Origin of the sequence: Streptomyces sp. NPDC004542 (genome assembly GCF_040610035.1) — a bacterium.
GTDB lineage: Bacteria > Actinomycetota > Actinomycetes > Streptomycetales > Streptomycetaceae > Streptomyces.
In genome coordinates this window covers 56390-114060 of sequence record NZ_JBEXLP010000005.1, presented here as the reverse complement: position 1 = coordinate 114060, position 57671 = coordinate 56390, and the positions used below count along the sequence as shown (strand labels likewise).

General features: G+C 73.3%; 49 protein-coding genes and 1 riboswitch (2 of these 50 running past the window's edge). Of the genes, 21 read left to right on the top strand and 28 right to left on the bottom strand.

Annotated elements, in window-relative coordinates; translation table 11 throughout:
- Window positions 1-249: the 5' end (the start) of an IclR family transcriptional regulator gene (locus ABZX30_RS05025; protein ID WP_355928959.1), read on the bottom strand. It extends 615 nt beyond the left edge of the window; the window shows 249 of its 864 coding nt (coding positions 1-249); the start codon lies at window positions 247-249; its stop codon lies off the left edge, out of view.
- 117 nt (window positions 250-366) lie between these two features.
- Here ABZX30_RS05025 and ABZX30_RS05020 point away from each other — a divergent pair, with 117 nt between their 5' ends.
- The 8 genes from ABZX30_RS05020 to ABZX30_RS04985 all read left to right on the top strand — a co-directional run bounded on the left by ABZX30_RS05020 (window position 367) and on the right by ABZX30_RS04985 (window position 9371).
- Window positions 367-1017: an ABC transporter permease gene (locus ABZX30_RS05020; protein ID WP_355928957.1), complete on the top strand. Its 651-nt coding sequence runs from the start codon at window positions 367-369 to the stop codon at window positions 1015-1017.
- Window positions 1018-1117: 100 nt separating this feature from the next.
- Entirely contained in the window at window positions 1118-2047 is a 930-nt protein-coding gene (locus ABZX30_RS05015; protein ID WP_355929114.1) for an ABC transporter ATP-binding protein, read from the top strand.
- The gene (locus tag ABZX30_RS05010; protein WP_355928954.1) at window positions 2044-2820 is read left to right on the top strand and encodes an ABC transporter permease; all 777 of its coding nucleotides are present in this window, start codon (window positions 2044-2046) and stop codon (window positions 2818-2820) included. The genes ABZX30_RS05015 and ABZX30_RS05010 overlap by 4 nt, the downstream gene beginning before the upstream one ends.
- Window positions 2821-3094: 274 nt before the next feature.
- On the top strand, window positions 3095-4057 hold the full coding sequence (locus ABZX30_RS05005) for a glycine betaine ABC transporter substrate-binding protein (RefSeq protein WP_355928951.1): 963 nt from the start codon (window positions 3095-3097) through the stop codon (window positions 4055-4057).
- A 152-nt stretch (window positions 4058-4209) separates the two neighbouring features.
- Window positions 4210-5316, top strand: a complete 1107-nt coding sequence (rlmN, locus tag ABZX30_RS05000; protein ID WP_355928948.1) for a 23S rRNA (adenine(2503)-C(2))-methyltransferase RlmN — start codon at window positions 4210-4212, stop codon at window positions 5314-5316.
- A gap of 24 nt (window positions 5317-5340) precedes the next feature.
- Window positions 5341-5448, top strand: a riboswitch (TPP riboswitch).
- Window positions 5449-5536: 88 nt separating this feature from the next.
- On the top strand, window positions 5537-6619 hold the full coding sequence (locus tag ABZX30_RS04995) for a thiamine ABC transporter substrate-binding protein (protein ID WP_355928945.1): 1083 nt from the start codon (window positions 5537-5539) through the stop codon (window positions 6617-6619).
- Window positions 6620-6675: 56 nt separating this feature from the next.
- Window positions 6676-8277, top strand: a complete 1602-nt coding sequence (locus tag ABZX30_RS04990) for an iron ABC transporter permease (RefSeq protein WP_355928942.1) — start codon at window positions 6676-6678, stop codon at window positions 8275-8277.
- Window positions 8277-9371 (top strand): ABC transporter ATP-binding protein, encoded by a 1095-nt coding sequence (locus ABZX30_RS04985; protein WP_355928939.1) that lies wholly within the window; start codon window positions 8277-8279, stop codon window positions 9369-9371. Before ABZX30_RS04990 ends, ABZX30_RS04985 begins: the two co-directional genes overlap by 1 nt.
- A 4-nt stretch (window positions 9372-9375) precedes the next feature.
- On the opposite strand, the gene ABZX30_RS04980 is transcribed toward ABZX30_RS04985, so the two are convergent.
- The 7 genes from ABZX30_RS04980 to ABZX30_RS04950 all read right to left on the bottom strand — a co-directional run bounded on the left by ABZX30_RS04980 (window position 9376) and on the right by ABZX30_RS04950 (window position 16114).
- The gene (locus ABZX30_RS04980) at window positions 9376-10104 is read right to left on the bottom strand and encodes an LAETG motif-containing sortase-dependent surface protein (protein WP_355928937.1); all 729 of its coding nucleotides are present in this window, start codon (window positions 10102-10104) and stop codon (window positions 9376-9378) included.
- A gap of 160 nt (window positions 10105-10264) precedes the next feature.
- Window positions 10265-11389 (bottom strand): Rossmann fold nucleotide-binding protein, encoded by a 1125-nt coding sequence (locus ABZX30_RS04975; RefSeq protein ID WP_355928936.1) that lies wholly within the window; start codon window positions 11387-11389, stop codon window positions 10265-10267.
- Between the two features lie 57 nt (window positions 11390-11446).
- Complete coding sequence (locus tag ABZX30_RS04970; protein ID WP_355928934.1) at window positions 11447-11854, bottom strand: VOC family protein; 408 nt, start codon at window positions 11852-11854, stop codon at window positions 11447-11449.
- A 135-nt stretch (window positions 11855-11989) separates the two neighbouring features.
- A complete protein-coding gene (locus tag ABZX30_RS04965; RefSeq protein WP_355928931.1) occupies window positions 11990-13315 on the bottom strand; it encodes a hypothetical protein in 1326 nt (441 codons plus the stop codon).
- Window positions 13297-14037, bottom strand: a complete 741-nt coding sequence (locus tag ABZX30_RS04960) for an ATP-binding cassette domain-containing protein (RefSeq protein ID WP_355928928.1) — start codon at window positions 14035-14037, stop codon at window positions 13297-13299. Before ABZX30_RS04960 ends, ABZX30_RS04965 begins: the two co-directional genes overlap by 19 nt.
- Before the next feature lie 194 nt (window positions 14038-14231).
- The gene (locus tag ABZX30_RS04955; RefSeq protein WP_355928926.1) at window positions 14232-15614 is read right to left on the bottom strand and encodes an aspartate aminotransferase family protein; all 1383 of its coding nucleotides are present in this window, start codon (window positions 15612-15614) and stop codon (window positions 14232-14234) included.
- A complete protein-coding gene (locus ABZX30_RS04950; protein WP_355928923.1) occupies window positions 15599-16114 on the bottom strand; it encodes an Lrp/AsnC family transcriptional regulator in 516 nt (171 codons plus the stop codon). Before ABZX30_RS04950 ends, ABZX30_RS04955 begins: the two co-directional genes overlap by 16 nt.
- 164 nt (window positions 16115-16278) lie before the next feature.
- On the opposite strand from ABZX30_RS04950, the gene ABZX30_RS04945 reads away from it, so the two are divergent.
- Entirely contained in the window at window positions 16279-17727 is a 1449-nt protein-coding gene (locus ABZX30_RS04945) for a gamma-aminobutyraldehyde dehydrogenase (protein ID WP_355928921.1), read from the top strand.
- 270 nt (window positions 17728-17997) lie between these two features.
- Here the strand turns inward: ABZX30_RS04945 and ABZX30_RS04940 are convergent, their stop codons facing one another.
- The 8 genes from ABZX30_RS04940 to ABZX30_RS04905 all read right to left on the bottom strand — a co-directional run bounded on the left by ABZX30_RS04940 (window position 17998) and on the right by ABZX30_RS04905 (window position 27635).
- Entirely contained in the window at window positions 17998-19551 is a 1554-nt protein-coding gene (locus tag ABZX30_RS04940) for a zinc ribbon domain-containing protein (RefSeq protein ID WP_355928918.1), read from the bottom strand.
- Entirely contained in the window at window positions 19548-20123 is a 576-nt protein-coding gene (locus ABZX30_RS04935; protein ID WP_355928915.1) for a phage tail protein, read from the bottom strand. Before ABZX30_RS04935 ends, ABZX30_RS04940 begins: the two co-directional genes overlap by 4 nt.
- On the bottom strand, window positions 20123-22084 hold the full coding sequence (locus tag ABZX30_RS04930; protein WP_355928913.1) for a putative baseplate assembly protein: 1962 nt from the start codon (window positions 22082-22084) through the stop codon (window positions 20123-20125). Before ABZX30_RS04930 ends, ABZX30_RS04935 begins: the two co-directional genes overlap by 1 nt.
- Entirely contained in the window at window positions 22084-22518 is a 435-nt protein-coding gene (locus tag ABZX30_RS04925; protein ID WP_355928910.1) for a GPW/gp25 family protein, read from the bottom strand. The genes ABZX30_RS04930 and ABZX30_RS04925 overlap by 1 nt, the downstream gene beginning before the upstream one ends.
- A gap of 67 nt (window positions 22519-22585) precedes the next feature.
- The gene (locus ABZX30_RS04920; protein ID WP_355928907.1) at window positions 22586-24493 is read right to left on the bottom strand and encodes a VgrG-related protein; all 1908 of its coding nucleotides are present in this window, start codon (window positions 24491-24493) and stop codon (window positions 22586-22588) included.
- A complete protein-coding gene (locus ABZX30_RS04915) occupies window positions 24493-25218 on the bottom strand; it encodes a tail protein X (protein ID WP_355928905.1) in 726 nt (241 codons plus the stop codon). Before ABZX30_RS04915 ends, ABZX30_RS04920 begins: the two co-directional genes overlap by 1 nt.
- A gap of 32 nt (window positions 25219-25250) precedes the next feature.
- On the bottom strand, window positions 25251-25673 hold the full coding sequence (locus ABZX30_RS04910) for a phage tail protein (RefSeq protein ID WP_355928903.1): 423 nt from the start codon (window positions 25671-25673) through the stop codon (window positions 25251-25253).
- 51 nt (window positions 25674-25724) lie between these two features.
- Window positions 25725-27635, bottom strand: a complete 1911-nt coding sequence (locus ABZX30_RS04905; protein WP_355928901.1) for a hypothetical protein — start codon at window positions 27633-27635, stop codon at window positions 25725-25727.
- 838 nt (window positions 27636-28473) lie between these two features.
- Here ABZX30_RS04905 and ABZX30_RS04900 point away from each other — a divergent pair.
- A complete protein-coding gene (locus ABZX30_RS04900; protein ID WP_355928898.1) occupies window positions 28474-28995 on the top strand; it encodes a hypothetical protein in 522 nt (173 codons plus the stop codon).
- 275 nt (window positions 28996-29270) lie between these two features.
- On the opposite strand, the gene ABZX30_RS04895 is transcribed toward ABZX30_RS04900, so the two are convergent.
- The 4 genes from ABZX30_RS04895 to ABZX30_RS04880 are packed head-to-tail and all read right to left on the bottom strand — an operon-like array spanning window position 29271 to window position 32067.
- Window positions 29271-29429, bottom strand: coding sequence for a DUF6760 family protein (locus tag ABZX30_RS04895; protein WP_355928895.1), 159 nt, complete (start codon window positions 29427-29429; stop codon window positions 29271-29273).
- A complete protein-coding gene (locus tag ABZX30_RS04890) occupies window positions 29426-29947 on the bottom strand; it encodes a hypothetical protein (RefSeq protein WP_355928892.1) in 522 nt (173 codons plus the stop codon). Before ABZX30_RS04890 ends, ABZX30_RS04895 begins: the two co-directional genes overlap by 4 nt.
- Window positions 29947-30390: a phage tail protein gene (locus tag ABZX30_RS04885; protein WP_061925927.1), complete on the bottom strand. Its 444-nt coding sequence runs from the start codon at window positions 30388-30390 to the stop codon at window positions 29947-29949. Before ABZX30_RS04885 ends, ABZX30_RS04890 begins: the two co-directional genes overlap by 1 nt.
- Window positions 30391-30447: 57 nt before the next feature.
- Window positions 30448-32067 (bottom strand): phage tail sheath subtilisin-like domain-containing protein, encoded by a 1620-nt coding sequence (locus ABZX30_RS04880; RefSeq protein WP_355928888.1) that lies wholly within the window; start codon window positions 32065-32067, stop codon window positions 30448-30450.
- Between the two features lie 273 nt (window positions 32068-32340).
- Between ABZX30_RS04880 and ABZX30_RS04875 the strand changes: the two genes are divergently transcribed.
- Window positions 32341-33777, top strand: a complete 1437-nt coding sequence (locus ABZX30_RS04875; protein WP_355928886.1) for an RICIN domain-containing protein — start codon at window positions 32341-32343, stop codon at window positions 33775-33777.
- A 77-nt stretch (window positions 33778-33854) separates the two neighbouring features.
- Here ABZX30_RS04875 and ABZX30_RS04870 read toward each other — a convergent pair whose 3' ends face one another.
- The 3 genes from ABZX30_RS04870 to ABZX30_RS04860 form a co-directional block, all read right to left on the bottom strand.
- Window positions 33855-35900 carry an AAA family ATPase gene (locus ABZX30_RS04870; RefSeq protein WP_355928885.1) on the bottom strand — a complete coding sequence of 682 codons (2046 nt, stop codon included), beginning with the start codon at window positions 35898-35900 and terminating at the stop codon, window positions 33855-33857.
- Window positions 35897-36580 carry a DUF4255 domain-containing protein gene (locus ABZX30_RS04865; RefSeq protein ID WP_355928882.1) on the bottom strand — a complete coding sequence of 228 codons (684 nt, stop codon included), beginning with the start codon at window positions 36578-36580 and terminating at the stop codon, window positions 35897-35899. The genes ABZX30_RS04870 and ABZX30_RS04865 overlap by 4 nt, the downstream gene beginning before the upstream one ends.
- 154 nt (window positions 36581-36734) lie before the next feature.
- Window positions 36735-37397 (bottom strand): response regulator transcription factor, encoded by a 663-nt coding sequence (locus ABZX30_RS04860; protein WP_355928879.1) that lies wholly within the window; start codon window positions 37395-37397, stop codon window positions 36735-36737.
- 228 nt (window positions 37398-37625) lie between these two features.
- On the opposite strand from ABZX30_RS04860, the gene ABZX30_RS04855 reads away from it, so the two are divergent.
- Window positions 37626-40412 (top strand): LuxR C-terminal-related transcriptional regulator, encoded by a 2787-nt coding sequence (locus ABZX30_RS04855; protein WP_355928876.1) that lies wholly within the window; start codon window positions 37626-37628, stop codon window positions 40410-40412.
- A 171-nt stretch (window positions 40413-40583) separates the two neighbouring features.
- Here ABZX30_RS04855 and ABZX30_RS04850 read toward each other — a convergent pair whose 3' ends face one another.
- Entirely contained in the window at window positions 40584-45629 is a 5046-nt protein-coding gene (locus ABZX30_RS04850) for a hypothetical protein (RefSeq protein ID WP_355928873.1), read from the bottom strand.
- A 236-nt stretch (window positions 45630-45865) separates the two neighbouring features.
- Here ABZX30_RS04850 and ABZX30_RS04845 point away from each other — a divergent pair, with 236 nt between their 5' ends.
- From ABZX30_RS04845 to ABZX30_RS04830, 4 genes are all read left to right on the top strand, one after another.
- A complete protein-coding gene (locus ABZX30_RS04845; protein ID WP_355928870.1) occupies window positions 45866-46246 on the top strand; it encodes a sortase-dependent protein in 381 nt (126 codons plus the stop codon).
- A complete protein-coding gene (locus ABZX30_RS04840; RefSeq protein ID WP_355928868.1) occupies window positions 46243-46851 on the top strand; it encodes a class F sortase in 609 nt (202 codons plus the stop codon). The genes ABZX30_RS04845 and ABZX30_RS04840 overlap by 4 nt, the downstream gene beginning before the upstream one ends.
- Window positions 46852-46952: 101 nt before the next feature.
- A complete protein-coding gene (locus tag ABZX30_RS04835) occupies window positions 46953-47444 on the top strand; it encodes an RNA polymerase sigma factor (RefSeq protein ID WP_355928866.1) in 492 nt (163 codons plus the stop codon).
- Window positions 47428-47943: a hypothetical protein gene (locus tag ABZX30_RS04830; protein WP_355928864.1), complete on the top strand. Its 516-nt coding sequence runs from the start codon at window positions 47428-47430 to the stop codon at window positions 47941-47943. Before ABZX30_RS04835 ends, ABZX30_RS04830 begins: the two co-directional genes overlap by 17 nt.
- Window positions 47944-47981: 38 nt before the next feature.
- Here the strand turns inward: ABZX30_RS04830 and ABZX30_RS04825 are convergent, their stop codons facing one another.
- The 3 genes from ABZX30_RS04825 to ABZX30_RS04815 form a co-directional block, all read right to left on the bottom strand.
- On the bottom strand, window positions 47982-49142 hold the full coding sequence (locus ABZX30_RS04825) for a serine hydrolase domain-containing protein (protein WP_355928861.1): 1161 nt from the start codon (window positions 49140-49142) through the stop codon (window positions 47982-47984).
- Between the two features lie 189 nt (window positions 49143-49331).
- Window positions 49332-50054, bottom strand: coding sequence for a glycerophosphodiester phosphodiesterase (locus ABZX30_RS04820; protein WP_355928859.1), 723 nt, complete (start codon window positions 50052-50054; stop codon window positions 49332-49334).
- Window positions 50055-50074: 20 nt separating this feature from the next.
- Entirely contained in the window at window positions 50075-51145 is a 1071-nt protein-coding gene (locus ABZX30_RS04815) for an adenosine deaminase (protein WP_355928856.1), read from the bottom strand.
- Between the two features lie 276 nt (window positions 51146-51421).
- Here ABZX30_RS04815 and ABZX30_RS04810 point away from each other — a divergent pair, with 276 nt between their 5' ends.
- Window positions 51422-52024, top strand: coding sequence for a DUF4190 domain-containing protein (locus ABZX30_RS04810; RefSeq protein WP_355928854.1), 603 nt, complete (start codon window positions 51422-51424; stop codon window positions 52022-52024).
- Between the two features lie 74 nt (window positions 52025-52098).
- Here ABZX30_RS04810 and ABZX30_RS04805 read toward each other — a convergent pair whose 3' ends face one another.
- Complete coding sequence (locus ABZX30_RS04805) at window positions 52099-52659, bottom strand: NADAR family protein (RefSeq protein ID WP_355928853.1); 561 nt, start codon at window positions 52657-52659, stop codon at window positions 52099-52101.
- A gap of 208 nt (window positions 52660-52867) precedes the next feature.
- Between ABZX30_RS04805 and ABZX30_RS04800 the strand changes: the two genes are divergently transcribed.
- The 4 genes from ABZX30_RS04800 to ABZX30_RS04785 all read left to right on the top strand — a co-directional run.
- On the top strand, window positions 52868-54403 hold the full coding sequence (locus tag ABZX30_RS04800; protein WP_355928850.1) for a gamma-aminobutyraldehyde dehydrogenase: 1536 nt from the start codon (window positions 52868-52870) through the stop codon (window positions 54401-54403).
- Window positions 54404-54470: 67 nt separating this feature from the next.
- Complete coding sequence (locus ABZX30_RS04795) at window positions 54471-55718, top strand: spermidine/putrescine ABC transporter substrate-binding protein (RefSeq protein ID WP_355928848.1); 1248 nt, start codon at window positions 54471-54473, stop codon at window positions 55716-55718.
- Between the two features lie 5 nt (window positions 55719-55723).
- Window positions 55724-56887 carry an ABC transporter ATP-binding protein gene (locus ABZX30_RS04790; protein ID WP_355928845.1) on the top strand — a complete coding sequence of 388 codons (1164 nt, stop codon included), beginning with the start codon at window positions 55724-55726 and terminating at the stop codon, window positions 56885-56887.
- Window positions 56887-57671 carry the 5' portion of an ABC transporter permease gene (locus ABZX30_RS04785; protein WP_355928842.1) on the top strand. The gene runs 145 nt beyond the window's last position, so the window shows 785 of its 930 coding nt (coding positions 1-785); it begins with the start codon at window positions 56887-56889; the stop codon falls past the right edge of the window. The genes ABZX30_RS04790 and ABZX30_RS04785 overlap by 1 nt, the downstream gene beginning before the upstream one ends.

Sequence of the window (57671 nt, the reverse complement as noted above, 5' to 3'; positions counted from 1 at the left end):
GGCCTCGCCGGTACGGGCGGCCAGTGCGTAGAGTCGCCAGCCGAGCCGGTAGGCCTGGGTGTCGGGATCCCGGTCCACGAGACCCTCCTCCGAGAGGCTCGCCAGGGCCCGGGAGACCTGGCTCTTCTCGCGCCCGGCCAGCTCCGCGATCCGGGTCACCCCGAGGCCGCCGCGGGTGCGGGCCTCCCGACCTGCGAGGACTTCAAGAAGATCGGTGTCTCGGCGTAGCCCTGACGTCGGTCGTGCCACGGCAAACCTCCTCGTGTTGCATTCTCGGCAACAGCAGTTGTCCTCCATGTTACGCACGCCTACCGTTCAGCACACCGATCGGCGCCCGCCACCGAGGCGCCCGGGTCCGGAGGGAAGATGGACCGGTTTGTCGAGTACGTCGGAAGGCACACCGACGACCTGTGGCAGCAGGCACTGGAGCATGCCGCCGTGGTAGGTACGGCGATCGCCATCGCCACCGTGATCGGTGTCGCCCTCGGCGTCGCCACCTGGGACCGGCCCGCGGCTCGTACCGCCGCCGTCGCGACGACGGGGACCTTCCTCACCATCCCCAGCTTCGCGCTGCTCGGCCTGCTCATCCCGCTGCTGGGGCTCGGCTGGACGCCGACCGTGGTCGCCCTCGTCGTCTACGCGCTGCTGCCGATCACCCGTAACACCATCGTCGGCCTGAACGAGGTCAGCCCGGCGATCCTGGAAGCGGCGCGGGGCACCGGGATGGGTCCCCTGCGCACGCTGTTCGGCATCCAGTTGCCGCTGGCCTGGCCGGTGATCCTCACCGGTGTGCGGGTGTCCACCCAGCTCACCGTCGGTATCGCGGCCATCGCGGCCTATGTCGCGGGGCCCGGCCTGGGCAACGAGATCTTCGACGGTCTCTCGCGCCTGGGTTCGAAGAATGCTATCAACCAGGCACTCGCCGGCACGCTCGGCGTCGCGATCCTAGCACTCTTGTTCGACCTGTTCTTCTTCGCCGTCCGGCGACTCACCACCCCGAGGGGGCTCCGTGTCTGACCACGTCTCGCCGACCGCAACACTTGCGGTGACGGCCGGCTCCGGCGAGGACACCGCCGCACGGCACGGCGCGCGGATCGAACTCACCGACGTCACCAAGATGTACCCGGGCCAGGAGGAACCCGCCGTGGAGTCCTTCTCCATGGTGATCCCGGCCGGGGAGCTCGTCTGCTTCGTCGGACCCTCCGGGTGCGGCAAGACGACCACCATGAAGATGGTCAACCGGCTGATCGAGCCGACCGGCGGCCGTATCACCATGGACGGCGAGGACCTGCTCTCCCTGGACCCGCACGACCTGCGCCGCCGCATCGGCTACGTGATCCAGCAGATCGGCCTCTTCCCGCACATGACCATCGCGGACAACGTGGGCCTGGTCCCCCGGATGCTCGGGTGGAACAAGCGGCGGATCGCCGAACGCGTCGACGAACTGCTGAACGTCGTCGGACTCGAACCCGGCCGCTTCGCCTCCCGCTATCCGCGCCAGCTCTCCGGCGGGCAGCAGCAGCGCGTCGGCGTCGCCCGCGCACTCGCCGCGGATCCTCCCGTCATGCTGATGGACGAGCCGTTCGGCGCCACCGACCCGATCACCCGGGAGCGGCTGCAGAACGAGTTCCTGGCGCTGCAGCGGCGGATGCGCAAGACGATCATCTTCGTCACCCACGACTTCGAGGAGGCACTGCGCCTGGGCGACCGGATCGCCGTGCTCGGCGAGCGGTCCCGGATCGTGCAGTACGACACCCCCGAACGCATCCTCGCCGCGCCCGCCGACGACTACGTCCGCTCCTTCGTCGGCGGACACGCCGCCATCAAGCGGCTGGGCCTGATCACGGCCGGCAGCCTCGAACTGCTGCCGGCCGGCTCCTCGCCGCTGCCTTCCGTCGCCGCCGACGCCACCCTGCGCGACGCGCTCGACGCGATCGTGGCGCACCGCGCACACCGGATCGCCGTGCTCGGCGCCGACGGCACCGTCCGCGGCGAGCTGGACCTCGACACCATCGCGCGGGCGGCGGAGACCGGGGGTGCACGGTGACCGCGGTCCCGGCCGAGGCCCCAGCCTCCTCCCGGTCGGGAGCGAGAACCCTGCGCCGCCTGCGCGGCAGCATCGGCACCCCGGTCGTCGTCGCGGTCGCCCTGCTGGCCGACTACTTCTGGGTGCACTCGCTCCAGCTCGACAGCATCGAACAGCGCACGCTCAACAGTGACTACCTGATCACCAAGACCACCGAGCACCTCAAGCTCACCGTGGTCGCCACCGTCCTGATCATGGTGATCGCCGTACCGCTGGGCATCCTCATCAGCCGCGTCCGCGCCCGCTGGATCCCGCCCCTGGTCCTGGGCCTGGCCAACATCGGGCAGGCCACTCCGGCCATCGGCGTGCTGGTGCTGCTGACCATCCTGTTCGGACCCGGTTTCGGCATCGCCATCACCAGCCTGGTCGCCTACTCGGCGCTGCCCGTCCTGCGCAACACCCTGATCGGCATCCAGCAGGTGGACCGCTCGCTGATCGAGGCGGCCCGCGGCATGGGCATGAAACCCACACAGATCCTGCTGCGCGTCGAACTCCCGCTCGCCGTCCCGGTGGTCCTGGCCGGGCTGCGCACCGCGCTGGTGTTCTGCGTGGGCGTCGCCACCCTCGCCACCTTCGTCAACGCCGGCGGACTCGGGGACATCATCGTCAACGGGATCAAGCTGGACCGCGACCCCGTGCTGATCACGGGAAGCGTCGTCACCGCCTCCATCGCGCTGCTCGTCGACTGGACCGGCGGCCTGGCCGAGAGGGTACTCAAGCCGAAGGGCGCCTGACCGGCGCCCACCGGCCCGCCTCCGGCCCTACCGCGCGGCCCTCACCCCTGCGGTGTCCACCGCCCCCCTCCCGTCCCGCCGCCCCCTCCCGTCCCCTCGCCGACCCGGCGTCACCGCACCGCCGGTCCCCGGCCCACGAGCGTCCCGTGTCCGCCGGCCTCGCCCTGCGCCGCGCCTGCCACCCGCACCGCAGGTCCCGGCCCGCGAGCCTCCCGCGCCCGCCCGCCTCCACCCCCCGCCTCTCCCCGCACCCGCACCACTCAGGAGTACCGCCATGTCTTCCCGCCGCACCCCGCTGGCCCTCGCCACATCCCTCGCCGCCGCCTCGCTCATGCTGACCGCCTGTGGCGGGGGCGATGACGTCAAGCCGACCTCGGGGTCGGGTACGGACCTCAAGGGCGCTTCGTTCACCGTCGGGTCCAAGGACTTCTCCGAGCAGATCATCCTCGGCCGGATGACCGTGGAGCTGCTGGAGGCGCACGGCGCCAAGGTCACCGACAAGACCAACATCAAGGGTTCGGCCAGCACCAGAAAGGCGCTGGAGTCCGGTGACATCTCGATGTACTGGGAGTACACGGGGACCGGCTGGATCACCTACCTGAAGCACACCAAGCCGATCGCCGACCAGCGCCAGCAGTTCGAGAAGGTCGCCGCCGAGGACCTGGCGAAGAACGGCGTCGCCTGGATCGACCCGCCGGCCCCGCTCAACAACACCTACGCGTTCGCCGTCCGCAAGGACAAGGCCGCGGAGCTCGGGGTGAAGACCCTGTCCGACCTCGCCAAGGTGAGCAAGAGCAAGCCGAAGGAGGCCACGTTCTGCATCGAGAGCGAGTTCTCCACCCGTGACGACGGCTTCCCCGGGCTGGTGAAGGCCTACGGCATCAAGGCGCCCAAGGACAACGTCAAGATGCTCGACACCGGGCTGATCTACACCGAGACCGCCAAGGGCGACACCTGCAACTTCGGCGAGGTCTTCGCCACCGACGGCCGTATCCCGGCCAACAAGCTGGTGGTCCTGGAGGACGACAAGAAGTTCTTCCCCGTCTACCAGCCCGCGCTCACGCTCAAGCAGGAGACGCTGAAGAAGTACCCGGTCCTGAAGAAGATCTTCGAGCCGCTGGCCAAAAAGCTCACCACGACCGAGATGCAGAAGCTCAACGCGCTCGCGGACGTCGAGGGCGACGACCCGGAGGACATCGCCCACGACTGGCTGGTGGACAACGGCTTCGTGAAGTAGCCGCGACCGCTCCGAGCGTTCTCCCGGCACGGCCGTCCCGGGAGAACGCTCCCGGCACCCCGGCGCCAAAACCGCCCACCGGACGCTCACCGACAGCCGCCGGGACCGACCCCCGCGGATCACCCAAGTCGATCTGCGACACTGGTACGACCATGCCCAAGCCCGGAGAACTCACTTTCGTCGCCCCGCGCGGAGCCAAGAAGCCGCCGCGGCATCTCGCCGATCTCACGCCCGCCGAACGCAAGGAGGCGGTGGCGGAGATCGGGGAGAAGCCGTTCCGTGCCAAGCAGCTCTCGCAGCACTACTTCGCGCGGTACGCGCACGACCCCGAGCAGTGGACCGACATCCCCGCGGCGTCGCGCGCCAAGCTGCGGGAGGCGCTGCTGCCGGAGCTGATGACCGTGGTGCGGCACCTGTCGACCGACCAGGGCACCACCCGCAAGACCCTGTGGCGGCTGTTCGACGGGACGCTCGTGGAGTCGGTGCTGATGCGCTACCCGGACCGGGTGACGATGTGCATCAGCTCGCAGGCGGGCTGCGGGATGAACTGCCCGTTCTGCGCCACCGGGCAGGCGGGGCTGGACCGGAACCTGTCGACCGCCGAGATCGTGCACCAGATCGTGGACGGGATGCGGGCGCTCAGGGACGGAGAGGTGCCCGGGGGACCTGCCCGGCTGTCCAACATCGTCTTCATGGGGATGGGCGAGCCGCTGGCCAACTACAAGCGGGTCGTCGGTGCGGTCCGGGCGCTCACCGATCCCGAGCCGGACGGGCTCGGGCTGTCGCAGCGCGGCATCACCGTCTCCACCGTCGGGCTCGTCCCGGCGATCCACCGGTTCGCCGACGAGGGCTTCAAGTGCCGGCTCGCGATCTCGCTGCACGCGCCCGACGACGAGCTGCGCGACACCCTCGTACCCGTGAACACGCGCTGGAAGGTGCGTGAGGTGCTGGACGCCGGCTTCGAGTACAGCGCCAAGTCCGGCCGGCGGCTGTCCATCGAGTACGCGCTGATCCGGGACATCAACGACCAGGCCTGGCGCGGTGACCGGCTGGGCCGGCTGCTCAAGGGCAAGCCCGTGCACGTCAATCTGATTCCGCTGAACCCGACGCCGGGCTCCAAGTGGACCGCCTCGCGGCCGGCGGACGAGAAGGCGTTCGTGGAGGCCATCGCCGCCCACGGGGTGCCCGTCACCATCCGGGACACCCGGGGGCAGGAGATCGACGGAGCCTGTGGTCAGCTGGCGGCCACCGAGCGGTAGTCTGTGGGCGTCACGTACATCTTCATATTCCGACAGGGGAGCGCCACAGCGCTGAGAGTGCGGCAACCGGGCCGCAGACCCTCTGAACCTCGCCCAGGTCATTCTGGGTAGGAAGTTCGGTCATCACTCGAGCTGTTGCGCCCTGCCCGGGCCCCGCGGAATCCTCCGCGGGGCCCGGGCAGGGCCGCGTCTCTTCCTGGTCAACCCCAGGAGGAATCCAGTGCACAACAAGACCGTCGTGGCCGTGGCCGTCGGGCTCGGCTTCGTGGCGCTGCCCGCCCTGACGGGGTGCGGGGCGTCGGACAAAGGGAGTTCGGCGGACTCCACAACCGTCACGCTCGTCAGCCACGACTCGTGGGCCGTCTCCAAGAACGTGCTCAAGGACTTCGAGAAGCGGTCCGGGTACAAGGTGAGGGTCCTCACCGACGGCGACGCGGGCCAGGCCGTCAACAAGGCGATCCTGACCAAGGACAACCCGCAGGGCGACGTCTTCTTCGGCGTGGACAACACCCTGTTGTCGCGTGCGCTCGACAACGGGCTGTTCCAGCCGTACGAGCCCAAGGGCTCCGACCTGGTCCTGCCGCAGTACCGCGTCGACCAGGACAAGCACCGGGTCACGCCCATCGACACCGGCGACATCTGCGTCAACTACGACAAGGCCTACTTCAGCGAGCACAAGCTCTCCCCGCCGCAGTCCTTCGCCGACCTCGTCAAGCCCGAGTACAAGAACCTCCTCGTCACCGAGAACGCGGCCACCTCCTCGCCCGGTCTCGGCTTCCTGCTCGGCAGCGCCGCCCGGTACGGCGACAGCGGATGGCAGGGCTACTGGAAGAAGCTGAAGGCCAACGGCGTGAAGGTCGTCGACGGCTGGGAGCAGGCCTACTCCCAGGAGTTCTCCGGCTCCTCCGAGGGCAGGAAGGCCGGCGGGGACCGGCCGCTCGTGGTGTCGTACGCCTCCTCCCCGCCCGCCGAGGTGATCTACGCCAAGAAGCGGCCCAGCACCGCCCCGACCGGGGTGTCGTACGGCACCTGCTTCCGGCAGACCGAGTACGCGGGACTGCTGAGCAACGCGGGGAACACCAAGGGCGGCAAGGCGTTCCTCGACTTCCTGCTCACCGAGGAGTTCCAGGACGACATGCCGCTCAACATGTTCGTCTACCCGGTGCGCGAGGGCGCCCAGGTGCCGCCGGACTTCACGAAGTACGGCGCGCAGGCCAAGTCCCCCGAGACCATGACCGCCGAGAAGATCGCCGCCCGTCGCGACCAGTGGGTCAAGTCGTGGACGTCGCTCGTACTGAAGTAGGCGCGCCTGCCGCGGCGGCCGGGTCCGGGCGGGCGACCGCGGCGCGGCTCGGCCTGATGGCCCTGCCCGTCGCGTTCTTCGCGGTGTTCTTCGCCTGGCCCGTGGCCGCGATCGTCGCCCGCGGGCTGAAGGTGGACGGCGTCTGGCGGTTCGGGCGGATGGTGGACGTCGTCACCGAGCCGGACCTCCGTCACGTGCTGTGGTTCACCACCTGGCAGGCGCTGGCCTCCACCGCGCTCACCCTGCTGGCCGCGCTGCCCGCCGCCTACGCGTTCGCCCGTCTGGAGTTTCCGGGCAAGCAGGTGCTGCGGGCCGTCGTCACGGTTCCGTTCGTGCTGCCGACCGTCGTCGTCGGCACCGCCTTCCTCGCACTGCTCGGGCGCGGCGGGCTGCTGGACGAGCTGTGGGGTGTGCGGCTGGACACCACCGTGTGGGCGATCCTGCCGGCGCACGTCTTCTTCAACTACGCGATCGTCGTCCGGACGGTCGGCGGCCTGTGGGCGCAGCTCGACCCGCATCAGGAGGAGGCCGCCCGGATGCTGGGAGCCTCCGCGGCGCGCGCCTGGCGGAAGGTGACGCTGCCCGCCCTGGCACCCGCGGTGGCCGCCGCCGCGCTGATGGTGTTCCTGTTCACCTTCACCTCCTTCGGCGTGGTGCAGATCCTCGGCGGGCCCACCTTCTCCACCGTCGAAGTGGAGATCTACCGGCAGACGTCAGAGGTCTTCGACCTGTCCACGGCCGCCGTCCTCACCCTGGTGCAGTTCCTCGCGGTCGGTGTGATCCTCGCCGTGCACGCCTGGACGGTACGGCGGCGGGAGACCGCGCTGCGGCTGGTGGACGCCTCCGTGACCGCCCGCCGGCCGCGCGGCGCGGCGCAGTGGGCGCTGCTGGCCGGTGTCCTGGCCACCGTCGCCGTACTGCTGGTGCTGCCCCTCGCCGTGCTGGTGTCGCGCTCGCTGGACGCGCCCGGCTTCGGCTACTACCGGGCGCTGGCCCGTGAGGACGGCGGCATGTTCCTGGTGGCGCCGATCCACGCGATCACCAACTCGCTGCAGTACGCGGTCGCCGCCACCGCCGTCGCCCTGGCTGTCGGCGGCCTGGCCGCCGCCGCGCTCGCCCGCCGGGACGCGGGCCGAGTCCTGCGCGGCTTCGACGCTCTGCTGATGCTGCCGCTCGGCGTGTCCGCGGTGACCGTCGGCTTCGGGTTCCTCATCGCGCTCGACGAGCCGCCGCTGGATCTCCGGCAGTCCTGGATCCTGGTCCCGCTCGCGCAGGCGCTGGTCGGTGTGCCGTTCGTGGTACGGACCATGCTGCCCGTGCTGCGGGCCGTGGACGGGCGGCTGAGGGAGGCGGCGGCCGTGCTCGGGGCCTCGCCCTGGCGGGTGTGGCGGGAGGTCGACCTGCCGATGGTGCGGCGGGCGCTGCTGGTCGCGGCCGGGTTCGCCTTCGCGGTGTCGCTGGGGGAGTTCGGCGCGACGGTGTTCATCGCGCGGCCCGGCAACCCGACGCTGCCCGTCGCGGTGGCGCGGCTCCTCGGTCGGCCCGGCGATCTCAACTACGGTCAGGCGATGGCCCTTTCCACGATTCTGATGGTGGTGTGCGCGGTGGCCCTGCTGGTCCTGGAGCGGCTGCGCATCGACCGGACGGGAGAGTTCTGATGCTGCTGAGCCTCGATGCCGCGACCGTGCGCTTCGGCGGGCGGGCGGTGCTCGACGCCGTGGACCTGTCGGTCGCCGAACGCGAGATCGTGTGCGTGCTCGGGCCCAGCGGCAGCGGCAAGTCGACGCTGCTGAGGTCGGTGGCCGGGCTGCAACCGCTGGACTCCGGGCGGGTGGTGCTCGACGGACGGGACCAGAAGGGCGTGCCCGCGCACCGGCGCGGGGTGGGACTGATGTTCCAGGACCACCAGCTGTTCCCGCAGCGGGACGTGGGCGGCAACGTGGCCTTCGGGCTGCGGATGCACGGGGTGGCGAAGGACCGGCGGGAGGACCGGGTGCGGGAGCTGCTGGACCTGGTGGGGCTGCCGGACGCCGCCCGCCGGGCGGTCGCCGGGCTGTCCGGCGGTGAGCAGCAGCGCGTGGCGCTGGCCCGGGCGCTCGCTCCCCGGCCCCGGCTGCTGATGCTGGACGAGCCGCTCGGGCAGCTCGACCGGTCGCTGCGGGAGCGGCTGGTGGTGGAACTGCGGGAGCTTTTCGGCCGGTTGGGGACCACCGTGCTCGCCGTGACGCACGACCAGGGCGAGGCGTTCGCACTGGCCGACCGGGTGGTGGTGATGCGGGACGGGCGGATCGCCCAGTCCGGCACTCCGCTTCAGGTGTGGCAGCGGCCGGCCGACGCGTTCGTGGCCCGCTTCCTCGGCTTCGACAACGTGGTCGGCGCGACGGTCGCCGGGGAGGCCGCCCACACGCCGTGGGGGAGGCTGCCGGTGCTCGCGGGAGCGCCCCAGGGTGCCCGTACGGTGCTCGTCCGGCCCTCCGGGGTCCGGCTCGTCCCGGCCGGCGAGGGGCTGCGCTGCACGGTGACCGCCCGGACGTTCAAGGGGACGCATGTCGCCGTCCGTCTCCAGCCCGGGGACGCCCCGCGGCTCGAGGCGGCGTGCGCGCTGAGGGAGGCGCCCGAGGTCGGCGGGGAGGTCGGTGTGGAGTTCGACGCGGCCGAGATCGTCGTCCTCAAGGAGCGGCCGCCCGGGGACGGACGACCGCGGCCCGTCCCCGGGTCGCGGGGACGGGCCACGGTGGTGCACGAGGGGTGAGGCGTCAGCGGCCGCTGCCCGCCCCGCGCCGGCGCATGCCGTAGAACACCGCGCCGGCGCCGACGGCGACCAGGGCGGCCGCGATGCCGGCGATCACACCGGTGTTGGAGTTCGCACCGGTCTCGGCGAGGTTCGAGTCACCGGCCGCCGGGGACGGCGCGTTGCTCGAGGTGCCCTCCGGGGTGGTGCCCGTGCTGTCCGACGCCGACTCGGACGGCTCCGCGGACGGGGTCGCCGACTCGGCCGGGGTCGCCGACTCGGCCGGGGCCGAGGTGGAGTCCGACGGCTTCGAGGTCTCCGGGGCGGCCGTGGTGGGGGTCGCGGAGTCCTCGGTCCCGCAGGCCGTGGAGGGGGTGGTCAGGTTCGGGGTGATGTCCTCGTCGACCTGGTTGCCGGCCTTGACGTGGACGCGGTAGATCGCGTTGGGCTTCCAGTCCTCGGCGAAGGTGACCGTGGTGCCCTCACGGGAGCCCTTGATGTTCTGCTTGCCGATCTGCTTGACATCCGCACCGTTGTTCTCCAGGAAGACGGTGATGATGGCCGGGGTCTTGGTGGCGTCCTTGTCGGTGACGACGATGACGCCCTTGCTGCCGTCGCACGTGGCCTCGGCGGAGAACTCACTGATGTCGCAGGCGAGCGCGTTGCCCGCGACACCCAGCGCCAGCGCGACGGAAGCGGAGGCGACGCCCAGGACGCGCACGGAACGGCGTGCGTTGCGGCGGGTTTGGGGCACGTTTGTCCTTTACAGAGTGCATAACTGCGGGGGGTTGCGAGGGAGATGACACGACCACAAGGTGAGGCATCATCAACCCCGTGAGGCTCACAGGTCTATAAGCGCTCCGTAAGGAGTGTCAATGCGTGAGCGGATCGCCGGTGGCGACTTTACCATCTTATTAACCTGGGATACGTTTCAGTACCTCGGGCGCTTCCTCGATCCGGTCGACAAGGGCGATCCGGGCCTCCATCGGGCGCTCCCGTGCGAGCGCCCGCAACAGCGGCCACACCGGCAGCCGTTCCGTCCAGTGCGCCCGGTCCACGAGCACCATGGGCGTGGGCTCGCCCCGCGACTCGTAGTAGTTCGGGGTCGCGTTGTCGAAGACCTCCTGTACGGTCCCGGCGGCGCCCGGCAGGAACACCACGCCCGCGGTCGAGCGGGCCAGCAGACCGTCCTCACGGGTGGCGTTGGCGAAGTACTTCGCGATGTGCGCGGCGAAGGCGTTCGGCGGCTCGTGGCCGTAGAACCAGGTCGGGATGCCCACCGAGGCGCCACCGCCGGGCCAGCGGTCGCGGACCTCGAAGGCGGCGCGCGCCCAGTCGGAGACGGACGGCCGGAACGAGGGGGTCTTGGCGAGCAGTCGCAGCGCCTCCGTCAGCGCCCCGTCCTCGAACGGGGCGAGGTACGCGCCGAGGTTGGCCGCCTCCATGGCTCCCGGTCCGCCGCCGGTGGCCACCGTGAAACCGGCGCGCGTCAGCTCGCGGCCCAGGCGGGCGGCACCGGCGTACCCCGCCGTGCCGCGCTCCATCGCGTGACCGCCCATGACGCCCACCACCCGCGCCCCGGCGAGGAGTTCGTCGAGCGCGTCGGAGACGGCGTCGTCGTGGATCGCGCGCAGCATGGACGCGTGGATGTCCCCGTCGGACTTCGTCCGCTGGAACCAGGTGTACGCCCGCGCGTCCGGCGTCGCCTCGTATCCCTCGTCGAGGGACGCGAACAGTTCGTCGGGTGTGTAGACGAAACCCCGGTACGGGTCGACGGGCAGGCCCGGCACGGGCGGGAACACCAGTGCCCCGCAGGCCCGCACCCGGGCGGCGGCCTCGGGATCCATCGGGCAGCCGAGGAAGACGGCGTCCGAGGCGTCCACGGAGAGCAGGACGTCCGTACGGGCCGTCAGATCGACTGCCTGGACGCGAGACCGGGACAGCGTGCCGTGTTCGGCGACCACCTCGTCGAACTCGGCGAGCGACTCTATCTCGTGGTGGTGGGCGGCACGGTCGGTACGGGCGGGTGTCGGATGCACCCGCCCATGCTGGCACAGCCGTTGGCGCCCGGCCCGCGGCGGTCCGGCTCCGGCGGCTCAGCCCTGGACCGCCGCCGGGTCCATCCACATGATCTCCCAGGTGTGGCCGTCGAGGTCGTCGAAGGCCCGGCCGTACATGAAGCCGTGGTCCTGGGTCCGGCCGGTGTCCGTGCCGCCCGCCGCGACCGCCTTGTCCACCAGCTCGTCGACCTTCTCGCGGCTCTCGGCGCTCAGACAGACCAGCACCTCGCTGGTCCTGGTGGCGTCGGCGATCTCCTTGTCGGTGAAGGTCGCGTAGAACGGCTTGGTGAGGAGCATCGCCACGATGGTGTCGCTGATCACGACGGAGGCCGCGTTCTCGTCGCTGAACCGCGGGTTGATCGTGTAGCCCAGCTCCGTGAAGAACTTCTTCGAGGCGTCCAGGTCGTTCACGGGCAGGTTCACGAAGATCATCTGTTGGTACATGGCGGTCTCCCCACGGGGTGCGGTGCGTCGTTACGTCTGTCGGACCGGCGGCAGCCGGAGAACTCATCGGCGGCCGGCGATTTTTTACGGCGGCCCAGCGGTTCAGGGGGCTCAGTGGTTCGGCGGTTCGGCGGCTCAGTGGCCCAGCGGGAGTGCGGCGAGGCGGGCGACGGCCAGGGTGAGCGGGCCGAACAGGGCGAGCAGCGCGCCCGCCCGCAGGGCCGCCGCCGCGCGCAGTACCCTGGCCCGGGCGCCCAGGCGGACCAGCGCGGCGGTGGTGTCGGTCCGGGACTGCCTGGCCTCCACGGCCGTCGTGAGCAGCGTGGCCACCGTGCAGCCGGTGACCAGGAGGATGCCGAGGCCGGTCAGCGGGCCGGGGGACGAGGCGCCGCCGTCGTACGGCGCCGTCATCGCGTACGCGCCGGACACCACCGCGCAGACCAGGCCGAGGGGGCGGCCGATACGGGTGGCCTCCGCCATCAGGACGCGGCCGGCGAGCAGCCTGAGCGCTCCCGGGCGGACCGCTTGCAGCAGGCGGCCGCAGAGGTGGGTGAGGCCGGGAGCGGCGAGGATCAGGCCGGCCGCGGTCAGGGCCCAGCCGGCGAGTGCTCCCGCGGGGTTCTCCCTCAGGGGGGCGGCGGTGGCGGGGCCGGTGTAGGACTCGACGGCGAGGCCCGCGGCCAGGACGGCGATGCCCCAGGGGAGACCGCGGGGCGCCTCGCGGGGCGGCGGGGGACCGGCAGGGGCGCCGGTCCGGTCGCCGTCGGCGTCCGGGGCCGCTGCCCCGGGGCCGGCCACCGTGTCCAGGGCCTGCCGGGCACCGTCCGCCGGGGCCCCCGCGGCACCGTCCGCCGGGGCGCGCTCGCGGAGCCGCAAGCGCGCCCCGAACCTGCCGTACGCCCCGGACCCGCCGTACCCTGGGGCCGGACCGGGGTGCGGGCGGTGGGCGTCCCGGGGGCGCAGTGCCAGGGCGGTCGCGGCGCAGGCGGTGGCGGGGACCACGGCCAGGAGGGTGAGGGTGGCCGGAACCGGGAGCGGCCGGCCGGCGGCGAGCAGCCGCGCGGCGGCGCCGTCGAAGGGCAGGCCCGTCAGGTCGCCGCGCAGATGGAGGAAGAGCAGGAGCGCCACCGCCGAGCCGAGTGCGCAGGACAGGGCGGTCGTCAGGACCGAGATCGCCATCAGCCGGGCCGGACCCAGGCCCAGCGCGGACAGGCCGGGCCGGGGCCGAGTGCCGGGATCGGCGCGGGCGACGGCCACCGCGAAGTGGACGGTGGCCGCCAGCGGGACCGCGCACCAGGCCAGGCGGAGCAGCAGGGAGGCGGCGGGCGCGTCCGGGTGGCCCAGCGCGTAGCCGAAGGTGCCCAGCAGGAGGAAACCCGTGCCCGCGGCCGCCGTCGCCACCAGGAGGCGGCGCAGCTGGACCGCGGGATGCGCGAGGCGGGTCAGGCGGAGAGCGAGCACGCGGCCCGGCCTTCCGGCTCGGGGGCCTCGGGCAGGTGCACCGTGTGGACGCGCCGGCCGTCCAGCAGCGGCACCGTGCGGTCGGCGACGGCCGCGGTCTCCGCGTCGTGGGTGGCCAGCACCACGGTGATGCCGTGCGAGCGGGCCGCGGTGGTCAGGGTCCGCAGGACGTGCGCCCGGTCGGCCCGGTGCAGCGGGGCGGTCGGCTCGTCGGCGAAGAGCACCGCGGGCGCCGGGGCCAGCGCCCGGGCGATGCAGACGCGCTGGCGTTCGGCCTGCACCAGCTCGTGCGGGCGCTTGCGGGACTTGTCGCCGACGTCCAGGCGCTCCAGCCACTCCAGGGCCGCCGCCTTGGCCCGGCTGCGGCCCGTACCGCGCAGCATCAGGGGGAGGGCGGCGTTCTCCCAGACGGTCAGCTCGGGGACCAGCGCCGGTGCCGGGTCGATCCAGCAGAAGCGGTCCCGGCGCAGCCGTTCACGTCGCGTCGGCCCCATGGTGTGCACGGGCACGCTGTTGAACCAGACCTCCCCGCGCTGCGCCGGGACCAGGCCGGACAGACAGCGCAGCAGGGTGGTCTTGCCGCTGCCGCGCGGACCGCTGACGGCGAGGATCTCGCCCTCCCGCACGCCGAGCGAGACACCGGCGAGCGCCGGTGAGCCGTCGGGGTGCACGTAGTGCAGGGAGCGTGCCCAGAGCACGTCGTTGTCCGGCGGGGCCTCCATGGGCGTACACCTCGGTTCTGATCCGTGATTCCCTTGCCATGTCCCTCGTACGGGGGAACGAAGGCAGGGACGATCGGTTACCAGGCACGCTAAGGAGCCGGAGCCGCGACGCCGGACAGCACGCGGCCCGGGGTGCCCTCTTCTCACTCGTTCGAGTGCACCCCGGGCCGTATGACCGGCGCAGCCGCAGGCGGCTAGAGCTTCGTCCACGCCTCCGTCAGCGTCGCGCGCAGGATCTGCTCGATCTCGTCGAAGGTCTCCTGGTTGGAGATCAGCGGCGGGGCGAGCTGGACGACGGGGTCGCCGCGGTCGTCGGCACGGCAGTACAGCCCGTTGTCGAAGAGCGCCTTGGAGAGGAAGCCGTACAGGACGCGCTCGGTCTCCTCCTCGTTGAAGGACTCCTTGGTGTGCTTGTCCTTCACCAGCTCGATGCCGTAGAAGAAGCCGTTGCCGCGGACGTCGCCGACGATCGGCAGGTCGTGCAGCTTCTGCAGGGTCCGCAGGAAGGCGCCCTCGTTGTCGAGCACGTGCTGGTTGAGGCCCTCGCGCTCGAACAGGTCGAGGTTGGCGAGGCCCACCGCGGCCGACACCGGGTGGCCGCCGAAGGTGTAGCCGTGCAGGAAGGTGTTGTCACCCTGGTAGAACGGCTCGGCGAGGCGGTCGGAGACGATGCACGCGCCGATCGGGGAGTAGCCCGAGGTCATGCCCTTGGCGCAGGTGATCATGTCCGGGACGTAGCCGAACTTGTCGCAGGCGAACATCGTGCCGAGGCGGCCGAAGGCGCAGATGACCTCGTCCGAGACCAGCAGCACGTCGTACCGGTCGCAGATTTCGCGCACCCGCTGGAAGTAGCCGGGGGGCGGCGGGAAGCAGCCGCCGGCGTTCTGCACCGGCTCCAGGAAGACCGCGGCGACCGTGTCCGGGCCCTCGAAGAGGATCTGCTGCTCGATCTGGTCGGCGGCCCAGCGGCCGAAGGCCTCCGGGTCGTCACCGAAGATCGGGGCGCGGTAGATGTTGGTGTTCGGGACCTTGTGCGCGCCCGGGACGAGGGGCTCGAAGGGGGCCTTCAGACCGGGCAGGCCGGTGATCGACAGAGCGCCCTGCGGGGTGCCGTGGTAGGCGACCGCGCGGGAGATGACCTTGTACTTGGTCGGCTTGCCGACCAGCTTGAAGTACTGCTTGGCGAGCTTCCAGGCGGTCTCCACCGCCTCGCCGCCGCCGGTGGTGAAGAAGACCTTGTTCAGGTCGCCCGGCGCGTGGTCCGCGAGCCGCTCCGCGAGTTCCACGGCCTTGGGGTGGGCGTAGGACCACACCGGGAAGAACGCCAGCTCCTGCGCCTGCTTGAAGGCGGTCTCGGCCAGCTCCGTGCGGCCGTGACCGGCCTGGACCACGAACAGACCCGCGAGACCGTCGAGGTAGCGCTTGCCCTTGTCGTCGTAGATGTAGGTGCCCTCGCCGCGCACGATGGTCGGCACGGGGGCGTTCTCGTACGAGGACATGCGGGTGAAGTGCATCCACAGGTGGTCGTACGCGGTTCGGCTGAGGTCCTTCTGGCTCACGGTTATCGGGTTCCCCACATGTAGGTCTGCTTCTTGAGCTTGAGGTAGACGAAGCTCTCGGTGGAGCGCACACCCGGAAGGGCCCGGATGCGTTTGTTGATGACGTCCAGCAGGTGGTCGTCGTCCTCGCAGACGATCTCGGCGAGGATGTCGAACGAGCCCGCGGTCATCACCACGTACTCGACTTCCGACATGGCGGTCAGCGCGTCCGCGATCGACTCGACATCGCCCTCGACGTTGACGCCGACCATCGCCTGCCGGCGGAAGCCCACGGTGAGCGGGTCCGTGACGGCGACGATCTGCATCACGCCCTGGTCGAGCAGCTTCTGGACGCGCTGGCGCACGGCCGCCTCGGACAGGCCGACGGCCTTGCCGATCGCGGCGTACGGCCGGCGGCCGTCCTCCTGGAGCTGCTCGATGATGGCGAGGGACACGGCGTCCAACTGGGGGCTGCCGTTCCTGGACTCGCGGGAGTCCCTCTGGTCTGCGCTTCGACTGGCCACGGGCTCACTGTGCACGACGTCTCGACGGTTCCGCAAGGCCGGACCAATGAAATTCGTTGTTTACGTGCCCGAAGCCTGCGGATTCCGTACCGAACGCGCGAGCGGGGGTGTTGAAAACGTCGGCTCTCGGATTAGTGTGGTGTCTCAGTCAATGGACACCCGACTTTGGAGGGCCGGCAGTGAGCACCGAGCTTCGTCGTCTGCGCAACTACATCGACGGTGAGTTCCGGGACGCCGCCGACGGACGGACCACCGAGGTGGTCAACCCGGCGACGGGCGAGGCGTACGCCACCGCGCCGCTGTCCGGGCAGGCCGACGTGGACGCCGCGATGGCCGCGGCCGCCGCGGCCTTCCCCGGCTGGCGCGACACGACCCCGGCCGAGCGGCAGCGGGCCCTCCTGAAGATCGCGGACGCGTTCGAGGAGCGCGCCGAGGAACTGATCGCGGCCGAGGTGGAGAACACGGGCAAGCCGGTCGGGCTGACCCGCTCCGAGGAGATCCCGCCGATGATCGACCAGATCCGCTTCTTCGCGGGCGCGGCGCGGATGCTCGAGGGCCGGTCGGCCGGTGAGTACATGGAGGGGATGACCTCCATCGTCCGCCGCGAGCCGGTCGGCGTCTGCGCCCAGGTCGCGCCGTGGAACTACCCGATGATGATGGCGGTGTGGAAGTTCGCCCCGGCGCTCGCGGCGGGCAACACCGTCGTACTCAAGCCGTCGGACACCACCCCCGCCTCCACGGTCCTGATCGCCGAGATCATCGGCTCGATCCTGCCCAAGGGCGTCTTCAACGTCATCACCGGCGACCGCGACACCGGCCGTCTGATGGTCGAGCACCCGACCCCGGCGATGGCCTCCATCACCGGCTCCGTGCGCGCGGGCATGTCGGTCGCCGAGTCCGCCTCCAAGGACCTCAAGCGGGTCCACCTGGAGTTGGGCGGCAAGGCGCCGGTCGTCGTCTTCGAGGACCTCGACAGCGCGGCCATCGCCAAGGCCGTCGAGGACATCTCCGTCGCGGGCTTCTTCAACGCCGGCCAGGACTGTACGGCCGCCACCCGCGTCCTCGTCCAGGAGTCCATCCACGACGAGTTCGTCGCCGCGCTCGCGAAGGCCGCCGCCGAGACGAAGACCGGCCGGCCGGACGACGAGGACGTGCTGTACGGGCCGCTGAACAACCCCGACCAGCTCAAGCAGGTGGCGGGCTTCATCGAGCGCCTCCCCGCCCACGCCAAGGTCGAGACGGGCGGCCACCAGGTCGGCGAGACGGGCTACTTCTACGCCCCGACCGTCGTCTCGGGCCTCAAGCAGGACGACGAGATCATCCAGAAGGAGGTCTTCGGCCCGGTCATCACCGTCCAGTCCTTCACCGACGAGGACCAGGCGGTGGAGTGGGCCAACGGCGTCGAGTACGCCCTCGCCTCCTCGGTGTGGACCAAGGACCACGGCCGCGCCATGCGGATGTCCAAGAAGCTCGACTTCGGCTGCGTGTGGATCAACACCCACATCCCGCTGGTCGCCGAGATGCCGCACGGCGGCTTCAAGAAGTCCGGCTACGGCAAGGACCTCTCCGCGTACGGCTTCGACGACTACACCCGCATCAAGCACGTGATGACGTCGCTGGACGCGTAGCGCTCGGCCGCACTCGGCGCGCTCGGCGGCCGCGGTGTGCCCGGCGCCCCCGTGGAGCCGGGCGGCCGTGCCGTCACCGACGGGCGGCACGACGATCAAGATGTCGACGCGCCGGCCGGGAACTCACCCGTCAGGGCGCGTTCCCGGCCGGGAACGTCCGCGGAGGAGACGAAGGGCGCCTCGTGCAATCGGGACGAGGCGCCTCGTGGTGCCGGGCACGGCCGCCGGGAGTGACCCGGCCGGCGGAGGTCCGGACGGCCGGCCTGGTCGTCAGTTCGCGTTCGACGGGCCGAAGAACTCGATCTCGGCGATGGCGACCTGCTTGCTCGCGGAGGTCTGGTAGGCGGACTCCAGGGTGAAGCGGACCGCGGTGACCTCGCCGACGCGGAAGGCACGGCGCTGGGCGCCCGCGCCCTGGTCGAGGACCAGTTCACGGGTCGTGGTCTTGCCGTCGGCCGTGGTGACGCGGGCCTCGACGCGGTGCGGGAGGGCCGACTTGGAGAGCTGGTCGGCACGGGTAGACATACCCGGTGTGATGATCAGGTCGAGGAGTCGGGTCGGCTGGTCGAAGCGGGCCTCGATCCACTGGCCCTGACCGGACTCGGACACCCCCGGCCCCCACCAGGTGTTGCTGAGCTTGTCGAAGGCCGACTCGGGCTTGTGGCCCGGGTAGGAGCGGGACGCGGTGATCTTGTCCGGGGCGACCGGTGCCCGCTTGGCGAAGTGGTCGCGGGTCGCCTGGACGCCCTTGGGGATGTTGACGGCCAGCACGATCAGCAGGGTCAGCACGATCGCCGCGCCGAGCCAGCCCAGGACGCGGTCGAAGGCGCGGCGCAGCCGTGGGCGGTCGCCGGCCCATGGGCTCTCGCGCCGGCCGGGTCCCCACAGCCGGCGCCACCACGGCAGGCGGGCGGGAGCGTGGTCCGCTCCGGCCATGGGCATCGCGCACCGGGTGCAGTAGTGCCGGTCGGGCCGGTTGCGCGTGGCACACCAGGGGCACGGGATCCCGCCGTCCGTGCCGAGTTCCTCGCCCGGGGCCCGGACGACCTGGGGGCGCTGCGGGGCCGGACGGCCGGGCAGCACCGGGGCGACGGAGGGGGACGCGGCCGGGCGGGGATCCGGGTCGGAGACGGGCACGAGGAGTCGGCGGGCGCGGTCGGTGAGGCCGTCGGGCTCGCCGGGGGCCGGTGCCGGGCCCGCGGAGGGGACGGGGCCGGCGGAGGGGACGGGTTCGGTGGGGGCGGTCTCGTCCACGGGGGAGGCGTCGGCGGCGCTCCCGCTCCGTTCGCCCGCGTCGGCGGCGTTTCCGCTCCGTTCGCCCGCGTCGGCGGGCGCGTCCCCGGCTCCCTCGCTCGCCGTGGCCGAACCCAGCAGGTCCCGTGGGGTGCGCGCGAGACCCGCACTCCCGTCCCGGCCGGAGAACGCGTCCCAGCCGGGACCGGCGCCGGCCGGCGTCCCGGAGCCGGGCGCGGTGGCCGGGGTGGCGGCGGTGGCGGATGCCGGGGCCGGGACGGGGGCCGGCGTCTCGGCCGAGGACACGGCAGGGGACCTCTCCCCTGACTCCCCTGACTCCCCGGAATCCCGCGAATCCCGCGCACTGTCCGCGGTCGGGCCGGGCCGGGTCGCCACGGTGTTCCCCGAGTCGCCCGCCGGTCCCTCGCCGGAACGCTCCCCGGACCCGCCGGCAGCTGTGGCCGAAGCCCCGGACGCCGCCCGGGCCGCGGCCCGGTCCGTCCAGCCGAGCACCGCCCCGCAGGCGTCGCAGAACGACTGCCCCGGTTCCGCGCGGGTGCCGCATTCGGCGCAGCTCTGGGTGGTCGTCATCTCTCGGGGGTCCTTTCGGCGGGTCGGGCGGGCTCCGCGGCGGTCACCTGGACCGTGTACGGCATGTGGGCGGGACGGGCGGCGGCCACCAGGGTGTCCAGGCGGTGCCGGTCGGCGGGGGTCGGGTCGGGCAGCCGCAGGTGGACGTGGAGCCGGGGGCGCGGTTCGCCGGGGACCGGGCCGAGCGGGCGGGCGCTCCAGTCGGCGGCCCCGCTCTCGCTGATCTCCGGTTCCACGCCGAACGCCAGCCGCACCGCCTCGGCCAGCCCGCGCCGGGTGCCGCGGATCCGGTGCAGGTGCGCGGCGGCGGCCACGGCGGCCCGCAGCAGCGGCTCGGGTTCGCCGCCGTCGGTCTCCGCGCCGACCCAGCCGGCCAGCCACCGGGTGAAGTCGAGCGGGGCGAGGGACGGCCGGAAGTAGGTGTCGAGGCAGTCCAGCACGCTGTGGATCGGCGCGATCACCTCGTCGAGGCCGGCGACGAACCGCTGGGCCAGATCGTCGTCGGCGAACACGGCGGGCAGCATCATGCCGATCGGCGCGGAGGAGCCGAGACCGTCGATGGACCCTCTCATCAGGAGCCGTCCCCGATCACCCGGATGCGATGGTCGAACGAGAACACGAGCGAGGGCGGCGACAGGTCGATGCGGTCGGTCGCCTCGCCGCGTTTGCCGGTCAGCGGGTCGGCCGGATGCAGGACCACCTGGTCGACCAGCTCCACCCCCGGTACGCGCTGGAGCACCGCGAACACCTCGCCGGCCTGCACGGGCCGCCCGAACGGCCAGCCCGTCCCGTCCGCGCCGCCGGTCAGCGGATCGAGGTGCCGGTAGAGCGCGTCGTGCGCCTGCCGCCGTACCCGGTCGGTGTCGGTGCCCCGGAAGGCGTGCACCGTGGCCACCACCGTCACGCCCTGGTAGTACGGCGGCCCCACCGCCAGCCGCGTCCCGATCAGCCGCCGTTCGTCGAGGTGCCGGGTGATGCGGTCCAGCAGGGCGTCCCCGGGGACCAGTTGTTCGAAGCGCAGCCGTCCGCCGGGGTCCGCGACCGCCTGCGGGACCACCAGGACCCGTACCGCGTACGCCCCGTGCTCGCCCTCCTCGCCCTCGAGGCAGGTGATGCGCGCGGTCTCGGGGGCCGCGCGGCGGGCCAGCTCCTCGTAGTCGCGCAGGGTCACCGCCCGCTCCTGCGCGCGCAGGGTGATCGGCGCGCGGACCTTCGCCTCCTCGACCGTCTCCCCGTCGACGCCGCCGCGCGCGGCCTCCCGGTTGACGACCTCGGAGACGTACGGGATGGAGGTGCGCAGGATCTGCACCGCGCCCCGGGCCACGTTGCCGGCCCGGCCGCCGCCGGTACGGTAGCGGCGGGCGCGGACGGGCGCGCCCTTGGGGGCGACCGTGCCGTACTGGCGCAGCGTGCCGTCCGGTTCGCGCACGGCCGGACCGAAGGCGATCTCGCCGGTGGTGGCGTCGAGGGTGATGTGCCGGTCGTGCGGGCCGGAGGCCGCGAAGTTCGGGACCACCTGCCAGTCCATCCAGCCCTCGTGCTCGGCGGTCTGCAGCAGCACCGGCGGGTCGTCGCCGACCACGGGCGCGTGCGCCAGCCGCAGCCGCTGCCCGGGCAGCCCGGTGGACTCGCCGAGCGCCTCGTCGTACACCGTCTCCGCGTGGACGGTGGCGGTGGTGCCGCCGATCGTGAAGGCCTCGGCGGCCCGGATCGTGGGGGAGGTGGTGTAGAAGGGCTGGCCGGGGAGGGGTTCGGTGACCCGGCAGCGGATCCAGCCGGCCTCCTGGCCGGCGTTGCGGGACAGCACGTGCCCGCCGGGGACGTGCAGGACCACCTCGCCCGGGCGGTTCAGGCCGCCCGTGCCGTCCCGGTCGACCTCGCAGGGCTGCCAGCCGTCCGCCGTCCACGCCTCCCACACCAGCGGCGGCTGCCGCGGGTCCACGCCGACCCCGTCCACCCGGCTGTCCAGTTCCAGCGCGAGCGCACAGTGCGGCACGCCCGCGGTCAGGCCGAGCAGCATGCAGTCGCCCGGGTCGGGGGACTCCGAGAAGCACAGCAGGTCCTTGTCCTCCTCGGCGAGGTCGTGTGTCCGCTCCACCGCCGCCTCGCCCTGGTGCTGCACCAGCAGATGCCGCAGCTCGCAGGGCACGACGGTCAGCTCGCGCTCGGTGGCGAAGACGACCGCCTCCTCGCTCTCGGTGCGCACGGTGGCCACCTCGGTGCCGGCCGGCACGGAGATCGGCTCCTCCTGGGGCGCCGACAGCCAGAACGTCACGTCCGTGCGCGCGGCGGACGGCGGGAACAGCGTGATCCCCACCAGGTCGAGGAACGCCAGGTGGTTCTTCTCCGGGACCCGGTTGAGCCGGTAGACGATCTGGTCGGCCATGTGGGCGACCGTCTCGACGAGGGTCACGCCCGGGTCGGAGACGTTGTGGTCGGTCCACTCCGGGGCACGCTGCTGGATGTAGCGCTTGGCGTCGTCGACGAACTGCTGGAAGCGGCGGTCGTCGAGGTTGGGGGAGGGCAGGGCCATCAGCGGTCGCTTTCCGGAGCCGGGGAGGTGCCGTCCGGCTCGTCGTGGGACGGAATGACGTAGAACGGGAAGACCAGGCTGCGCGGGTTGTTGGTGCCGCGGATCGAGTAGCGGACGTCGATGTAGAGCACGCTCTGGTCGGAGCCGGCGGTGACCTCGACGTCCTCGACCTCGATGCGCGGCTCCCAGCGGTCCAGGCTGACGTGCACCTCGTGCTGGATGCGGCCCGCGGTCTGCTCGTTGACCGGCGCGAACACCAGGTCGTGGATGGCGCAGCCGAAGTCCGGCCGCATCGGCCGCTCGCCCGGCGCGGTGGACAGCACCAGCCGGATCGCCTCCTCGATCTCGCGCTCCCCGCTGACCAGGGCGATCCCGCCGGTCGGCCCGATGCGCAGCGGGAACGACCAGCCGGAGCCGACGAACTGTTCGGCCATCAGGGACACACCCGGCCTTCCACGGAAACGGTCACGGGCTCGGAAGGGGTCACGGGCTCGGAAACGGTCACGGGATCACCATCGGCACCGGAATGGTCGTGACCCCGAAGGTGGCGGACCCGACCAGGGTGGTCGGCGCCTTGATCGTCGTGTTGACGAGCGAGTTGATCTGCACGGTGGCGTCGCCGGTGAGGCTGGCGATGCCCACGGCGTTCAGGTTCAGGGCGCCCGCCGCGTTCACCCCGATCTCGCCGGCGGCCCGCACGTTGACCATGCTGCCGCCCTGGATGCTGAGCGCGCCGCCGCTCTTGATCGTCAACGACCGGCGGGCGGTGAGCGTCAGGTCCCCGCCCGCCTCCACCGACACCGACCGGCTGCCCTTGATGGTGACGTCGCCCTTGCTGTCCACGACGATCTCGGTGTTCGTCCGGTCCAGGTTGATGACCAGTTGCTTGTCCCCGGACGTCAGCCGGACGCCCTGCTTGCGGCCGCCGGTCTTCTGGCTGAGCAGGTCCATGCGGTTGCCGTCCCGGTCGGAGACGGTGTGCCGGCTCGCCTTCTTGCGCACGGTGTCGTGCAGCGGCACGTCACCGACGACGGTCGGCTTGTCCTTGCCGTTGTACAGCCCGCCGATCACGAACGGATGGTCGAGGGCTCCCCGGTCGAACGCGACCAGCACCTCGTCGTTGACGTCCATCGGGAAGATGCCGCCGCCGCCCAGGCCGCCCATCTGCACGGTCCGCGTCCAGTCGCTGACGTAGGTGTCGTCCAGCCACGGGAACTGCAATCGGACCCGCCCCTGCTTCAGCGGGTCGTTCACGTCGGTGACCAGGGCGTTGGCCACACTGGGCAGCCGGGGCGCGCTGTCGGTGCCGCCGGAGCTCAGCCCGTACAGCGAACGCCACTGCCGCCCGCTGACCGTCACCCAGGCCTCGTAGTGCTTGCCGTCGCCGAACACGTGCCGGACGGAGGTGACCGTGTACTTGCCCTCGAACGGCTTGCCCACGTCCGCCAGCGCCACCGGAACTCCCGGCCGCAGCTTGGGGTTTCCGCGTGCGACGACCTCCAGCTCGGCGAACGCGCCGGTGACGTCGTCGGCGAGGGCGTCGGCGGCGAACTTCACCTCGTTCTGCTTGTCGTAGGGCGTGCCCGTGTCGACCAGCTTGGCCGTCTTGAACTTCCCGGCCGCCGCACCCGGCGTGGTCCCGATGCCGATGCCCGGGTTGGCGGTCGCGGTCGCGGTGGCGGTGAGCTTCTTCTTGGTGGTGACGTCCCACCCGCGCGACTCGACCTTGCCGACCTGGTCGGCGGCCGTCACCGCGGCCCGCAGCCGCAGGATGTCGTGCCCGGCCTGGAGGACGAACGGGCTCTTGTCGCCGTCGGTGTCCGGCGAGGGCGCCCCGGAAGCCGACTTGGGCCTGACGAACTGGAACTTCCCGTCCGCGTCGACGGACATCACCATCTCGTTCTCGTCGGCGAGCCGCGCCAGGAAGTCCCAGTCCGTCACGTTGGACTGGCTGATGAACTCGTACACCGTCTTCGTCGACTCGATCCGCCCGACCGGCACCCCGTCCTGGGCGGCCAGCTTCCGGGCGATGTCGGAGGCGCTCTGGTTGCGGTAGGCGGCCACCCGGCGCTGGCGCAGCAGGCGGTGCCCGAAGTCGTAGCCGCGGATGACGGTGAAGGTGCCGGTGCCGTCGTAGTCGGCCTCGAGACCGGTGACCTCGCCCGTCAGCAGCGGATCGGAGGCGCCCTGCCCGTCGGCGACCGGAGCGAGGACGACCGGGGTGCCGAAGGTGATGCCCAGCTTGCCCAGAACCAGCCGGTAGGGGTCCCGGAAGGTCAGCCGGAACGCGGCCGGCACGCCGACGCCCTGGTCGACGTAGCTGTCGACGAGGGCCCTGGCGAACTCGGGGGGCAGCTTGGCACCCCCGATCCTCACGTCGACGACGTTCGAGAACGCGGACCGCACCATCAGGTACGCACCTCCTCGGCGGCGGGGAGCACGAGTTCGACGCCGGTCGGCAGGTGCGAGGGGTCGTCGATGCCGTTGGCCTCGGCGATGGCCCGCCAGGCGGCCGCGTCGCCGTACTCCCGCCACGCCAGTGACTGCAGCGAGTCGCCCGCCACGACCCGGTGCACGCGCTGCGCGGTGAGCGCGCCCGAGGTCGGGTTCTGCCCCTTGGTCTTGCTGGGGATCTCGTGCAGTTGCAGCCGGCAGGTGGCGCGGATGGGCACGCCGGTCGTCCCGAAGAGCGTGTAGGTGGCCTCCACGGAACTGACGTAGGCGGTGAACCGGGCGGTGGAGAAGGACCCCCACTGGAGCACCACCCAGGGCGGCGAAGGCTGTTTGGCGGCGATGCTCTTGGTCGTCACCTCGCAGCAGTCGAGCAGCGACTCGACCTTCTTCAGCACGGTGTTGCTGGTCGGCTCGTCGGAGGAGTCGAGGAAGATCTCCACGCTCATCTCGCGCGGCCGGGCCCCCATGAACTCCGGCAGGGAGCCGTCCCGTTCGATCTGCGCGGGGGTGGTCTTCCACTCGGCGTGCCGGGTCAGCGACAGCTGTGCCGGGTTGAAGTCGAAGCCGAACGTCTTGATGATCCCGCCGGGGGTCGTACTGCCGCCGACGGGCGGCTCGTGGATCGCGAGCGTGGCGCGCACCAGGCTCTTGCCTGCGCCGCCCTTGCTGCCCTTGGCCATGCTGGTCCCTCCCCTCAGTCCGTCCGGTCCGTTCAGTCCGTGAACCCGTGGTGGGCGATCTCCAGGACCTCGGTGGCCACGGCCGGGTTGCCGGGGTCGAGGGTGGGACCGGTCCAGCTCACCGGCAGTACGTCGATCAGCCCCCAGCGGGCCACCTCGGAACCGTCCGCGCGCAGCGCCGCGATCTGGGCGGTGGGCCGCTTGATCCCCGTCTGCACGGACGAGATCCACTTGGCGACCTTGGTGGTGTCCGGGGTGAGCGGGCGGGTCAGCCGGATGGTGGAGAACGTGACACGGGTCGGCAGCTGCCAGACGAAGCCGTTGTTGCCGCCCTCCTGGCGGTGCTCGACCTCCACCTGCGACGACAGCCCCTCGCATCCGTTGAAGTAGCCGAGGCTCTCGCCGTCGATGCTGAGGCTGAACCAGATGGTGGAGCCCGGGTCCTGGCGGGACATCGCGGGTGGGCCTTTCTGTCGTTCCTGTGGTTCCTGGCCGGTCGGGGCCGGTCAACGGCGCGGGTCGCGCAGCTTGCCGATCCGTTCGCGGTCCAGGCGGAGTTCGGTACGGATCAGACGGGTGATGCGGCCGATGATCCGGTGCACGAGTTCGTCCAGCTGGAAGTCGGTCAGCTCCCTCGGGTCGAAGGCGCCCGGCGGGGCCGCCGTGTATGCGGGCGGGGGTGGTTCGCCGGGCGACGGGGTGTACGGCGGCGGAGAGCCGTCCCGGGGCGTGTACGGGGGCGGCGGCGCTTCGGCCCGGTGGGTGACGGGCGGCCTCGACAGGGTGCCGGCGACGGTTGCCGCCGCGGCGGCTGCCAGGGCGCCGGTGGCGGACTGCCCGGCGGGCTTGGTCGTCGTCTTCCAGAAGCGCTGGACGACCGGGAGCGGCGGGGCCGGGGTGGCGGACGCGGCACCGGGAGGCGTGGCGGGGCCCTGAAGTGGGGCGAAGCCCGGAGACGGGGGTGGCGTGAGCGGGGCGACCGGCAGGGGGGCACGGCCCGTGGGGGTGGCCGCGCGTGCGGGGGTGACCGTGGGGGTGGGGCGGCGCAAGGGGGAGGGCCGAGCGGGGACGGCCGAGCGCTGCACGACGGTGGGGCCCGGCGTGGACGTCGGCTGCGGTACCGCCGGAGGCGGGGGAGGCGGGGGCAGTGTGGCCGGGGCGGGTGCGTCGAGGCGGGGCGCCGTGAAGGGAGCCGTAGCCGTGGCCGGAGCCTGGAGCGGGGAGGTGGGCCCGGTGAGGGGCGTCGCGTCGGCGGGCGGGGTGGCCGTGGGAACGCCCAGAGGGGAGCGGCGGGGGACGACGGCGGCAGGGGCCGCGGCGGACGCGGTGGACGCGCCGGCCCGGGTGACGCGCTGCACCACGGGCGCGGGTGCGCCGGTGACGCCGGCCGGTGCGGGTGGGTTCGGCCGGGCCGACGGATCGTGCCGGGCCGGCGGATCCAGCCGGGTGGGCGGATCCAGCTGTGTGGGCGGATTCTGCCGGGTGGGCTCGTCCGGCCCGCTCCTGGGGCCCGGCTGGAGCGAAGGGCCCGCAGGGGCGGCGGGCGGCGAGGAGATCGGTGCGCCCAGCCCGACCCGGGGCGTCCGGCGGGCCGCGCTGCGCTGGACGGAGGGCGTCGCGCCGGGCGAGCCGCCGGCCGGGGCCGTGACGGGGCGCGCGGGGGAGGCGGACGCGGGCGCGCTGCCGGACTGCGCCGTCGCCCGTTGCACGGAGGGCGTGTCCACGGCCGGCCGGGGTGCGGCGCCGGGCGGTGTCGGCGTGGTGGCCGGCGACGTGTGGGCCGGTGCACTCGGGGATGGGGCGAACCGCTGGGCGTGCGCCACCGCCCCTGGCGGGGAGGCGGCCGTGGCAGCGGGAGGCGTGGGCCGGGCGGCCGTGAGGCGGGCAGCGGTGGGGCGCCCCAGGCCGCCCGAGACGCGAGCGGGGTCGGGCGGCGCGGGGAGCGGGCGGCCGGAGTCGGTGGCCGGCTGTCGCTGCACGACGGGAGGTGTTGCCCCGGGGCGGGCGGTCGTCGAGGGGTGAGCCGGGCGGGTCGGGGTGGCGGCTGGGGCGGGGTGGTGTCCTTGGGCGGGCCGCGTGTCGGTGTGGTGGCCGTCCGCCGGTGGGCCGGCCAGGGGGGCGTCGGCGGCCGGCTGCCGCTGGACGACGGGAGGTGCCGCGCCGGTGCGGCCGGTCGGCGTGGACGGAGGCGGGGATACGGCGGCCCTGGCGGGGAGACTTCCGAGGGCGCGCTCGGCGCCGGAGTCCCCGCCCCGGACCGGCTCCGCCGATGCGATGCGGTCGAGGTCCGCCGCCGCGCCGCCGGACCGGGGGCCCACGGCAGGCGCGGGGGCCGGGCCGCCGGTGAGGGACCGCTGAACGGGGATGCCGGGGGTCGCCGCGTCACTGGGTGCGGTGGTGCCACTGGACGCCTTCACCGTCCGCTGGACGGTGGGAGCGGTACCGGTGCGATGTGCCGCGCCGTCCGGGGTGTGGTCCGGTGGGGGCGTCGGTGACTCGTTCGGGCGGTGCTGCGTTGTCGGTGCGTCGGATGTCGTGTGCTTCGTGGGTGTGGCGGGCTGTCGCTGGATGGCGGGTGTGGACGGTGACGGTGTTGCGTTCGCGGGTGTGGGGGGCTGTCGCCGGACGGTGGGGGCCGTCTCGGTGCGGTGGGGCGTGTTGTCGTGGCGGGTGGGTGTGGATGGCGGGGGCGTTGCGTTCGTGGGTGTGGCGGGCTGTCGCTGGATGGCGGGTGTGGACGGTGACGGTGTTGCGTTCGTGGACGTGGCGGGCCGTCGCCGGACGGTGGGGGCCGTCTCGGTGCGGTGGGGCGTGTTGTCGTGGCGGGTGGGTGTGGATGGCGGGGGCGTTGCGTTCGTGGGTGGGGCGGGCTGTCGCTGGATGGCGGGTGTGGACGGTGACGGTGTTGCGTTCGTGGACGTGGCGGGCCGTCGCTGGAGGGTGGGGGTCGACGGTGACGGCTTTGCGTTCGTCGACGTGGCGGGCCGTCGCTGGACGGTGGGGGCCGGTTCGGCGGCGTGAGCCGCGCCGTCCCGGCCGCTGTCCGCTGACGGCGTGGGCTCCCCGCCCCTGTCCTGCGGCGCCGGCGGCCCCGAGGGCGCGCCGCCCGCGGGCGTGGGGAGCCGGCGCGCCACCGGCAGTGTCCGCCGCCGAACCGCCGTCGCCCCCGTGCGCGCCCGCGTGAGGGAACTCGGCCGGGGCGCCCTCGGGGCCGCCGGTACAGGTGTCACCCGGAGACCGGATACGGGAAGCGGCGTGTTCACCGCCGGGCCGGTCGGCGGTTCGGGCGACACCACCGGGACGTCCGGACCGCTGACCGCGGCAGGCTGTGCGGGCACGGGCGGCACCGGGCCGTCGGAGCTGGCCCGCTGGACCGACGGCGCCTGCCCGCCCGTACGCACGGCCCCGCCGGACCGGGCCGGCGGGGCCGCCGAACCGGACGCAGGGGGCACACTCGGTGGGGTGACTCCGTCGGGAGCGGTCGCCCCCGCAGGAGCCGACGCGGACGTGGCAGCGGCCGGCCTCCTCGGCGCGGTCACCCGGGCCGGCGAGGCCGGTCCGCCCGCCGCCCCCGGCCCTCCGCCCGGCTCGCCCGGCACCCGTGGCGGAATCAGCCGCAGCGGTACCGCTGGGGCCCGCTGGACCGTGGGATGCCCGGGAGGGCCGGCCGACGGCAGGGCGCCGGCCGGGTGTTCGAGGCCGGACACGGGCCGTCCCGATGACGAGCGGGACGTGTCGCCGAGCAGCGCGCTCGACCGTCCGTCCAGCACCGCGTGAGAGGCCGTCCCCACGAACGACGGGTTCTGCCACGTCGGCAGCCGCCCGCCGAACCGGGCGTCCGCCACCCCGGACGGGTTCGGGGCCACGGCCCGCTGGATCGGCGGCAGCCCCGGCCAGGAGGCGGCCACCACCGGACGCCCGCCCGACCGTACGTCGCCGCCCGCGGGTTCCGGGCCCACCGTGGCGTCGGCGGGCTCGCCCGCCTCGGCGATCGGCCCGGTGTCGCCGGATCGCCGCTGCCGGAACCGGTACCGGTCCAGGAAACCCACCGCTCAGCCCTCCGCGCCGGCCCGCGTCACCAGGGACGCGATCTGGTCCGTGTAACGGCGGCGGTCGTGGTGTTCCAAGTCCAGGATCTCCTCCAGGCCCCAGTGGAAGTGGTAGGCGACGTACGCGATCTCCTCGTGCAGCCGTTCGGTCGCGTACGTCACGATTCCCCCAGGCGGCTCCCGCCGAGTTCCACTTCGAAGGGCTCCGCGCAGTGCGGGCACCGCACGGCGGCCCGGGTGTGGCCCTCCGCGTTGATCTGGCGGTAGAAGTCCTGGAGGAAGGCCAGGTCGGAGGCGAACATGTTCTCCACGATCCCGTCGTGCACCATCGGCAGCGTGCCGAGCCGGGTGATGACCCGGCCCAGCAGTACCACCGACAGGAACGCCGGGTTCTCCTGCACCCGCACGTCACGCAGCGGCACGAGTTCGTCCCGGGCCGTGGACAGGCGCATCACACCGTCACGGTGGACGGTGCCGGACTCGTCGACGTACCCGCGCGGCAGTTGGAAGGGGAACTCCGTGCGCAGCGACTCCTGTTGCCGCACGGGGGCGGGGCCGGGAGCGGGGGCCGGCACCGTCTCGGCCCCCGGCTCGGGCGCCTCCACGCCCGCGTCCGCCCCCGGCGCCTCCGCGCCGGGGTACGCGACGGCGCCGCCGGCCCTGGCAGCCGTACGCCGCATTACTCGATGACCAGTTCTTCGAACGTGATGGTCACGGTCTCGGTGAGGGCGGACGCCTCGCCGGCCTTCACCGTGCTCGCGTCGATCTTGCTGCACCAGGCGTTGCGCAGGTGGTAGCGCTTCACCGGGTTGTTCTGGAAGTCCATCATGATGATCGAGGCGTTCTTGCGGGCCGTGGTCATCTGGCCGGTGATGGACTCGTTGATCCACTGGGTGAACGAGGCCGACTGGGTCATACCGCGGACGACCGTGCAGGTGCCGTTCTTCTTCACACCCGGCAGGTTCTTGACCACGTTCTGGCCGTTCGGGGTGTTCTGCTGGTAGGTGATGACGTCCTGCTCGATGCTGAGGCCGCTGACCTCGGCCAGGTACTCGACCATCACGCCGTCGATCTGCAGGCCGAAGTTGTGTGAGGTGAGGGCGTCACCCGGCTGGAGACTCATGTGTTCGCTGTCCTTCTGGAACGTGTGGAGAAACGGCGTCGGAGGCAGGCCGGCGGACTACTCCTCCAGCTCCCCGCTGCCGCTGGAGAACTGTGCCAGCCGGAAGATCACGAACTCGGCGGGCTTGACCGGTGCGATGCCGATCTCGCAGACGACCCGGCCGACGTCGACCGACTCCGGCGGGTTGGTCTCCTCGTCGCACTTGACGTAGTACGCCTCCTCGGGCCGCTGGCCGAAGAGCGCGCCGCTGCGCCACTCGTTGACCAGGAACGCCGAGATGTTGCGCCGGATGCGGGCCCACAGGGCGTGGTCGTTCGGCTCGAACACCACCCACTGGGTGCCGATGAGGATCGACTCCTCCAGGTAGTTGAAGTACCGGCGGATGTTCAGGTAGCGCCAGGCCGGGTCGGAGGACAGCGTGCGCGCGCCCCACACCCGGATGCCCCGGCCCGGGAACGCGCGGATGCAGTTGACGCCGATCGGGTTGAGCAGGTCCTGCTCGCCGCGGGTGATCTGGATCTCCAGGTCGACCGCGCCGCGCACGACCTCGTTGGCGGGCGCCTTGTGCACCCCGCGCTCGGAGTCGTTGCGGGCCCAGACGCCGGCCACGTGGCCGCTCGGCGGGACCAGCCGGGACTGGCCGCCGGCCGGGTCGAAGGTCTTGATCCACGGGTAGTACAGGGCCGCGTACTTGGAGTCGTAACCGGCCGTCTCCTGCCGCCAGACCCGGATCTGACGGGCGTTCATGCCCGGCGGCGGGTCGATGACCGCGACCCGGTCGCCCATCAGCTCACAGTGCGCGATCAGCCCGAGCTGGACCGCCTTGACGGCCTCGAGGTCGATCGCGCCGCGCTGGTAGGCGGCCATCAGGTCGGGCACCGCGACCATGGAGACCTCGTCGATCGCCTCCAGGCCGCCGAAGCCGGTGCGGTCGGCGGAGTCGCCGAGGTACGTCGCCGGGCCGGGGTGCGAGTCGCCCGACGGCGCATCGGACGACGGCGCACCGGAGGCCGGTACGGCGGGAGCGCCGGCCGGGGCCGGGAGGGTCACCGTCTGGTTGTCCGGGCGCGCCAGCTGCGCGGCCGGCGCGGCCTCGGTGACGGTGATGAGCTTGGAGCGCTCCTTCACCTGGGTGACGACGTAGTTGCGGCCGCCCTTCTTGGCGGTCACGTCGAAGCTCTCGACGGGCTTGTCGCCGTCCTTGACGATCAGCCTGAACCGCTCGGCCGGGCCCTCGCCCTCCGGGTCGGCGACCTCGACGCTCAGCGGGCCGCTGCCGCCCTGGGCGATGGCCGCCACCGTGAACGTGCCGAGCTGCTGCGGCTCGGCCGGCGGCAGCGCGGCCGGGGCGGCCGTCCCGGTGACGGCGGCGGGAGCGGTGCCGGCCGAGCCGTCGAGGGGAGCGCCCTGGGCGGAGCCGCCGACGCGGACCACGTAGGCGGCCGTTCCGCCGTTGTTGAAGAAGCCGTAGACGGAGTGCGCGAGGTAGTACCCCTCGGTGAACTCGCCGAAGGAGGCGACGTACTGGCTCCAGTTGGTGACCAGCGTCGGCTCGTTCAGCGGACCGGTCGGCGCGAGCCCCACGAAGGCCGCGACCGAGGTGCCCACCCCCTCGATGGGGCGCGAGCCGCTGGCCACCTCCTCGACGTAGACGCCGGGCGACAGGTAGGACGGCATGCTCTGCTCTCCTCGGGGTACGAGACAGGAACGGGTCCAGCCTCACGCGCGCGCGGCACCCCGGAAAACGGCCGCCGGTTCCCTTCCGCGGGCATCGCCGTTGCCCCCAGACGTGCCCGTTGGGGCAGCGACGGACGGAACTGCCCCCGGGAGGCGCCCCGGAACGGCCCGGACGGCCCGGGTGTCCACGAGGGCAACACCGGCGGTCCTTGTGCCGGGAAGTCTGCCCACGCGTCCGCTGTGCCCGCACCGTACCCGGTCTAGCGTCGCGGCGTGAGCCTGTGGACTTCTCTCGAGCCTGCTTCCGCGACGGTGGATCCGGGTGGTAGTACGCGTGTGCGGTTGCGGTTGCGCAATACGGGTGATGTGGTCGACGAGTACCGTTTCGAGCCGGTGGGGCCGGTGGCGCCGTGGACGGTGGTCGAGCCGTCGGTGGTGCGGTTGTATCCGGGGACGACGGGGACGGTGGAGTTGACGTTCGCGCCGCCGCGGACGTCGGATGCGGTGGCTGGTCCGAATCCGTATGCGGTGCGGATCACGCCGACGGAGCATCCGGAGGCGACGACGGTTCCTGAGGGGAATCTGACGATCACGCCGTTCGTCGAGGTGCGGGCGGAGTTGGTGCCGCCGACGGTGAAGGGGCGTTTTCGGGGGCGGCCTCGTCTGGCGGTGGACAATCTGGGGAACACCAGGCTGACCGCTTCGGTCGGTGGGAGTGACACGGGTGACCAGTTGTCGTACGACATTCGTCCGGGCAGTGTGCAGATCGAGCCGGGCCGGGCGGCGTTCGTGGAGGCGACGCTGCGGCCGAGGAAGATCATCTGGTTCGGGGGGAAGGAGCAGCGGCCGTACACGTTGTCCGTGCTGCGGTCGGGGGCGGAGCCGCTGCCGGTGGAGGGGACGTATGTCCAGCGGGGGTTCCTGCCGCGCTGGCTGGCCACCTTCTTCGGTGTGTTCACGGCGCTCGCGGTGACCTTCGTGATGCTGTGGATCGCCTACCGGCCCCAGGTGAACACCGGGGCCACCGAGAAGGTCGCCGAAGCCGGCACCACCCTCGCTCCGTCTCCCACCCCCACTGCGGCCCTCACTCCGGCGGCCCCGCCGCAGTCCGCCGCGGCCGAGCCGCCGCAGACCGCGGCCGAGGACGGCGGCGGCAAGGGCGGCAGCGGTTCGGGCGGCGGTGGCGGCAGTTCGCCGGCCGCGCCGAAGAAGCACGCGACACCCGTGGTGCCGGCGTCGAACATCCTGCTGTACAACCCCACCACCAAGAAGTGCGCGGACGTCCCGGGCTACGGCAAGGGCACGGCCGGCGGCCCCGTACGGCAGTTCACCTGCGACGGCACCACGAACGACAACCAGCTGTGGAACCTGGAGGTCACGTACGCCAAGGGCGGTCCCGAAAGCCGCCCCCTCTTCCAGATCCGCAACGTCAAGGACCGGCTCTGCATGGACCTCCCCTACAACGGGGCCCAGCCGGTCCGATCCGCGATCACCGAGTTCACCTGCGACGGCACGACCGCCGACAACCAGCTGTGGTGGCTGGACAAGCAGCAGAGCGGCGCCTACTGGATCCGCAACTTCGCCAGCAACAACAAGTGCCTGGACGTGGCCGGATACAGCACCGGCGGCAACGACGCCAACCTGACGCTCTTCGACTGCTCCAACACCGACGACCAGGAGTGGCGGATCGTCCACCCCGCGCAGGGCTGACGAGGCCGGGCGCGTCAGCCGGGCGGTGGCGCGAGCGGGATCTCCGTGGTGCGTCCCGCCTCGCCCCCGAGCGCGCTCTACCAGGAACCGTTCCCCGGCAGCAGCCGCCCCGCCTTACGGTACTCGCGCCGGGCACCCTCCAGCAGATCGGCCGGGGTGACCACGTCACCGCGGCCGGCCGCCAGGTACGCGGCGGTCACCACGGCGCTGCGGATGGAGCCGCCGGCCAGCTCGAAGTCGGCGGCCACCGATCCGAGTTCGACGTCGTCGACACACGGCACGTGGGACAGGCTGTGCCGCCACAGCGCGAGGCGCTGCCCGGCGTCGGGGAAGGGGAAGTCGACCACCAGGTCCAGGCGCCGGGTGAACGCCTCGTCGATGTTGGCGCGCAGGTTGGTGGTGAGCAGGGCGATGCCGTCGAAGGACTCCAGCCGCTGGAGGAGGTAGGCGCTCTCCATGTTGGCGTACCGGTCGTGGGAGTCCTTCACCTCGGACCGCTTGCCGAAGACGGCGTCGGCCTCGTCGAAGAGGAGGACCGCGTCCGTGCGGTCTGCCTCGGTGAAGATGCGCTCCAGGTTCTTCTCGGTCTCGCCCACGTACTTGTCGACCACGGACGACAACTGGACCACGTAGAGGTCGAGGCCCAGCTCGGCCGCGACGACCTCCGCGGAGAGGGTCTTGCCGGTGCCGGACTCGCCCGCGAACAGGCCGAGCACGCCCCGGCCCCGGCCGCCGCCCGCGCTGAGCCGCCAGTCGCCGAGGACCCGGTCGCGGTGCCGGGCACGCAGCGCGAGCTCCCGCAGCTGGGTCAGCGGCCGGTCCGGCAGCACGAGATCGGTCCAGTCGACGGCGGGGCGGATCCGGCGGGCGTGCCGTTCCAGGCCGGAGGCGGACTGCTGACGGGCGGCGAGCCGCAGGTGGGCGGGGGAGAGCGGGGTGCCCTCGAAGCCGGCGAGGGCCCGGGCGGCGCGTGCCGCGCGGGCGATCCGGTCCTCGGGCAGGTGGTACGGGGCGACGGTGGCCGCCAGGTCGAAGCCGGGCGCCTCGCCGAGAACGGCCGACCAGGTCCCCGCCGCCCCCGCACGGCGCCGGGGCGCCTCCAGGACGAGGGGGTCGTCGGCGCACCACTGGGGATCGTACGGGCGCGCGTCGGTGATCAGGACGGTGACGTCACCGGCCGCCCGCAACCGCTCCAGCAGCGGGCCCGGCCGGTCCGGCAGCCCGGAGACGACGACGGCGTACCCGCCCAGCCGTGCCTCCCGCAGCAGCTCGGGCACCCGGTCCTCGGGCCCCGAGAAGCGCAGGGCGGGCAGTCCTGCCGTGTCCAGGGCGGCGGCGGCACAGACGAGCCCGTCGCCCTCGCGGCCCTCGCGGAGGAAGACGGCGAGCGGGGGACCGGCGCCGAGCCGGGCCGCCAGCCGGTGCACGAACCGGGTGAAGTCGTCCTCTTCGGCGGGGTCTTCGCCGTACGAACCGGGGTCTTCGCCGTACGGCGAGGGCGGCGCCGGCAGCGGATGGAGGTGTCCGGTGAGTACCGCGTCCGGGGTGTCGTCGCCCAGCAGGTGTGCGACGAGCCGGTCGGGCACGCGCAACGAGCGGCTGAGGAAAGGTCGTTCGGGCTCCTCCACCGTGAGCAGCCCCAGCGCGCACAGCGGCGCCGAGGGGTGCAGCCGGGCCCGGGCGCCCGCCGAGTGGGCCGGGATCCCGCACAGGTCGAGGGCGAGGGCGGCGGTGGCCCGCCGCCTGCTGACGTCGTCGTTGAGATAGCCGTACAGCGGCTCGAAGCCGCGGTCGAGGTCGGGGGCGAGGGCGATGAGCAGCAGGGTGGTGTCGAGCTCGGTCAGTCCCAGGCGGGCGGACAGGGCCGCCAGCCGGTCGTCCGGTGGCTCGGCGGGGCCGGGCAGCCCGGGCGGCGGGGGGTCCGCCGGGCGCAGCAGATGCCGTACCGCCTCCTCCGACAGGTACAGGCCGCGCAAGGGGTCGGTGGCCGTGGGGTCGTCTGCCGACCGCTGCTCGACCAGCAGGGCGACCCGGTCGCGCAGGACGGCGAGCCGGGCGAGCAGCGGGGCGGCGAGGTCGGACGCCGGTGCCGCCGCCTCGTACGCCGCGGTCCACGTGCTCACGTCGCACCCCCCGCCGGGCCCCGGCGCCGGGCCGCCCTGCGGGCCTCCCGGGCCGCCGCCACCTGCCGGGGCCGGTGCGCGCGTTCCTCCGCCCCGTCCGGGACGCCGTCCATGGTGCGCACGCGGACCGCCGCGCCCTCGGTGACCGGTGGTCCGGCGTCGTACTCGGGGTAGGCCGGGAAGGGCGCGGTGACCACCAGGTCGAGGGAGGGCTTCAGCTCACCGCCGAGCGCGGACCAGATCTCCGCCAGGGACCGCGACTCCGTCTGGATGCCGGCCACCGACATCGGTACCGTCATGCCCAGCGCGCCCAGCGCGCCGGGCAGTTCCGAGGCCGGCAGCAGCTCGCGCGGGATCAGGGTGGCCAGCACGGCGGACAGCAGGCGGTGTTCGTCCTGGGGCTGCTTGGTCCACGCCGTCACCAGGTACGACAGCCGGAACCAGCGCGGCGGCTGGCGGCGCTTGACGATCACCTCGCGCTCGTCGAGCACCGGCATGTGACCGCGCTGGCGGCGGCTGACGTCCTCCCGGATGTCGTACAGGTAGGCGTTGATCGTGGGGGCGTTGCGACGGGCCGCCCAGTCCCGGGTGGGGGCGTCGAAGGCGACGTCGATTCCGGAACCGGCCAGCGCGCCACCGCCGAGCAGGGTCTTGAGGACCTCGTCCACCTCGTGGATCACCGTCGTGCTCCCGCTCTGCCGTGCCCGGTCTCGTCCGTCCGCCTGCCGCCGTGACCGATCCTGCCCTCCCGGGCGGCCGGACCCGCAGGCACGCCGGGGACGGCCGCGGGGCACGGCGGAGTGCCCAAGGGGGCGGTGACGGCTGCCCGTTCGGTCAGATGTAGCCTTCCCGCAGGGCATGCGCCACGGCGTGCGCCCGGTTGCGCAGGTGCAGTCGGGTGGTCAGCCCGTGCATGACGTTCTTGACGGTCCGTTCGGAGTAGGACAGCTTGCTGGCGATCTCTCCGGTGTCGAACCCCTCGGCGACCAGCCGCAGCACGTCCACCTCACGTGGTGTCAGGCCCGAGGCCGGAGCGCCGGTCCGGCCGGCCGCTCCCCGGTGCAGCGTGCCCACCTGGGTGATGAGCCGGCCGAGCAGATCGGCGGGGAGGTCCCCGTCGCCGCGGGCCGCCGCGAGAACGGCCTGCACCAGACGGGTCGCGGTGGCCTCGTGGCGCCACACGATCGCGCCGACCCCGCACTCGATCACGTCGAGCAGTTCGGCCTCCCGCAGCGACCGCACGACCAGCACCGCCCGCGCCCCCTCACTGCGCACCAGCCGGCGCAGCCGGGTCAGCGCGGCCTCGTCGAGCACGTCGTCGACGAGCAGCGCCACCGTGCCCGGGCCCGTCTCCTCCGTGAGATCGATCTCCGGGTACCGGCGCAACTGGCCCAGCACCCCCTCGCGCAGGATCGGGTCGGGGGCGTGCACCGCCACCGGTGTCCGTTCGGCGGAGTCGGCGGTACCGGGGTGTGTGGTCCGCGATGAGCTGAACAAGCGTTTCCCCTATGTCCACATGCACGCCACCTCTGTGCAGGCGGTGGCAGGCGTGTGTTCCCCACACTCCGGGGACCGGAGGTGTCCGCGCAATCGTGGAGCACCACGAGCGGCACCACGAGATCGGCGGCACGAGAACCACGAAGTCCACGAAACAACCGAAAGACCGGAAGTCCACGACGTCCCACGACGTCCATGACGGTGACCCGTCCGAGCAAGGAGGCAGGGATGCCCGCACCGCACGCCGACCGGCCGCGCGAACACCGCGAGGCCGCCGCGCTGCTGGCGGCCGCGGCCGCGCGCGCCCGCGACGGAGCGGGCGGCCTGGTGCTGCTGCGGGGGGCCACCGGCACCGGCCGGACCACCGTGCTGGAGGCCGCCGCCGAGGACGCCGCCGACCACGGCATGCGGGTGCTGCGCGCCCGCTGCTCGCCCGGCGGCGCCACCGTTCCCTTCGCCGCCGTGCTCCAACTCCTCGGGTCCGTGGAGTGCTTCGGACAGCCGGCGGGAACCGGCGGCGAGCGCGAGCAGGCCGCCCTGCTGTGGCGGGTCCTGCGCGAGTGCACCGCCGGGTCCCCGCTGCTGGTCGCCGTGGACGACGTCCATCTCGCCGACGGCCCCTCGTACCGCTGGCTGGTGGAGTCCGCCCGGCACGTGGACCGATTAGGGCTGCCGGTCCTGCTGGCGGTCACCGAACGCAGCCAGTACGACGTCGACCAGCCCGCACCGGGCTTCACCCACACCCTCTCGCCCGCCCTGGTCCGCACCCACACCCTCGCCCCGCTCGGCCCGGACTCGGCGGCCGAACTGGTCGGCGCCCGGTTCCCGGCGGCCACCGCGGAGTGGATCGAGGGCTGCGCACGGGCCGGCGCGGGCAACCCGATGCTGCTGCGCGCCCTCCTCGACGACCTCGGCGACCCGGCCCGGCACCCGGTGGTGCCGGAGGCCGCCGCCGCGCTGTACCCGGGCGCCTACCCGGCCGCCGTGTCGTGGTGGCTGGACAGCGCCGGGCCCGGCACGACGGAGGTGGCGCGGGTGCTCGCCGCCCTGGACGAGGGCTGGGACGGCCGGGCGGGCAGCGATCCCGCCTCCACCACCGAGGGGCTCGGCGGACTGCTCGCCGAACTCGCGGGCGCCGACCCGGCCCGGGTGACGGGCTGGCTCACCGCGATGACCGGCCTGGGCGTGCTGCGCCCCGACGCGGACGGCCGCGCCCGGTACGCCCACCCCCTGCTGCGGGACGCGGTGCTCACCGGCGTGCCCGCGGCCCGGCGACGCCTGGCGCACCGGCGGGCCGCCGAGGTGATGCTGCACCGCGGCGCCCCCACCGAGACGGTCGCCCGGCAACTGCTGCTGTCCGGCCCGGTGGGCGAGCCCTGGGCGCCGGGCGTGCTCCAGGACGCCGCCGGCCTCGCCCTGCGCGACGGCCGGGCCCGTGCCGCCGTCTCCTTCCTGCGCCGGGCCCTCGACGAGCCGCTGCCCGCCGAGCGCCGGCAGCGGCTGCTGACCGAGCTGGGCTCCCTGGAGTGCGCCGGCCCGGGGACCGCGGCCGGGATCAACCGGCTCACCGAGGCCCTGCGGCTGCCCGGCGCGCCCCAGGACCGGGTGCGCACGGCCGTCGCCCTCGGCACCGCGCTGGCCGGACGCGGCCGGGCCCGTGCCGCCGTGGAGGTGCTGCGCACGGTGGACAGCCAGCTCGCCGACCGCCCCGACCTGGCCGGTCTCCTGCGCAGCGCCTCCGCCCTGCTGTCCGACCAGGACCAGACGGTCCGCCGCGACGTGTACCGGTGGCTGTGCGACACCGCCGAACGCTCGCCCGAGCCGGCCGGGCCCGCCGCCCGGGCCCTGCTCGTCCGGCACGCGGCCACCGCCGGGCTCACCTCGGCGGACGAGGCGATGAAGCAGGTCCGTGCCCTGCTCGCCGAGCCCGCCGACCCGCTCACCGAGCCCTTCCTGCTGGGCACGGCCGCCGCCGTCGCCCAGTGGGCCGACGAACTCGACGAGGCGGACCGGCTCGTGGACCGCGGCCTGGCCGGCCAACGCCCCGACCTGCTGCACCCGATGCACGAGGCACTGCTCAACGTACGGGCCGACATCGCCGCGGCCCGCGGCGAGTACGGGCGGCTGCCCGCCGAACCGCCCGTGACCGCGGACGCCGGGCCCGCCAACGCGCATGCCCACACCCTGCTCGCCCTCGTGGAACTGGGCCGCACGGCCGAGGCGCGGCGGCTCGCGGACGGCTTCGACCTCCATGCCGCGCCCGACTCCTGGGAGCTGAACCGGTTCCTGTACGCGCGGGGCGTGCAGCGGGCCGCCGCGGGGGACACGGCGGGCGCGCTGCACGACTTCCTTGAGTGCGGCCGCCGCCAGTCGGCACGCGAGGTGGTCAGCCCGGTCGTCACCCCGTGGCGCTCGGCCGCCGCCGAGTGCCGGTTCGCCCTCGGCAGCCCCCGGGAGGCGCTCGCGCTCGCCGAGGAGGAGCTGCGGCTGGCAAGGACGTGGGGCACACCCCGCACGGTGGGCCGCGCCGTGCGGGTGCTCGGCACGGTCACCGGCGGCCGGCGCGGTCTGGAGCTGGCCGAGGAGGCGGTACGCCTGCTGCGGGACGCCGGTACCGGCACGGAACCGGAACTGATCGCCGCGCTCGTCGCGCGGGGCCGGCAGCTGATCGCCGCCGGCGACCGCACCCGGGCCCGGGAGGGCCTGCGGGAGGCGGCCGAACGCGCCGAGCGGCTCGGCGCGCCGCGGTTGCGCACCCTGGCCGAGGAGGCCCTGCGCGAGGGCGGCGCCCGCCGCGCCGACGCCGCCCGCACCGGCTCCGGTGCCCTCACCGGCAGCGAGCGCCGCATCGCCCAACTGGCCGCCGACGGCCGCACGAACACCGAGATCGCCGCCCTGCTGCACCTCGCCCGGCGCACCGTGGAGACCCATCTCACCCACGTCTACAAGAAGTTGGGGATACGACGGCGGGGCGACCTGCGCACGGCGCTGAGCGGGGACCAGGGGTGTTGCTAGGCCCTGTCGTCGAACTCCGGCCGAAGCCTGGGGGAGTGCCGGGCCCTGGCCCTCGTACGGGAGGTCCTCGGGTCAGGGCCCGGTGCGGTCAGTGGGGCGCCTCCCACGGCCCTCAGGCAGCGGGGGAGCGTGCACGGCGTCGCGCGGCAGGCGGGGGGTCGACGAAAGACCCTAGCTCGCCGGCGGGGGCGGGGCCGCTGCCTTGCGCAGGCCCAGCCGGTCGTCGGGGTCCTGGAGCAGGGCGCCCTGTGCCGTCAGCATGCGACGGACCACCGGTTCCGGCATGCGGATCACCACCGGCGCCGGGAGGGTGATCTCCCGTACGGCGGTCGACGTGCGGCCGGACCGCACCCGGTCGGTCACCTCGGCCACCACCCTGACGTCCAGCGTGAACTGCACCAGGACCGAGGTCGCCTTCGGCTTGTGCAGCGGCATCGAGCCGGCGGCGTTCGCCGTCGCGTCGGTCGCGCCGCCCGCGCCGCCGGTGCCGCCCGTCAGCTGGTTGAGCCGGAACTCGTCGGCGTTCAGCAGACCGGCGCCGAACAGCCCCCGCCCCTGCCTGCCGTGGCCGGCGGAGCTCTGGCCGTCCGTCTGAGTGGGACGGGGCGCCTCCAGGTGGCTCTGGCCCACCGTCTCGAAGGTCATCTTGTCGCCGGCGCCCAGCACCCGCCCGGCGCGCAGCCGCGCGTGCAGGCGGGCGCGCAGGTCCTGTCCCGTGACACCGGTCGCGTGCACCGGCGGCAGGTCCGCCCCCGCTGAGGTCAGCAGCGGCAGCGCCGCGATCAGCCACTCGGTGGAGACCGCCTCGTTCAGGGCGTACGCGGCGGCCTGCCCCCGCTCCCGGAAGCGGTCACCGCCGCCCGCCGCACGGACCGCCGAGGTGACCAGCTCCCGTACCCGGGGCGCGCCCTGGAAGCCGTTGACCTGGGCCTCCATCGGCAGCCGCACGCCGGCCGCGCGCCAGGCGCCGAGGCCGGCCGCGGGGCCGCCCCGGGACCCCCGGGCGGTGTCCGGCGCATTCCCGCGGGGCGCGGCCACCCGGCCGAGGGCCGCCAGGTCCTTCTCCAGCACCCGGTGGGTCAGGGCCAGACCCGACGACCGGACCATCTCCACCCGGGTGGCGCCCCGGTACAGTTCGAGGCTCGCCCGGATCGGCACCCTCACCCTGGCCGCCTTCGCGGTCTTCGCCTCCGCGACCGTCTTCATGCCGAGCTGGCCCCGGCTCACCACACCGTCGCGCCGCCCCCCGGCGGACGCGGCACCGAGACCCGCCGCACCGCCCGTGCTCTTCAGCCGGCCCGCTCCGTCGTCCGGCTTGCCCGATCCCGCGAGGATCCCCTCGACGCCGGTCACCACGCCCTCGTCGTGGGAACCGGCCCGCTGGGCGACGGCCGAGGTGATGTACTCCATGTCCCGGCCGTCGTCCGCCGTGCCCTCAAGGCCGCCGTCGCCCACCCGGTCGACCCTGAACACCGCCCAGTACGGCGTCCTGCGTCCGTCGAACAGCTCGACCGTGACCCCGCCGTCCATGGCGCTGGACAGCAGCCCCGCCGCACCGTCCCGGTCCAGGACGCGCAGCAGCCGCTGCACGTTGTCGTTGCGGTCCTCGAGCTGCCGCCTCGGCAACAGGTCGTCGGCGAGGCCCTGTCGTCTCGTCCGGGCCAGCCGCGTCCGCAGCAGCTCCAGCAGCGGCACGAAGTCCGGCAGGTCCTCGACCATGCCGAAGCCGAGGGGAAGACCGCGCGCCGGCGACGGGCGGGAACCCACCGCCCCGCTCTCCTGCCGCGCCGCGGACGGGGCGGGGGACGGGGCCGGTTCCGCGTCGAGCCCGAGCTGCCGGCGTATCGCCGCCGGCAGCTGCTTCTCCGTCAGCCACACCGCGGCCGCGGCGGGCAGGGTCCGGGCGGCCTTCGTCACGTAGGGGCCGCCGCCGGTGACCTTGACCTCGGCGACCATGGTGACCAGCAGATCGCACTGGACCAGATAGAGCGGGGCCTTCTTCGGGGTGTGGGCGTTGCGCTCGACCGTGCCGGACACCGTGGCGGCCTCGGTGTCGCCCCGCCCCTTGGTGCGGTACGCCGCGAGGCCCTGGCCGGTGCGCCACCCGGGGCCGTTCTCCGAGCCCGTCGCCCCGAACTGCACGGTGCTCGTGGTGCCGTGCCCCCGTTGTCCGGCGGACTGGTGGCCGCCGAGCACGAAGGTCTCCGTGCCGGGGCCCGCGGCCTTGTGCAGGAACTTCGGGTTGGTCAGCGTGAGCCGGGTGCCGACCGCCCCGTTCAGCGCGGCCAGGCGGCGCGGGTGGCGCAGGTTCTGGACCACCCAGCCCGAAGAGGCCGCCTGCCGCAGGGCCGCCGTGATCGCCTGCGGGCTGAACCGTTCCTCGATCGCCAGCCGCGGGGCGAGCCCCTCCGTCGCCAGCGCCGGATCGTCGCGCACGCCCTTGTCGCGGGCGGCGGCCCGGGACAGCAGCTGGAGCGCCAGGTCCCGGACGGGCTGCCCGTCGCCGACCGTCTCCACCAGCTGCCAGTCCCGCAGCGCCCGCCCGACGGCCGGCCGGGGGGTGAGCGCGGCCAGGTCGCCGATGCCCGCGGCGGCGAAGTCGTACTCGGGGGCGGGGGCCTGCGCCCCGCGCCGGTCCCGCACCGCGTCGCGCCGCCGCCTGCCCTCCTCGTCCAGCGTGAACTCCGCCGGCGTCAGCAGCCGTACGTCCTGCTCGTCCATGCTCAGCCCGGCCAGCAGCGATGCCTCCGGTGTGTCCCGCCCCGGCGCGCCCGGGGTGACGGCGCGGGCCGGCTTGCGCTGCCGCGAGGTCATGGTGACGTCCACGTCGAGGCGGAGCGCCGCCCCGAAGGCGCTCGCCCGCTCCGATCCGTTGGTGAGGACGTCCGTACGGGTGGTGGGGCCGGCCTGGTTCCGGCGCGTGCCGGTGCTGTGCCTCTCGTAGCGGGCCGAGCCGGTCAGCACACCGGGCACCAGCCGGGCCTGGGCCAGGACGAGGCCGCCGATCGACCGCGAACTGCTTCGGCCGCTCTGGGAGTTGGCGGTGACACCGGAGTGGCTGCGGACCAGCCAGTCGCCGATGTCGCCGAGGTAGCCGGTCTCGCGCAGTGCGCCCCTGACCCGTATCTGCACGTCGTGTGCGTGCAGGGTGGTCTTGCGGCGCAGCCGCACCCGGATGCCGGTGGACAGCAACTGGTCCTTGTTGACCCGGAGGTTGGTCTCCGACAGGGCGGCCATCAGCTCCCGGTGGTTGTGCCGCTGGACCTCCGCCTCCTCCTTGCCGGGGAGCGTCCGGGGAGGGGTGGCGCCGAAGGCGGGCAGATAGCCGGCCAGCCGGGGATCGGTGGCGAACAGCTCCTGGACCGCCCTGACCATGGGCCCGGTGTCCAGCCGGCTCAGGGTGACACTGGATCCCATGCCGCCGAAGGGCAGATGGCGCTCGACGTCCTCCTCGGTCCCGGTGCCGTCCGCGCCCCGCACCTTCCGCTTCGGCTTCTCGATGAACTCGCCCGCCGTCACTCCCGGCGGCAGCGGCAGCCCGAGCGACTTCGCCTCGTCGGCGCGCAGGCTGATCCACACGTTCATCGTGTGCTCGGCGACCCGGGTCCGCGGGTCGAGGATCATCCCGGCCGACCGGGGGCCCGTACCCTCCACGGTGAACTTGACGGTCGCGGAGCAGAGCACCTTCTCGCCCCGGACCTCCGCGCCCTGCCGGCTGGACACGGTCTGCTCGGCCACGGTGAACCGCGCGCTGCGGGCGGCCGCGACCGGCATGGCGGTGCCCCGTACGACGGCCGCGTTCCCGGCCGCGCCGACGCCGATCGCCGGACCCAGCCCGCCCGCGACCGCCCGTCCCTTGCCCGCGGAATCGGTGACCGAGTGCTGGGTCTGCTGGTGGGTGCGCAACTGCGTCTTGCCGGTGCCCCAGGCCGGGGAGAGCCCGGTGATCGCGGCACGCATGCGGTAACCGCCCACGGTGCCGCCGTCCTTGGCGGCCAGGTCCTCGCCGGTCACGCCGTCCCGCAGCAGCCGGGGCAGGTCCTCCAGGACGGTCGCCGTGGCGGTCGCCTCGTACAGCCGGGCCCGGCCGGGTGCGCCGGGAGCGGTCAGCGAGGGGTGCAGTACGGAGGCGGCCGCGTCGAAGAGTCCGCCGCCGCCCTGGTGGGGGGCGCCGGTGTCGGTCACGCCGACCGGGGCCATGGAGTCGGCCAGCGAGACCAGCCGGGCGGTGTCCTCGCCGATGGGCCGCGGCCGGCGGGGCGCCCCGGTGCCGGCCGGGACCAGGTGCTCGGTCGGCACCCGCTGGGTGAGCGTGCCGGGGCTCCGGGAGGTCTGCGCGTCCCGCGCGCCGTGCCTCCTGACCCGCACCCCGTACAGCACCCTGCGCGGCACCTCGACCGAACCCTTGTCACTGCGCAGCACGCGCGGCTCGGCCACGTTCTTCTGGCCGCGGGACTCCCGCGAGGACTGCCAGGGCTGGACGGTGCCGGTGGCGGCGCCGCCCAGCCACAGCCCCGGTACGACGGGCGCGAGCCCGAAGGCCATGCCTCCCGCGCCCTTGCCCGAGGACGCGCCGGCCGTGCTGCTCACGGTGGCCGCGGTGTTGTGCTGGACGTCGACCTTGGTCTCCTTGCCCTCGGCGTCGTCCAGGTCCGCCAGCGGTGCCCCGTCCGGGTCCGGTCCGACCTCGCCGAGCACGTCCCCGGGGTGGAAGACCGGCGGCCGGTCGTCGGGGGCGGGGGAGACGGTGACGGTGACGTCGAACCACTCCTTGCCCGTCTTCCCCCGTACCGCGAAGGCGCGGCCCTGGCCGAAGAAGCTCTCCGGCCGTCCGGCCAGTTCGGCGGCGATGCCGGCGACCGTGTCGTCGTCGTGCCCGACCGCCCCGGCCACGATGGTGCGCACGACATCGTGTCCGGTCAGCCCGTACGCCGTCGACAGCCCGGCCGCCGTCAGGTCCGCCAGGTACGGCGGCAGGGTGAACCCCCGCTCGCTCTCCTCGACGGCGGGCGCTTTCGGGGCGGCGGGACGCCGGCGGGGCACGGTCCGGGGCATCCCGTCCTGCCGGTGCCTGAGCGCCCGCGCGGTGGCCGCGTTGCCCGCGGACTGCTGCAGCCCGAGCAGGGGCGGCGCGGGGGACCCGGAGGTGCGGGATGCCAGGTGTGCCCGCTGGGAAGCCTGCGCCCGGCCGTCCCCTGACTGCTGCTGTGTCCGCACGGCCCAAAAGTAGCCACCGCGGGGCCCGTGAACAGGCCGTCGACCGGCACCGGGCCCAATCGCCGTTCCCCGCACGCCGACGCGTCAACTCCCGTTAACCGGATGGCCGCACGCGCCGCACGCCGGACGGCTTTGCCATCTCTTTACAACCCGTCCCACCGCTCCCTCGTCTCTCCGCTCGATCCCTCATACGGCCCCCCGCAACGGGCGGGCCGACCGACGAAAGAGAGCGATTCATGCGCCGAACCGTCCTCAGTGCCGCAGCCTTCGCGTGCGCCGCCGTGCTGGCGAGCACGGTGCCCGCGTTCGCGGACGGGGCCCCGCGCTCCGTCCCGTCTCCCCGTACGGGCGCCACCACGGCGCCGTCGCCGGTCCCGAGCGAGCGGCGCGGTGACCCCCGGGACCAGAACGCCAGGCCGAGCACCGTCCCGAGCAAGGTGCGGGACCGGGGCCAGGTGGCCGTCGTCCCCCGGGGCGCGGCGGACACCGGTGTGGCCTCCGGGTCCGACAGCTTTGGAGGTGACGGAACGCTGATCGGCGGGGGCGTCGCCGGAGCCGCCGCCCTGGGTGGCGCGGCATTCCTGGTGGTCCGCCGCCGACGGGTGACCGGGGCGTGAACCGGCTCTCCAGGCGTGCGTTCGCCGGCGCGGCGGCCGCCGCGCTGCTCACCGGCTGCGGTGGCTCACCGGCCCCCCGGGCGGCGGCCCGGCCCACCGGCACGCCCACACCCGGGCGGCCCTCGGCCCACCCGGTCCGCGCGGCGGCCCGCTCGGTGCCGGTACGGCTGCTGATCCCGGCCATCGGGGTCGACACCCCGGTCCTGAAGCTGGGGCTGGCCCAGGACGGCACGGTGCAGGTACCCCCGGTCACGGCCCACGACCGTGCGGGCTGGTACCGGCACTCGCCGACGCCGGGCCAGGTCGGCCCGTCGGTGATCCTCGGCCATGTCACGGTCGGCGCCTACGGCGACGGGGTCTTCCGGCACCTCGACCGGCTGCGCCGGGGCGACCGGATCGAGGCACGCCTGGAGAACGGCACATCGGCGAGGTTCGCCGTCACCTCCGTACGGACCGTCGCCAAGGCGGACTTCCCGACGGACGCGGTGTACGGCGACGTGGACCGTCCGGAGCTGCGGCTCATCACCTGCGGCGGCCCCCGCACCGGCGACGGCTATCCCGACAACGTGATCGTCTTCGCCGCGCTGAGCGCCACCGGCTCCTGATCCGCCGTCCGGAGCCCGGGCCGGCCCGGCGCACGTCCATGGAACGTGCGCCGCCGGTCCGGGCTCTTCCCCACGAGTGCCCGAACCCCCCATGGAGAGCGTTGAAACGGTCCCGCGAGAAGGCAGCAGCCGAGCTGTTCGCCGCCCTCTACCCGCGCCTGGCCGGCTGGTGCCGCCGTCTGGTCGACGACGACGAGACGGCCCATGAGATCGCCTCGGAGGCGTTCACCCGGCTCTGGGCCCGCTGGACGTCCGTGGCGGAGCCGAGGGGCTTCCTCTACGTCACCGCCGCCAACCTCGTCCGGGACCACTGGCGCAAGCTCGAGCGCGAGCGCAGGGCCGTGCGCCGGGCCGGCGTCGAGGCGGCCGTCCGCCCGCCCGCCGAGCAGGCCGACCCGTCGGTCCGGCTGCTCGTGCAGGGGCTGCCGGAGCGACTGCGCACCCCGATCCTGCTGCACTACTACGCTGACATGCCGATCCGGGAGGTGGCCGTGTTGACCGGGCGCAGGGAAGGAACCGTCAAGGCCGACCTGCACGCGGCCCGTGAACTGCTCCGCGCCCACCTGAGGAGAAGTCTTGATCACACACTCTGACGACGGTCCGGACTTCGACCCCGACGACCCCCTCGCCGTCATCCTCCGGCCACCCTCCGAGCACCTCGTCGCGCCCGTGGGCCGGTACGAGGCGGTCCGCCGGGCCGCGGCCCGCCGCAGGATGCTCCGCGCGGCGGCCGGAGTCGGCGCGTCGTGCGCGGTCGCCGCCGTCCTCGCGCTGCCGTTGCTGCGGACGGGCCACCAGCCCCCGGCGTCCCCGGTGGGCCCGCTCGCCCCGCCCGCCGCTACCAGCCGGCCGGCCGTGCCGCCGCCGTCGCCGTCGGCCTCGCCCGGCGGTGCTCGCGGCACCGCCCCGAGCACCCGCCCCACTCCCCGTCCCTCCAACGAGAGCCCCACCGACGGGCGGACGACCGGCGGCCGCGGGACGCGGGAGCAGGCCCCCACGGCCGCACCCGGCGGCTCGGCGCCGAGGTCACCGGACACGCCCGCCGCCGAGGTGACGGCGAGGCCCGGGTGGACTGCGAGAACCGGGTCCTGAACCTCGGTCCCGTCCGGCGAACCCGGCCGCGGCCGAGGCTACTTGAGGGCCGTCAGGGCGATCCGCCGGGCCACCGGGTTCATGTCCTCGCCCTTGGCGTCCGTCGAGCCGACCGAGTAGACGAGGGTGCGGCTCAGGTTCCTGGTCGCCGCGATGACGCTGCTGTAGCCGTACCGGGCCCCGGTCTTGACCCAGTAGACCCGCCCCTCGTACGCGAAGCGCTGCAGCCCCGCGCTGTAGGTGGCGCCGTCGATCCCCGGCGCAACCGTGAACATCTCCTCCAGTTGGGGGGCGGGCACGATACGGCCCCGGAAGAGCGAGGTGAGCAGGCGCTCCAGGTCGGCGGTCGTGGAGATCATGTCTCCGGCCGCCCACCGGTCCGCCTGGTTCCACTCCGTCACGTCCACGAACCGTGCCGTCCCGTCGGCTTCGGTCACCTTCTGGTAGCCGCGGTTGTGCGGCCCCCGTACACCGGGGTCGGTGCCCGGGAAGTACGTGTCCCGCATCCCGGCCGGGCGCAGCACCAGCCGGGTCGCCTCGGCGGCGTACGACCGGCCCGTCACCTTCTCGATGAGCATGCCGAGGACCGTGTAGTTGATGTTGAGGTAGTGCTGCTTGCCGCCCGGGCAGAACTCCGGTCCCTTCGCCACCGCCGACTTCACCACCTGGGCCGGGCTGATCGTGTCGAAGCGGTGCGCGTACTGCTCCTCGAAGGAGTCGCCCCAGCCGTCGCCGGCCTGGATGCCGCTGGTGTGGTTCAGCAACTGCCGTACGGTGACCGGCTCGCGGAACCTCGGGCCGAGCAGCCCCGGAAGGTAGTGCTCGATCGACGCGCCGAGGTCGACGCGGCGCTCGGCGGCGAGCTTCAGCACGACCGCCGCCGTCACCACCTTCGTCGTCGACCCGGCCCGGAAGCGGGCGTCCGGATCTGCCGCCCGGCCGCTCGCCAGGTCGTGCACCCCCGCACTGCCCCGCCAGGTGCCGTCGGTGCCGCCGACCCGGACGAGCGCGGCGGTCGCGTCGTCGTCGGGCAGGCCCGCGATCGCGGCGCGCAGCGCGCCGGCGTCCGGGGCGGAGCCGGCCGGTGCGGAGGCGTCCGGGGCGGAGGCGGCGAAGGCGGGCACGGCCAGCGGCCCCGTCGCGAGGGCCAGGACCAGGGAGGCGGTGAGCAGGGTGGTGCGGCGGCGCCGAGCGCGCATCGGATGCTCCTGAGGAGGTCGACGGAGATTCGTGATCATCCTCGTGAGGTACGGCGGTCCCCGGGATCGTCGGCGAGGAGGGTGACCGCCCCCGACGTACCCCCCATGAAGTACCGCTCGGCCCGGGGAAGCCGTCGGGGTCGTCCCCTAGGGACGACGCCCCGGCGACCGTGGCTCAGCGTTCAGCGCTCAGCGCTCAGCGCTCAGCGCTCGGGCGGTCCGGCCGTCCGCGTGCGGGCGCAGGGCGCGCAGCACGTCGATGCGGTTCGTGGTGATCGAGTCGACGCCGAGGTCGAGCAGCCGGCGCAGGGAGCGGCGGGTGTCGGGGGTCCAGACGGAGAGCAGGTAGCCGTCGCGGTGGACACGGGCCGCGAGGGCCCGGCCGACCAGCGCGAAGCGGTAGTTCAGCCAGCGCGGCCGCACGGCGTCGAGCAGGCCGGCCCGCGGCGGCGCCAGCGTCGTCCAGGTCAGGGCGATCTCGGCGCCGGGATCGGCGGCACGCACCGCGAGCATCATCTCGGCCCCGGCGCAGTAGTACACCCGGTCCCGCGCCCCGCACTCCCGTACGACGCCGACGATCTCCCGCACCGCGCGCGGGTCGGCCCGCCCGGGCAGGTCGATCATCACCCGGGTCCCGTCCGTCGCGGCCAGCGCGTCCACCAGTGTCGGCACCCCGCCCGCGGTGAGCCCGCGCACCTCGTCGGCGGAGAGTGAGCGCAGCGGCCGGTCCTGGCCCCACAGCCGCTTCAGCGTGTCGTCGTGCAGCAGCACGGGGACGCCGTCGCGGGTGAGCCGTACGTCGCACTCGACCGCGTCCGCACCCTGCTCGAGCGCGGAACTCAGTGAGCCGAGCGTGTTCTCACGGAAGCGGTAGGGGTCGCCGCGGTGGGCCACGGCGGTCACTGTCTGCATGGGCACCATGGTGGCGGGAGTCAGGAGGCGAACCACGCCGAGGTGTAGGCGTCGATCTCCCCGGCGATCCGGGCCTTGCCCGCCGCGTCCAGGAAGGACGCCTCGACGGCGTTCTTCGCGAGGCCGGCGAGGCCGCGCTCGTCGAGGTCGAGGAGACGGGCGGCGACCCCGTACTCGTTGTTGAGGTCGGTGCCGAACATGGGCGGGTCGTCGGAGTTGACCGTGACCAGCACCCCGGCCCGTACGAACTCCCGGATCGGGTGCTCGTCGAGGACCTGGACCGCGCGGGTGGCGATGTTGGAGGTCGGGCAGACCTCCAGCGGGATGCGGTGCTCGGCCAGGTGGGCGAGCAGCTTCGGGTCCTGCGCGGAGCTGGTGCCGTGCCCGATGCGCTCGGCGCCCAGCTCGGTGAGGGCGTCCCACACCGTCTGTGGGCCGGTGGTCTCGCCCGCGTGCGGCACCGAGTGCAGCCCGGCGGCGATGGCCCGGTCGAAGTAGGGCTTGAACTGCGGGCGCGGTACGCCGATCTCGGGCCCGCCCAGCCCGAAGGAGACCAGCCCCTCCGGACGCAGCCGGTCGTCGGTGGCCAGCCGTGCCGTCTCCTCGGCCGACTCCAGGCCGGCCTCACCGGGGATGTCGAAGCACCAGCGCAGCACGGTCCCCAACTCGGCCTCGGCCGACGTGCGCGCGTCCTCGATGGCGTCCATGAAGGCGGCCTCGTCTATGCCGCGCCGGGTCGAGGAGAACGGGGTGATGGTCAGCTCGGCGTACCGCACCTGCTGCCGGGCCAGGTCGCGCGCCACCTCGTAGGTGAGCAGCCGGACGTCCTCCGGGGTGCGGATGAGGTCCACCACGGACAGGTACACGTCGACGAAGTGCGCGAAGTCGGTGAAGGTGAAGTAGTCGACCAGGGCCTCGGGGTCGGTGGGAACCTTGGAGTCGGGGTGGCGGGCGGCCAGCTCCGAGACGATCCGGGGGGAGGCGGAGCCGACGTGGTGGACGTGCAGTTCGGCCTTCGGCAGTCCGGCGATGAAGGCGTGCAGGCCGCGGTCGGCGGTGCCGGCGGCGGGTACGGCGCTGAAGTCGGTCAAGGTTCCTCCCCGGAACGGCGCCCGTGGACCGGGGTCCGGGCGCGGGTGATCGGCTGATCGGTGACTCGGGGGCCATCGTAGGCCGCCGTCCGTGCCGGGCGTGGCCCGGCCGTACCATGACGGCAGGCCGAGGAGAGGGGACCGCCGACCATGTCCGACGAGGCGCGGCAGGCTCCGGGCGACCCCGCGGGGCCTCTCCCCGGGCGAGAGGCGGGCGGTCCCGGGCCCGCGGACCGGGCTCCGGCGGACCGGGGGCCGGGCGCCCCGGAGTCCGGCGTGACCCTGGACAAGCCGGGAACCGGACCGGATGGCTGGGCGGCCCCGGCCTCCCACGCCTACCGCCCCGGCCCGGGCGACGCCGTGGCCTCCCTTCCGGACGCGCCGCCGCCGGCCTGGGCCGGCCCCTTCGCCGCCCCGTCACCGGCCCCGGCGCCGCCCGTGGCGACGAGCCCGCTCCCGCACCCCTTCGCCCCGCCCGCCGCCACCGCCCCCCAGCCCTTGTACGCCCCCGTCCCGCCCTTGTACGCCCCCGTCCCGCCGCCGCCCATCGCCCCCGACGGCCCCGGACACCTCCCGTACGGCTGTCCGGCCGCCGGGCACGGCTACGGCTGGCCCGGCATGCAGCCGGCGCAGGACAACGGGATGGGCACGGCCGCGCTGTCGCTGGGCATCCTGGCCGCCATCTGCTTCTGCCTGTGGCCGCTGGCGATCGTGCTCGGCGTGCTGGCGGTGATCTTCGGCGGGATCGGCCGGGGCAAGGCCCGCCGCGGGGAGGCGACCAACGGCGGTCAGGCCCTGGCGGGCATCGTCTGCGGCGCCGCGGGCATCGTCCTCGGCCTGGCGATGATCGCCTTCTACGCCTCGACGACCGGCCCCTGACCCTCCCGCCCGGGGCAGCGACGGGCCTCCGCCAGGTCCTGTCGCGCACCTCGGGACTTCTGCAACAGGCCCTGTCAGGCCCCGTGCGCCAGCTTCTGTCGTGCCTCCATCAGCGCGAACCCCAGCAGATTCAGGCCCCGCCACCGCTCCGGGTCGGCCGCCGCCTCGTCGGCCGCCGTGAGGCCGATGCCCCACACCCGGTCCACGGGGCTCGCCTCCACCAGGACCCGGTCCCCGGTGTTCAGCAGGAACTCCCGCAGGCCGTCGTGGGCGGAGAACTTGTGGACGCTGCCCTCGACCACGATCCGGAACCGCTCGCGCTCCCATATCGCCTCGTCGAAGCCGCGCACCAGCCGCCCCGCCTTCTTGGCCTGTGCCGGGTGCCCCGCCGCCAGCACCCGGCGCTCCGCCTCCGCGTCCTCGAAGAGCCGCGCCTTGCCGGCCATCATCCAGTGCTCGGCCGTCGCGTACTCCGTCCCGTCCACCACGAACGGTGACGGCCACCACTGGCTCAGGCAGCTCGCGCCGACCCGTCCGTCCGGCCGCGGCCGGTGCCCCCAGAAGTGCAGGTACCTGACCCTCGCCCCGCTGCGGACCTCCCTGATCAGGGCTTCCACACCCTCGGTCTTCCCCATGCACGCGAGTCTGGCACGTACCACTGACACTCCGTCCCCCCTTTACCGCGCCAACTCGACACCTGGCCGACAGATTCCGTCGCGTAACCAAAAGGCAACAACGGAATCACTTGTTGGAGTCCCTTTGCTCTGTCAGGATCGGCACTCAAATCGAGCTGGAGCTACGCCACCCGCCTCCCGGGGCGGGGCGACGGCGGAGGAGAGCGACATGCACAACCCGGGCACCGTCACCCCGGAACGATTCCCCGCGCGGGAGCGCTTCGCCGACGGCGCGCAGTTCATCGCCGGACGCCTCACCCGGGGCACCTCCGGCCGCACCCACGCCGTGATCGACCCGGCGAGCGGCACGGACGTGTACACGTACGAGCTGGCCGGGACCGACGACGTCGACGCGGCCGTGGCCGCCGCCCGCGAGGCCTTCCCGGCCTGGGCCGCGGCCGGCCCCGGCGAGCGCTCCGACGCGCTGCACCGCTTCGCCGCCGTCATCGCCGACCGCGCGGAGGACTTCGCCCGGGCCGAGTCCCTCCAGTGCGGCAAGCCGCTCAAGCTCACCCGGGAGTTCGACGTCCCCGGGACCATCGACAACACCGCCTTCTTCGCGGGCGCCGCCCGGCACCTGACGGGTCAGGCCGCCGCCGAGTACTCCGGCGACCACACCTCCTACGTCCGCCGCGAGCCCATCGGGGTCGTCGGTTCCATCGCGCCCTGGAACTACCCGCTCCAGATGGCCGCCTGGAAGATCCTCCCGGCGATCGCCGCGGGCAACACCGTCGTGCTCAAGCCCGCCGAGCTGACCCCGCTGACCTCGCTGCTCTTCGCGCAGGCGGCGACCGACGCGGGCATCCCGGACGGGGTGATCAACATCGTCACCGGCACCGGCCGGGAGGCCGGCGAGCGCCTCGTCGGCCACCCGGACGTGGCCATGACCTCCTTCACCGGCTCGACCGCGGTCGGTAAGCGGGTCGCGGAGATCGCCACCGCCACCGTCAAGCGCCTCCACCTGGAGCTCGGCGGCAAGGCGCCCTTCGTGGTCTTCGACGACGCCGACCTGGAGGCGGCCGTCCACGGCGCCGTCGCGGGCGCGCTCATCAACACCGGGCAGGACTGCACCGCCGCCACGCGCGCGTACGTGCAGCGCCCGCTCTACGAGGCGTTCGTCGAGCAGACCGCCGCCCTCATGGACGGCGTCCGGCTCGGCGACCCCTTCGCCCCCGGCACCGACCTCGGCCCGCTCGTCTCGCACGCCCAGCGCGACCGCGTCGCCGCCTTCGTCGACCGGGCGCGCGGCTACGCGCGCGTGGTGGCCGGCGGCGAGGCGCCGCAGGGGGACCTCGCGAACGGCGCGTACTACCGGCCCACGCTCATCGCCGACGCGGCGCAGGACAGCGAGGTCGTCCAGGCGGAGATCTTCGGACCCGTACTGGTCGTACTGCCGTTCGACAGTGATGATGAGGGCATCCGGCTGGCCAACGATACCCCGTACGGTCTCGCCGCCTCGGCGTGGAGCCGGGACGTCTACCGCGCGAACCGCGCGACCCGCGAGATCAAAGCGGGGTGTGTCTGGGTCAACGACCACATTCCGATCATCAGCGAGATGCCGCACGGAGGCTTCAAGCAGTCCGGCTTCGGCAAGGACATGTCAACGTACTCGTTCGAGGAGTACACCCAGGTCAAGCACGTTATGTTCGACAACACGGCGGTGGCTCGGAAGGACTGGCACCGCACGATCTTCGGGGACCGATAGCGACGACCGGCCACTGCCCCCCCCGACCACCGGGCAGGCCCCTCTCCCTCGAAAGGGCACCACGCGTATGGAGCAGTACGAGCCCGACCGCCTGTCGCCGGCCCAAGCGGCCGCCATGCGGCGCAGCCTCCGCAACGGCCGGGCGGCCCTGACCCGCCGTTCGCTGCTGCGCGCCTCCGCGGGCGGCGCGCTCACCGTGGGCGGCCTCGCGGCGCTGAGCGCCTGCGGGATCCCCGCGGCCGGCAAGACACAGGGCGGCGTGTCGGCCGAGGACCACTCGGCGACGGAGAAGACCGTCAACTTCTCCAACTGGCCCGAGTACATCGACGTCGACGACAGCGGGAAGCACCACCCGACGCTGGAGGCGTTCACCGAGCGGACCGGCATCAAGGTCAAATACACCGAGGACATCAACGACAACAACGAGTTCTTCGGCAAGATCAAACCGCAGCTCGCCGCCGGCCAGGACACCGGCCGGGACCTGATCGTCCTCACCGACTGGCTGGCCGCGCGGGTGATCCGCCTCGGCTGGGCCCAGAAACTCGACCAGTCGAACCTGCCGCACGCCTTCGCCAACCTCTCCGGGCAGTTCCGCAGCCCCGACTGGGACCCGGGGCGCGCCTACTCCTACCCCTGGCAGGGCATCTCCACGGTCATCGCGTTCAACAGGAAGGCCCTCGACGGGGTGGAGGTGAAGTCGGTCTCCGACCTGCTCGACAACCCCAAGCTCAGGGGGCGGGTCGGCTTCCTGTCGGAGATGCGGGACAGCATCGGCATGACCATGCTCGACATGGGCATCGACCCGGCGAAGTTCGGCGCCGACGACTACGACAAGGTGATCGCCCGGCTGCAGAAGGCCGTCGACAAGGGCCAGATCCGCCGCTTCACCGGCAACGACTACACCTCCGACCTCACCAAGGGCGACCTGGCGGCCTGCGTCGCCTGGGGCGGGGACATCGTCCAGCTGAAGGCGGACAGCCCCGACGTCGACTACGTCATCCCGGACAGCGGTTACATGACGTCGACCGACAACATGCTGATCCCCAACAAGGCACGCCACAAGACGAACGCCGAGCGGCTCATCGACTTCTACTACGAGCCGGAGCAGGCGGCGGCGCTGGCCGCCTACGTCAACTACGTCTCCCCGGTCGACGGCGTGAAGCCCTACCTCACGAAGATCGACAAGTCGGCTGCGGACAACCCGCTGATCCTCCCCGACAAGGCCATGGCCGCCAGGTCGCACGCCTTCCGCGCGCTCAGCGAGAAGGAAGACGCGGCGTACGAAGAGAAGTTCGCGAAGCTCACAGGGGCGTGACGATGATGACGACTGACAGCAGCGGCGACGTCCGCCTCTCCGGAATAGGCAAGACCTACGGCTCCTTCACCGCCGTCCACCCGCTGGACCTGACCGTCCCGCAGGGCTCCTTCTTCGCCCTGCTCGGCGCCTCCGGCTGCGGCAAGACCACCACCCTGCGCATGATCGCCGGTCTGGAGGAACCGTCCTCGGGCACCGTGCACCTCGGCGACCAGGACGTGACCCAGCTGCCGCCGTACAAACGGCCGGTGAACACCGTCTTCCAGTCCTACGCCCTCTTCCCGCACCTCGACATCTTCGAGAACGTCGCCTTCGGTCTGCGCCGGCGCGGCATCAAAAGCGTGAAGAAGCAGGTCGAGGAGATGCTGGACCTCGTCCAGCTGGGCGAGCAGGCGCGCAAGAAGCCGCACCAGCTCTCCGGCGGCCAGCAGCAGCGGGTCGCCGTGGCCCGCGCGCTCATCAACCACCCCAAGGTGCTCCTCCTCGACGAGCCCCTCGGCGCCCTCGACCTCAAGCTGCGCCGCCAGATGCAGCTGGAGCTCAAGCGGATCCAGACCGAGGTCGGCATCACCTTCGTCCACGTCACGCACGACCAGGAGGAGGCCATGACGATGGCCGACACCGTCGCCGTGATGAACGCCGGCCGCGTGGAGCAGCTCGGCTCGCCCGCCGACCTGTACGAGAACCCGCAGACCACCTTCGTCGCGAACTTCCTCGGCACCTCCAACCTGATCGAGGCCGAGGTCGACACCGGCGACGGCGAGGACATCGTCCTCAGGGCCGGCGGCGGCAAGCTCGTGCTGCCCCGGGCGCGGTGTTCCGCCCCGGCGACGGCCGGCGGCAAGGTGCTGGTCGGCGTCCGCCCGGAGAAGATCTCGCTCACCCACGCCGACGACGCGGGGGAGATCCCGGCGGGCCGCAACCGCATCACCGGCAAGATCGCCGACGCCAGCTTCATCGGTGTCTCCACGCAGTACGTGATCGACACCCCGGTCTGCGACGAGTTCGCGGTGTACGTGCAGAACGTCGACCGGGACGGCCGGCTGGTCCCCGGCGCCGACGTGGTCCTGCACTGGAGCCCGGCGCACACCTTCGGTCTGGACGCGGCTCAGTCCCCGCTTGCCGGGACAGTGGGCTCCGCGGGCACCGAGGAAGAGGTCGCCGCCTGATGTCGACGCTCACCGAGGCGCCCCCGCCTCTCGCCCCCGCCGCGCCCGAGACGAGGCCCCCGCGCCGACGCGGCCGGTTCACGCCGTACTGGCTGCTGCTGCCCGGCATCCTCTGGCTGATCGTCTTCTTCGCCCTGCCGATGATCTACCAGGCCTCCACCTCCGTGCAGACGGGATCCCTGGAGAACGGTTACAAGGTCACCTGGCACTTCGCGACCTACTGGGACGCGCTGGCCGAGTACTGGCCGCAGTTCCTGCGCTCGGTCCTCTACGCCGCCGCCGCGACCGTGCTGTGCCTGCTGCTCGGCTACCCGCTGGCCTACCTGATCGCCTTCCGCGCGGGCCGCTGGCGGAACCTGATCATGATCCTGGTGATCGCGCCGTTCTTCACCAGCTTCCTGATCCGCACCCTCGCCTGGAAGACGATCCTCGCGGACAGCGGCCCGGTCGTCGGCGCCCTCAACACGCTGCACGTCCTGGACCTCACCGACTGGCTCGGCTGGACGGCGGGCGACCGCGTCCTGGCCACGCCGCTGGCGGTGGTGTGCGGCCTGACGTACAACTTCCTGCCCTTCATGATCCTGCCGCTGTACACCTCGCTCGAGCGGATCGACGGGCGGCTGCACGAGGCGGCCGGCGACCTGTACGCCAAGCCCTGGACCACCTTCCGCAAGGTCACCTTCCCGCTGTCGATGCCGGGCGTGGTCTCCGGCACGCTGCTGACCTTCATCCCGGCGGCCGGCGACTACGTCAACGCCGAACTCCTCGGCTCCACCGACACCCG

Excerpts from the sequence above, each read along its gene's own strand:
- ABZX30_RS05020 (WP_355928957.1), top strand. The coding sequence starts at position 367 with ATGGACCGGTTTGTCGAGTACGTCGGAAGGCACACCGACGACCTGTGG.
- ABZX30_RS05015 (WP_355929114.1), top strand. The coding sequence starts at position 1,118 with ATGTACCCGGGCCAGGAGGAACCCGCCGTGGAGTCCTTCTCCATGGTG.
- ABZX30_RS05005 (WP_355928951.1), top strand. The coding sequence starts at position 3,095 with ATGTCTTCCCGCCGCACCCCGCTGGCCCTCGCCACATCCCTCGCCGCC.
- rlmN (WP_355928948.1), top strand. The coding sequence starts at position 4,210 with ATGCCCAAGCCCGGAGAACTCACTTTCGTCGCCCCGCGCGGAGCCAAG.
- ABZX30_RS04990 (WP_355928942.1), top strand. The coding sequence starts at position 6,676 with ATGGCCCTGCCCGTCGCGTTCTTCGCGGTGTTCTTCGCCTGGCCCGTG.
- ABZX30_RS04985 (WP_355928939.1), top strand. The coding sequence starts at position 8,277 with ATGCTGCTGAGCCTCGATGCCGCGACCGTGCGCTTCGGCGGGCGGGCG.
- ABZX30_RS04970 (WP_355928934.1), bottom strand. The coding sequence starts at position 11,854 with ATGTACCAACAGATGATCTTCGTGAACCTGCCCGTGAACGACCTGGAC.
- ABZX30_RS04960 (WP_355928928.1), bottom strand. The coding sequence starts at position 14,037 with ATGGAGGCCCCGCCGGACAACGACGTGCTCTGGGCACGCTCCCTGCAC.
- ABZX30_RS04940 (WP_355928918.1), bottom strand. The coding sequence starts at position 19,551 with ATGACGACCACCCAGAGCTGCGCCGAATGCGGCACCCGCGCGGAACCG.
- ABZX30_RS04935 (WP_355928915.1), bottom strand. The coding sequence starts at position 20,123 with ATGAGAGGGTCCATCGACGGTCTCGGCTCCTCCGCGCCGATCGGCATG.
- ABZX30_RS04930 (WP_355928913.1), bottom strand. The coding sequence starts at position 22,084 with ATGGCCCTGCCCTCCCCCAACCTCGACGACCGCCGCTTCCAGCAGTTC.
- ABZX30_RS04925 (WP_355928910.1), bottom strand. The coding sequence starts at position 22,518 with ATGGCCGAACAGTTCGTCGGCTCCGGCTGGTCGTTCCCGCTGCGCATC.
- ABZX30_RS04920 (WP_355928907.1), bottom strand. The coding sequence starts at position 24,493 with ATGGTGCGGTCCGCGTTCTCGAACGTCGTCGACGTGAGGATCGGGGGT.
- ABZX30_RS04915 (WP_355928905.1), bottom strand. The coding sequence starts at position 25,218 with ATGGCCAAGGGCAGCAAGGGCGGCGCAGGCAAGAGCCTGGTGCGCGCC.
- ABZX30_RS04910 (WP_355928903.1), bottom strand. The coding sequence starts at position 25,673 with ATGTCCCGCCAGGACCCGGGCTCCACCATCTGGTTCAGCCTCAGCATC.
- ABZX30_RS04890 (WP_355928892.1), bottom strand. The coding sequence starts at position 29,947 with ATGCGGCGTACGGCTGCCAGGGCCGGCGGCGCCGTCGCGTACCCCGGC.
- ABZX30_RS04885 (WP_061925927.1), bottom strand. The coding sequence starts at position 30,390 with ATGAGTCTCCAGCCGGGTGACGCCCTCACCTCACACAACTTCGGCCTG.
- ABZX30_RS04880 (WP_355928888.1), bottom strand. The coding sequence starts at position 32,067 with ATGCCGTCCTACCTGTCGCCCGGCGTCTACGTCGAGGAGGTGGCCAGC.
- ABZX30_RS04855 (WP_355928876.1), top strand. The coding sequence starts at position 37,626 with ATGCCCGCACCGCACGCCGACCGGCCGCGCGAACACCGCGAGGCCGCC.
- ABZX30_RS04845 (WP_355928870.1), top strand. The coding sequence starts at position 45,866 with ATGCGCCGAACCGTCCTCAGTGCCGCAGCCTTCGCGTGCGCCGCCGTG.
- ABZX30_RS04825 (WP_355928861.1), bottom strand. The coding sequence starts at position 49,142 with ATGCGCGCTCGGCGCCGCCGCACCACCCTGCTCACCGCCTCCCTGGTC.
- ABZX30_RS04820 (WP_355928859.1), bottom strand. The coding sequence starts at position 50,054 with ATGCAGACAGTGACCGCCGTGGCCCACCGCGGCGACCCCTACCGCTTC.
- ABZX30_RS04805 (WP_355928853.1), bottom strand. The coding sequence starts at position 52,659 with ATGGGGAAGACCGAGGGTGTGGAAGCCCTGATCAGGGAGGTCCGCAGC.
- ABZX30_RS04800 (WP_355928850.1), top strand. The coding sequence starts at position 52,868 with ATGCACAACCCGGGCACCGTCACCCCGGAACGATTCCCCGCGCGGGAG.
- ABZX30_RS04795 (WP_355928848.1), top strand. The coding sequence starts at position 54,471 with ATGGAGCAGTACGAGCCCGACCGCCTGTCGCCGGCCCAAGCGGCCGCC.
- ABZX30_RS04790 (WP_355928845.1), top strand. The coding sequence starts at position 55,724 with ATGACGACTGACAGCAGCGGCGACGTCCGCCTCTCCGGAATAGGCAAG.